Raw genomic sequence first — 57,671 nt, forward strand, 5'->3', positions numbered from 1 at the left:
GCTGGCGCAACTGGTCAGCATCGAACTGGGCGGCGAGAAGCTCAAGGCGCCGATCAGCGGCAAGCTTCTGGACATCTCCGCCACCGGCTGCAAATTGCGCTTTGAAGGCGACATTTCCGAGCGCCTGCAGCTGGGCCAGGTCTATGACCGCTTTATTGCCGCCCTGCCCTTTGGCAGCATGACCACCTCTGTCGAGCTGCGTTACCTGCACTTCGAAGACAAGATCAACACCACCTTCGCCGGCGTGCGCTTTCACAACATGAGCGGGCTGGTGCAGCGCCAGGTTGAGCGGTTTGTGTATCAGTTGCAGCGCGAGGCGCGACGCTTTGACAAAGACGATGATCTTTAAGCGTTAAGCATTGCGGCAAAAAAAACGGGCGGATCCTGATGGGATCTGCCCGTTTTTGCATTCAGGGGCGCGCCCTGCTCAAGTCGTGAGGATGCTCCTCCGGCCCCAGAGGTTCCGGCGGCCCTTCGAAAGCTGGCTCGTCTACTGGCGGCTGTGGATCAGTGTCAGGCTCAGGATCCGGCACGGTAGTCTGCATCTGCTCCTGCACCACCGCCTCATCCACCCGAGGGTCCAGACATGCCACCAGCGGCGAGCTGGACATGCTGTCAGGCATTGCCACGTGGTGCAGCGGCGCATCGTCCACTTGGTGCAGGTTGGTCACCGCCTTCGGCCGGATACGCCACACCAGAATCAACGCACACAGGCTGAAAAACGCATACAGCATATGGCTGCCGAACAGCTTCATGACCACGCCCGCCAGCAGCGGCCCGACACTGGCGCCGATGCCGTAGGTGACCAGCAACATCGCGGTCAGCGATACCCGCCGATCGCCCTCGACGTGGTCATTGGAAAACGCCACCGCCAACGGATACAGGCAGAACTGCACCAGGGAACACAAAAACCCGGCCACGAACAGCACTTCCAGAGGCACCTTGGTGAGCAGCGCCAACGGCAACGCTGCCACCGCCAGGCATAAGGCAAAACACCGAATCAGCAGGGCGCGGTCATAGCGGTCTGAGAGCCAGCCCAAAGGCCACTGCACCACCAGCCCGGCGAAAATGCAGCTACCCATGAACAGACCCACTTGCTCGGTGGTCAGGCCTTGCTGCGAAGCATAGAGCGGTGCCAGACCATAGAACGAACCTACGATCAGCCCTGCGCCCAACACGGTACTAAGCGACTGAGGCACGCGCTTTATAAAGAAGCGCGGCTCCATCGGCGCAGGATGCAAAGGCGCCGGGTGAATGCGCCGGGTCATGGCGACCGGCACCAGGCACAGGGCGAAGCACAGCGCGACCAACATCAGCAGTTCGAGGCCGAGCTCCGGATGCATCACCAGGATCAGTTGACCCAGCACCAGCCCGAGGTAGGAGGCAATCATATAACCGCTGAACACCACGCCACGCTGCTTGGCGTCCGCCTGCTCATTGAGCCAGCTCTCGATGACCATGTACTGGCACATCATCCCCAGGCCCACGATCATCCGCAGTACGATCCAGGCGGGCAGCCAGTTGATCAGGCCATGGCCCAAAACGGCAGCCCCGACAATCCCGGCACACGTGGCATAGGCACGAATATGCCCGACACGGGCGATCAGGCGGTGCCCGATCTTGCCGCCCAACACCAGGCCAAAGTAGTTAGCCGCCATCAGCGCACCCACCCACAGACTGTCGACGTGGTCGGCTGCCAGGCGCAAGGCAAGGTAGGTGCTGAGCAGGCCGGACCCGATCAACATCATCAAGGAGGCGAAATAAAGGGCTCGAAAAGATTTCCAGATCTGGCGCATCGGCGTTCCGAGCGGCTCCTTGCAGTGAGAGTCAGGGCTATCGGCATGATAGTCCGGGGTTGCCGGGTCCGGACAGGCGATATCGGCTGTATCCGGGGAATATTTTGCATATGGCTCAGACGCTGCCTGGCCATGTGCAAGGTACACAGTTTGCGATAAATACACCGCGCACCTGCTGTGAACCCTCAACGGCTGCAAGGTTCGACCGGTGTTCACCAGGCGCGCACAAAAAAGCCCCGCCAGAGCGCTCTGGACGGGGCTTTTTCACAGGTGCTGAATCTGGTGTCCCAGGGCCGGTTCGAACGGCCAACCTTCCCCTTAGGAGGGGGATGCTCTATCCAATTGAGCTACTGGGACAAAATGACAGCCACCGGACAAGAGGCGCGGCGACGGACGGCGTGCATGTTAACGGCCGAGGTAGGTTTTGTCATGTCGTCCGTTGGCTTTTTGAGCGTAGGCCTGTCCTTGTTCTGCAGAGCGCGGTTTGAACCCGTAAAACCGGGGGATCCATCACCGTCGTGCAAAATGCACTCCCCCAAAATGCCAGCATTGCAAATTGCAACCTTACGGGCCGTTAAAGTAGACTTAAACCACTGATTTTATTGAAATAATAGTTTGGCACGAGACCTGCAATACTTCTCCTACAAAACCTAACCGGCCACGGCGTTAAGCGGAGAACATGACCATGAACAGTGCCCTTCTGTTAGCCCTCAACACCGTAGCCCTTGCTGCATTGGTGACTTTCCATTTTCAATCGACTGGCAGCAATGATCCCGCACAAATCAGCCAGGCGGTGCCGCACCATTTGCAACAACGCCCGCAATTGGCGGTGATGACGCCCAACGCACAATCGCCGGTACGCCTGACCCAGGGCAGTCAGGCCGCGCCAGCATCTGAACACTGGGTTTTCTGAGGGATCGTGAATGACTAAATCTGCCTGGCTGTTTTTGTGCCTGACCGTTGCAACCGGCATCGCAGGCCTTGGCGCCGATGCCCAGGATGCGCAAACCACTGCTTTTGTTGCTGCCGGTGTGTGTGCAAGCCTTCTGCTGCTGACGCTCATCGTGGGCCGCAGAATCAAATTCGACCCCGTCTTACGCTGATCCCTCCCTTCTGCTTGTCCCCCTACCTTATGTCGCCTCGTGCTAGTAAATCGGCAAATTGCCACTAGCCTTAAACACGAGGGCAAAAGGCCATATTGCTATAGGATGTGCGGCCTCAAACCCCGTTGTGGCCTGGACTTGCGAGAAGTTCCTTTGCGGAATCACTCGTTGAAAAGTTTTCAAACCAGTCCGCAAAAATGCAAATGAGTGCTGGCATAAAGCCTTTAGGCAGTTCAATATTTGTCACAGAATTGACGCCAAGGAACTGTCAAATCTGAGGCATGATGCGGCCTCTTTGTAATTCGGGTTGAACTTTGGTCGTGAGCCTTGTCTTAACACTCATCTTGCGGCCAATTCCAAAAACCGCTCCCCTGAACTAACCGGTTAAATATATGCGCCCATTGAAACAGGCAATTTATTCCAGCCGTACGGCTGACAAGTTCGTCGTACGTCTGCCAGACGGAATGCGGGAACGCATTGCCGAGGTGGCTCGCAATCATCACCGCAGCATGAACTCCGAAATCATCGCGCGCCTGGAACAGAGCCTTATTCAGGAAGGTGCGCTGGGCGAAGAGTTGAGCATGCGCCTGGACAGCCCTGAGCTTTCACTGCACGAACGCGAACTGCTGCAGCGTTTTCGTCAGCTCTCCCACCGCCAGCAAAATGCTCTCGTCTCGCTTATTGCGCACGACGTTGAGGCGGCCGCAGAAGCCAATTGATCTGCAGTTGAAAGCCGAAGCCAGCCATGTGCTGGCTTTTTTTTGCCTGCGATTTGATAAATGAGTGCCGGGAACAGACGGCAAAGCGGGAGCAGATGTGCTCCCGCTGAGGAGGGATCAGAGCAGAAAGATCGTCGCCAGACCCAGGAAGATAAAGAAGCCGCCGCTGTCGGTCATGGCAGTGATCATCACACTGGCACCCATCGCCGGATCACGCCCAAGGCGCGCCAGGGTCATGGGGATCAACACCCCCATCAACGCTGCCAGTAGCAGGTTGAGGGTCATGGCGGCGGTCATCACGACGCCAAGCGACCAACTGCCATACAGCAAGTAAGCCACCACGCCGATCACGCCACCCCACACCAGGCCATTGATCAGGCCCACGGCCAGCTCTTTGCGCAGCAGGCGCGAGGAATTGGCCGTACTCACCTGATCCAGTGCCATCGCACGCACGATCATGGTGATCGTCTGGTTACCGGAGTTGCCGCCGATACCCGCCACAATCGGCATCAGCGCCGCCAAGGCCACCAGCTTCTCGATCGAACCTTCAAACAGCCCAATCACGCGCGAGGCGATAAAGGCTGTAATCAGGTTGATCGCCAGCCAGGCCCAACGGTTATGCAGAGAGCGCCAGACCGACGCAAAAATGTCTTCCTCTTCACGCAAACCGGCCATGTTGAGGACTTCGGTTTCACTTTCTTCACGAATCAGGTCGACCATTTCGTCGATGGTCAAACGGCCAATCAGCTTGCCGTTCTTGTCGACCACCGGCGCCGAGATCAAGTCGTAACGCTCAAACGCCTGCGCCGCCTCGTACGCGTCCTCATCCGGATGAAAGCTCACGGTGTCGCTGGCCATCAAATCCGCAACTTTCTTGTCCGGATCATTTACCAGCAGACGCTTGATTGGCAGCACGCCCTTGAGAATGCCTTCGTAGTCGACCACAAACAATTTGTCGGTGTGACCGGGCAACTCTTTCAGGCGACGCAGATAACGCAGTACCACTTCCAGGCTGACGTCTTCGCGGATGGTGACCATCTCGAAGTCCATCAGCGCGCCGACCTGATCCTCGTCGTAGGACAGCGCGGAGCGCACTCGCTCACGCTGCTGGCTGTCGAGCGCTTCCATCAGCTCATGGACAACATCACGGGGCAGCTCGGGGGCCAGGTCGGCCAGTTCGTCGGCGTCCATCTCCCTGGCTGCTGCCAGGAGCTCATGATCATCCATGTCGGCGATCAGGGTTTCACGGACCGAGTCGGATACCTCGAGGAGAATATCGCCGTCGCGGTCAGCCTTCACCAACTGCCACAGGGTCAGTCGATCATCCAGCGGCAAGGCTTCGAGGATATAGGCAACGTCGGCGGAGTGCAGGTCATCGAGCTTGCGTTGCAACTCAACGAGGTTCTGCCGGTGCACCAGGTTTTCGACGCGGTCGTGATGCGGACCTTCCTGGCGGTGCGTGAGGTCTTCGACCACGCGCTGGCGCTGCAGCAGCTCGATGACTTGAGCCAGGCGATCCTGCAGGCTGTCTTGCGTTTTCTTTACTTCTACTTCGGTCATAGGCGAACTCCACTCCCAGCAGCGGGGCACGCCGGAAGGATCAATCAGTCAATTCATGATTGGTAAAACGGGGTACTAAGTAACTACTGGGTAAGTCCATGGAGGTATTCCACAAGCCCCGGCGGGGCTGACGGGCGCAATGATACACCTTGCGTCGGTTTTAAACGTTAAAAAACTGGAAAGAACAAGCGCTTGCGAGCCAAAGCTGAGCTTTGGCTGCATCTATGAACTGCGACGACGCAGCGGATAAGGAAAACACATGGCGCGGGAGAAAAAGATAAAACCCCACACAAACCCCAGACGGCAAAAAGCCCGCACTAGGCGGGCTTTTTGTTTGTATGGTGCACTCGACAGGATTCGAACCTGTGACCGCTCGGTTCGTAGCCGAGTACTCTATCCAGCTGAGCTACGAGTGCAGATTGTGTTTTTAGACCAGATCACAACTGGTTGAAGCCGAGTCACCTGCATTGCTGCAACTGACTCTTAAATGGTGCACTCGACAGGATTCGAACCTGTGACCGCTCGGTTCGTAGCCGAGTACTCTATCCAGCTGAGCTACGAGTGCATCCTGTGACCGCTCGGTTCGTAGCCGAGTACTCTATCCAGCTGAGCTACGAGTGCATTTGTTGCCGCGCATTATAGGCCGTTCAATCTCTATGTAAAGCTATTTTTTCGAGTGATTTCAACAACTTACCGAAAAAACCAGATTGCAACGTACTAAGCAAATAATGGCGGAGAACGGGGGATTCGAACCCCCGACACCCTTTTGAGGTGTACTCCCTTAGCAGGGGAGCGCCTTCGGCCACTCGGCCAGCTCTCCGCAACACGGGGCGTATATTAACCACGTTCATCCCCGTTTGCAAACATAAAAAACGATAAAAATTAAAGGCTTGGTTCTTCGTCCTTCTCTTTCTTGATCCGCAGGTAAATTTCCTCGCGGTGGACCGCTACCTCTTTCGGAGCGTTAACCCCGATACGTACTTGATTGCCTTTGACGCCGAGCACGGTCACGGTGATTTCGCCATCACCGATAATCAGGCTTTCTGCGCACCGACGAGTCAGAATCAGCATACCTTTCTCCTCACGCATTTCAGTTCAGGAACAACAGTCTGCAAAAAAAAGGCGTTCGACCTACGACATGAAAGCCGTAGCCCTAACGGCCTAAGTATTGTCGAGCACACGCAAAAGACCATGCGCCCCACAAAAAAATGAAAGGCGCGGTAAACCGCGCCTTCCTGGCATCGCATCACTCGCCCTGTCGGGCCGGAGCGTCCAGCTCAAAAGCGGTATGCAGCGCGCGTACAGCCAGTTCCAGGTACTTCTCTTCGATCACCACCGAGACTTTGATTTCCGAGGTGGAGATCATCTGGATGTTGATGCTTTCCTTGGCCAGCGCCTCGAACATGCGGCTGGCAACGCCGGCATGGGAACGCATGCCCACGCCCACGATCGACACCTTGGCAATCTTGGTATCGCCGACCACTTCACGGGCGCCAATCTCGCTCGCGGTGTTCTGCAGGATTCGCTCCGCCGCATCGTACTCGTTACGGTGCACGGTGAAAGTGAAATCGGTGGTGTTATCGTGCGAAACGTTCTGCACGATCATGTCGACTTCAATGTTCGCGCCACTGATAGGACCGAGGATCTTGAAGGCCACGCCCGGAGTATCCGGCACGCCACGGATCGTCAGCTTGGCTTCATCGCGGTTGAAAGCGATGCCGGAAATGATCGGCTGTTCCATGGATTCCTCTTCATCAATAGTAATGAGGGTGCCCGGACCCTCTTTGAAGCTGTGCAATACGCGCAGCGGAACGTTGTACTTGCCGGCGAACTCCACCGCGCGGATCTGCAGCACCTTGGAACCGAGACTGGCCATTTCCAGCATCTCTTCAAAGGTGATCTTGTCCAGGCGCTGGGCCACGGACACCACACGCGGGTCGGTGGTGTAGACGCCGTCCACATCGGTATAGATCTGGCATTCGTCAGCCTTGAGGGCCGCTGCCAGCGCTACGCCGGTGGTGTCTGAACCGCCACGCCCCAGGGTCGTGATGTTGCCCTGCTCGTCCACACCCTGGAACCCGGCTACAACTACCACGCGCCCGGCTTTGAGATCTGTGCGGATTTTCTGATCATCAATCTGCAGGATGCGCGCCTTGGTATGTGCGCTGTCGGTCAGGATGCGCACCTGGCTGCCAGTGTAGGACACCGCCGGCACACCACGCTTGTTCAGCGCCATGGCCAACAGGGCAATAGTGACCTGTTCACCGGTGGACACGATCACATCCAGCTCACGCGGCAGCGGCTGTTGATCACCGCTGATCGCCTTGGCCAGATCGATCAGGCGATTGGTCTCGCCGCTCATGGCCGACAGCACCACTACCAGGTCGTCGCCGGCGTCGCGGAATTTCTTAACCTTGTCGGCGACCTGCTCGATTCTTTCGACAGAACCGACCGAGGTGCCTCCGAATTTCTGTACGATCAAAGCCATTTCTAAGCCGCCTCAGCCCGTAAAGGGGCGCCCAATAAACAAATCTTCCAGCAGTTGAGCAAGCCCATGACTAGACCATGGGCTCATTAACAGTGCCTTAAATACCGGCCTCGACAAACGGCACGGTCAGGGCCAGGGCCGCGTCCAGGGCACCGGCGTCTACACCACCGCCTTGCGCCATGTCCGGACGACCACCGCCCTTCCCGCCCACTGCCGCGGCGGCTTGCTTCATCAAATCACCAGCCTTGAGTTGGCCAGTCAGGTCTTTGGTTACACCGGCAACCAGAACAACCTTATCCTCATGGACACTGCCGAGCAGGATCACTGCGCGGCCGAGCTTGTTCTTCAACTGATCGACCAAGGCCAACAGCGCCTTGCCGTCCTGACCATCCAGGCGCACGGACAGGACCTTCACGCCCTTGACGTCCAGGGCAGAGGCCGACAGATCGTCGCCCGCTGCGCTGGCAGCCTTGGCCTGCAACTGCTCCAGCTGTTTTTCCAGCTGGCGGTTGCGCTCCAGTACACCAGAGAGCTTGTCGATCAGGTTGTCGCGGCTGCCCTTGACCAGGCTGGCCGCCTCCTTGAGTTGTTCTTCGGCTGCATTGAGGTAGGCCAGGGCCGCAGCACCGGTGACCGCTTCAATACGGCGTACACCCGAAGCCACACCGCCCTCGCTGATGATTTTCAGCAGACCGATGTCGCCGGTACGGTTGGCGTGGATACCGCCACACAGCTCCACCGAGAAGCTGCCGCCCATGCTCAGTACGCGTACTTCGTCGCCATACTTCTCGCCAAACAGCGCCATGGCGCCTTTGTTCCTGGCGGTTTCGATGTCGGTTTCTTCGGTTTCCACCGGGGTATTCTTGCGAATTTCGGCGTTGACGATGTCTTCCAGCGCCTTGATCTGCTCAGGCTTGATCGCTTCAAAGTGACTGAAGTCGAAACGCAGGCGCTGGCTATCAACCAACGAACCCTTCTGCTGCACATGCTCACCCAGCACCTGGCGCAAGGCGGCGTGCAGCAAGTGAGTGGCGGAGTGGTTCAAAGCAGTTGCATGCCGCACGTCGGCATCCACTTGAGTGTCTACCGGCGCGCCGACGGTCAAGTTGCCCAACACCAACACACCGTGGTGCAGGAATGCGCCGCCGGTCTTGGTGGTATCGCGCACCTCAAAACGACCGGACGTCGAGCTCAGGTAGCCGCAATCGCCCACCTGGCCACCGGACTCGGCGTAGAACGGCGTCTGGTCCAGGACCACAACAGCCTCTTCGCCTTCATTGAGCACGTCGACCGATTTGCCGTCTTTATAAATGGCCACGATCTTCGCCGCGCCAACGGTCGCCTTGTAGCCGATGAACTCGGTAGGCACGTCAACCTTGACCAGCGTGTTGTAGTCCAGACCAAAGGAGCTGGCAGAGCGAGCGCGCACGCGCTGGGCTTCCATCTCACGCTCAAAACCCGCTTCATCGACGGTCAGCTCGCGCTCGCGGGCGATGTCGGCAGTCAGGTCCATAGGGAAACCGTAGGTGTCGTACAGCTTGAACACCACGTCGCCCGGCACCACGGTGCCTTTGAGCTCGGCCAGGTCCTGCTCCAGAATCTTCAGGCCGTGTTCCAGGGTCTTGGAGAACTGCTCTTCTTCAGCCTTGAGCACGCGCTCGATGTTGGCCTGCTGCTGCTTGAGTTCCGGGAAGGCATCGCCCATCTCGGCCACCAGCGCTGCAACGATCATGTAGAAGAAGCTGCCGCTGGCGCCCAGCTTGTTACCGTGACGGCAGGCGCGACGAATGATCCGGCGCAGCACATAGCCGCGGCCTTCGTTCGATGGCAGTACGCCGTCGGCGATCAGGAAGCTGCAGGAACGGATGTGGTCAGACACCACCTTGAGCGACGACTGGCCTTCGTTGGCGCAGCCAATGGCGGCGGCCGAAGCGCTCAGCAGGTTGGTGAACAGGTCGATCTCGTAGTTGGAGTGAACGTGCTGCATCACCGCACTGATCCGCTCCAGGCCCATGCCGGTGTCGACCGACGGGGCTGGCAACGGATGCAACACGCCATCGGCGGTGCGGTTGAACTGCATGAACACGTTGTTCCAGATCTCGATGTAACGGTCGCCATCCTCTTCCGGCGAGCCCGGTGGGCCGCCCCAAATGTCGGCGCCGTGATCGTAGAAAATCTCGGTGCACGGGCCGCATGGGCCGGTATCGCCCATGGTCCAGAAGTTATCGGAGGCGTAAGGCGCGCCCTTGTTGTCGCCGATGCGAATCATACGCTCGACCGGCACGCCGACTTCTTTGGTCCAGATGTCATACGCCTCGTCGTCCGTGGCGTAGACGGTGACCCAGAGTTTTTCCTTGGGCAGTTTCAACACGCCGGTCAGGAAGGTCCAGGCGAAGGTAATCGCATCTTTCTTGAAATAGTCGCCGAAGCTGAAGTTACCCAGCATCTCGAAAAAAGTGTGGTGACGAGCGGTGTAACCGACGTTTTCCAGGTCGCTGTTCTTGCCGCCGGCGCGCACGCACTTCTGGCTGCTGGTCGCGCGGGTATAGGCGCGCTTTTCCTGGCCCAGGAAGCAGTCCTTGAACTGGTTCATCCCCGCGTTAGTGAACAGCAGGGTGGGGTCATTGCCTGGGATCAAGGAGCTGGAGGCTACACGGGTGTGGCCTTGCTCTTCGAAGAAGCGAAGGAAGGCTTCACGGATTTCTGCGCTTTTCATTAGGTTCTTCCACGGAGTCTGCGGCCAAAGGCCAGTGCGCAACATCATCAGACGGAGCGACGGCAAAGGGCCGCATTATATCGGCCCTTTGCCGGTGGTACAGCGTGTTTATGTGATAGAAACAGTCAATTAGACGGTCTGCACCGTCATTTGCGTGAAAACTCGGCAAATGTCTGCACGACTTGCTCGATCTGTGCCCGGCTGACATCCAGGTGAGTGACCATACGCAGACGCGGCGCGGCGCTCAACTTGATGCCGCGCTCGGCAGCAAAGGCTTTCAACGCGTCGGCGCGGTCACCGATCTGCACGTAAACCATGTTGGTCTGCACCGGCTCCACCGCATAACCGGCCTTGCGCAGTTCATCGCCCAGCCACTGGGCATTGGCGTGGTCATCGGCCAGGCGCTGTACCTGGTGATCCAGGGCATACAGCCCGGCCGCCGCGAGAGAGCCGGCCTGGCGCATACCGCCGCCGACCATTTTGCGCAGACGACGCGCCTTGGCGATCAACGCGTGCGAGCCGCACAACACCGAGCCAATCGGTGCCCCCAGGCCCTTGGACAGGCACACCGACACCGAATCGAAGTGCTGAGCAATTTCCCGCGCGTCTACCCCAAGCTTGACCGCGGCGTTGTAGATCCGCGCGCCATCCAGGTGCAGCGACAACCCATGCTCACGGGTAAACGCCCGCGCTTTCGCCAGGTAGTCCAGCGTCAGTACCTTGCCTTGCAGGGTGTTTTCCAGCGCCAGCAGGCGGGTGCGGGCAAAGTGGAAGTCATCCGGTTTGATCGCCGCCAGCACGTGGTCCAGGTCCAGTGAGCCGTCCGCCTGCACTTCCAGCGGCTGCGGCTGGATCGAACCGAGTACCGCCGCGCCACCGCCTTCGTATTTGTAGGTGTGGGCCTGCTGGCCGACGATGTATTCCTCGCCACGCTCACAGTGAGCCATCAACGCCAGCAGGTTGCTCATGGTGCCGGTGGGCACGAACAGCGCCGCTTCGAACCCCAGACGCTTGGCCATTTCGGCCTCCAGCAGATTGACGCTGGGGTCTTCGCCGTAGACGTCATCACCGCTGACGGCGCTGGCCATCGCGTCGAGCATGCCGGGGCTGGGTTGGGTCACGGTGTCGCTACGCAGGTCGATCACAGACATGAAGCAGGCCTCTAACGGGGTGATGTGATGTGCTCTTGTGGGTGATTACTGCGGGCAAAGCCACGGAATATCAAGCCCCAATTGGCTTCAATCGAATACCAACCAAACAAACCGATATAGGTTATCGATACAGCGCTCGTGCAGTTTTTGAAAAACCATGTTAAAAACTCTCCGCCGCCAGGGTTCTGGCGGCAACGTTCTCAGGGCGGGGTGTAATTCCCCACCGGCGGTAATTGCACGCAATGTGCATAGCCCGCGAGCGCTTGGCGCCTCGAACTGCTCACGCAGGACGGCGACAAGGTCAGCAGACCCGGTGTGATCCCGGGGCCGACGGTCATAGTCCGGATGAAGAGAGAACGGGATTGGCACCTAAGGGCCGCGCGCTGGGTTCATGCTTGCATGAGGCAGTGGTTCGTACCCTTAAATCCCATTCGATTCATAACGCCCTGTTTTTTTCTTAAACAGGAGTCAGAACATGCAACCCACCGCAATCGACAGCAAAATCAAGAACCATCACGGCGAGCGCGTCGCGTTTATCCAGGCCTGCTGGCACAAGGATATTGTCGACCAATCGCGTAAAGGCTTCCTTGCCGAAATGATCGCCCAGGGCTACCAGGAATCGGACATCGATTTCTTCGAAGTCGGCGGCGCCTTTGAACTGCCCCTGCACGCCAAGCTGCTGGCCAAGACCGGCCGCTACGCCGGCATCGTCGCGGCCGCACTGGTGGTGGACGGCGGCATCTACCGTCACGAATTCGTCGCCCAGTCGGTGGTCAGTGGCCTGATGCAAGTGCAGCTGGAAACCGAAGTGCCGGTGTTCTCGGTGTCCCTGACTCCGCACCACTTCCACGCGGGCAGCGAACACCACACCTTCTTCTACGAGCACTTCGTACACAAGGGCCAGGAAGCCGCGCGCACCTGCGCCGACACCTTGCACAAAGTGCGTGCAATCCGTCGCAGCGAGCAGAAACTGGCGGTATAAGTCGCCCCTGAAAACGCCCCGCCCACCCAGGTGAGCGGGGCGTTTTTCGTTCAAGCATCTACCACCGCGCCATGACGTATCTGCGGTCTAGTGAGCCACACGCCGGGCCACCGCCGGCCTTCTCACCTGACCGGGAGCCATCACGCCATGCACCGCCCTCTGTTTGTACCCGACACCCCCAGCGCCATTCACACCGTGCACGGGGGAAGCCTTTCGCCCAGCGACGCAGAAAAAACCGCCAACCTGGGCGGTGCCCCGTTGCGTGCGCAGGTCTATCGGGACACGGCCGTTCGGGTCGAACGATTCAGGCTGCAGGCCCGCCAGGATAAGGCGCCGCGCAGGGATACCCTGAGGTTTGCATTCACCGCCGATCAAAGCGAACTCTGGCTCGGCGCAGCGGGCGATCACCTGCACCTGTACGTAGGCACGGTGCTCTATCAGATAACGCCGTCTTCGCCGAGGCAAATCATCGAGCTGGTCACCGGCCATGGCGCCGACTGCATCCATGTCGATGACAGCCTCCAGAACCCCGTCAGCATTGACGCAGGCGCTGGCGAAGACTACCTGCGCGTCGGCGGCCGTCACTCAACGATCCTGTCCGGCGAGGGCGATGACACGCTACGGATCAGCGCCGAGGACTGCACCGTCGACAGCGGCCCCGGCAACGACAGCACGCAGGTCATCGGCGCCGGCACCGCGCGTATCTATGCGGGTAACGGCGCCGACAGCATTCACGGCGGCGCCGGGCTCAACTTTATCGATGGCGGGCCGGGCGACGACGTGATTGTCGGTGGCAGCGGCCATCACCTGCTCAGCGGCGGCGACGGCAATGACACGATCAAGGCTGGCAGCGCCACTAACGTCATCTATCCGGGTAAAGGCCATGACCATGTCAGCAAGCTCAAGGCGACAGACCGGGTATACAGCCTGCCCGGCGACACCCTGGTCGCCATGACCAACGACGAACGCTACGCGTGGTTGCTTGAAAAACTCGCCAGCCTGCCAACCGCGTCGCTCGAACAGGTCATGGCGGTGCTGTTCCCCACCGACCTCGACACGCTCCACCAGACGCTCGTGGCGTCCGGCGAGGCCGGTAAAACGGGTTTGTCGATTGGGGGAAACAGGCAGTTTGCTGCGCGCGTCGAATCCGATCTCAGCGTGCTGCGCGTTTCGCCCAACGGGCAAAAACTGCTCCACGCACTGGATATTGCGGCACTACACGGTGGGCAACCCGTGAGCATTGAACCGGGTGACGAAAACAACGCCAGGTTCACGCCCTCCACCGACAGCGACACGCTGATGATCCGCGACGGCCAGCCCGGCACGCCGGCCTACGGCGGGCGGATCGAGTACAACCCTTTTTTCAGCCCACCGGGCTCGCTGCCGATCATCGGGCTCTATCACGAGCTGTGTCACGCCTATAACGCCGTCACCGGTACCGTGGCGCCCGGCACCACCGATGAAACTGACGGAGGCAAAACCGTTGCGATCAAAAACGTGGAGCGGCAAGCCGTGGGCCTGCCCATCGATCTGGCGCCTTTTGACTTCGATCTGAACCCAGACACTCCGCCCACGCGGACCAATCCCGAGGCTTTTACGGAAAATGCGCTGCGCAAGGAGTTCGGATTGCCGACACGCGACACGTACCTAGCGAAGCCTCAAGGGGACTAAACCAGCGCTGCGTCCGTGGTGGGCACAATCAGAATGCCGGCGCGCAAACCATTCTTCACTTTCGGGTTCGGGAAGATGATGCGTGCGCCCTCCTCCTCGATCACCCAACGGGTCTTGGCCACGTCTTCGGCCAGCAGATAGCCCTTGGCCAACGGCGAGAAGTTTTCCACGTCCGCCGGCAAATGCAGCAGGAAGGCATCACTGTGCTTGATCACTTCACGCGATACCGCAAACAGTTGCAGGCCGTCCAGGCTGTCGGTGGCCGGCTCGCTGCCTTCGATGATCTGCGTCAGGCGCGTCTCCAGGCGGGAAACATCCACGCCCTGGTTCTGGCCGAACGGCCGCGCCTTGCCCAGCTCCAGAGTAAACGCCTCGGCGTTCAGTTGCTCATAGGTGAACGCGGTGAAGGTGATCGACGTCTTGTTCTGCAGCAGCACCGCTTGCATGCCGGCAGCACACAGGCGCGCCAGCTCGTGACGCGAATGCTGGCGACCTTCCTTCCACGGGTACAGCGCGAACTGCTCGATCTTCGAACCGCGAATGGCCGTGTGCAGGTCGTAATGCAGGCGCGAGCGCTCAGGCAGGCTGAAGAACGTGCGGGCCAGTTGCTCAAGCTCAGCGGCGCGCATGGCCTCAGGGCCAATGTTTTGTTCGTGACGGCCATTGAACAGCCGGTTGACGTCCAGCTCGAGGTAACGCTCGCCGCGGCGCATGGCCTCGGGGTTACCGAACAGGAACAGAATACGGGTGCGGGGTTTGATTTCCCCACGGGCAATGCCATGCAACAAGCGGTCGAGCAATTCGATCGGCGCGGTTTCGTTGCCATGGATGCCAGACGACAGCAGCAGGTCGCTGCCGTTGTCCAGCGCTTGCGGCGGGCGCACTTCGAGCGCGCCCTCGCTGAGCCAGCGCATCTGCACGCCGTCGACAGTCAGTTGAATTTTTTGCGCCGGTTCGCGACCGGCGAGGGTCAGTTCAAGCAATTTGCCGAGGGCGAGCATAAGCAGCTTCCTTAGTGGTTGCAGCCAGGGCCGTGAACGTGATCGTCGTCATCACCTTCAACGTCGGCCGGTTCCATTTCCAGTTGCAGGCTCATCAGGTTGGTGGCCAATGGGCGCATCAGCAGGTTGGCGTACTCAGCGTCGCCTTCTTCCACGTCCACACCAATCAGCAGTTGGCCACGGCCGTCGTGCTGGATCCAGATTTCCTTGCCCTGCCAGACCACGGCGACGCGGGTGCAGGAGGTTTCCAGCTGGGTGCCGTCGGTGTCTTCAAGAATCAGTTTCAGGGTGTCGGTGGTCATAAAGAGTTCTCAGCCATAGGGTGTAAAAAAAGTGGCGCTAGTTGATCTGGAAAGGATAAACCGAGCCCAGTTTAAGGATTTGCGTCAGTTCATCCAGTGCCGTCCGGCACTCAAGCAGCAATTGCGGATCAGCCAGGTCGGTTTCACGCAGGCTGTCGCGGTAGTGCTTGTCGACCCACTGGGTCAGCGTGTCGTACAACGGCGCGGTCATGATAACCCCTGGGTTCACCGCCGCCAGCTCAGTTTCATTCAACGCCACGCGTAAACGCAGGCACGCCGGGCCACCGCCGTTCTGCATGCTTTGCTTGAGATCAAACACCTTCACTTCACGGATCAGCCCGCCGGAGGCCGTCAGGCCTTGCAGGTACTGCCAGACGCGCTCGTTGGCGCGGCATTCTTCCGGCACGATCAGCAGCATCGAACCGTCGGCGCGGGTCAGCAACTGGCTGTTGAACAAGTAGGACCGTACGGCGTCCTCGACGCTGACCAGGGCGCGCGGCACGCACACGGACTGGAAGTTGCCGCCCAGTTTGCCCAACTTGCCTTGCAGCTCGGCGAGCATCTGCTCGGTATTGAGGAACGCGTCCTCGTGGTAGAACAGCACCTCGCCGTTGCCCACCGCGATCACGTCATTGTGGAACACGCCGGCATCGATCACAGACGGGTTCTGCTGAGCGTAGACCACGCCGTCATCCTTCAGGCCGTGCAGGCGCGCGACGGCCTGGGAGGCTTCGAGGGTCTGGCGCGCCGGGTATTTCTGCGGCGCGGGGTAACGGGTGTCGAACGCGCTACGGCCAAACACGAAGAACTCGACGCCGGCCTCGCCATAGTCACGGCAGAAACGCGTGTGGTTGGCCGCGCCTTCGTCGCCGAACTGCGCCACCGCCGGCAACGCGGCGTGGTGGGCAAAGTGCTTTTGGTCGGCGAACATCGCACCCAGCACGCGGCTGGTGGTCGGGTGTTCGATGCTGCGATGGTATTTGCAGTTGAGGTTGGCGGCCGTGAAATGCACGCGGCCGTCCGCCGTGTCGGCGCTCGGGCTGACAGTGGCGGCGTTGGCCACCCACATGCTGGAGGCCGAGCAACTGGCAACCAGCAGCGGCATGGCGTGCTTGGCCGCCTGCTGAATCACCTGAGCGTCGGTGCCGCTGAAACCAAGGTTGCGCAACGCGGCCACGTCAGGACGTTCCTGCGGCGCCAGCACGCCTTGCACAAAGCCCATGTCCATCAGGGCTTTCATTTTCTGCAGCCCCTGCAACGCCGCAACCTTGGGGTTCGAAGACTGCTGGCTGTTGCTCTGGGACGCGACGTTGCCGTAGGACAAACCGCCGTAGTTATGGGTCGGCCCCACGAGACCGTCAAAATTGACTTCACAGGATTTCATCGGCGAGGCTCCACGAACATCTGTTTTTATAGGCATCAATAGCAGTCTTCACACCACCGCTACTCTCTATCTGTAAACCCGATCAACTGTGGGAGCTGGCTTGCCCGCGATGGCAGCGGCGCGGTTTGACTAAAGGACCGAGTTGCCCGCATCGCAGGCAAGCCAGCTCCCCCACAAGCCCGCTCCCACCTTTAGATCAGCGTAATACCTGGGGTCAACGTCGCCGGGACCACCAGGCTCGGCGTTTCCAGCGACGCCACCGGGTACGCGCAATAATCCGCCGCGTAATAGGCGCTGGCGCGATGGTTGCCCGACGCCCCTACCCCACCGAACGGCGCGGTGCTGGCAGCGCCGGTCAACTGCTTGTTCCAGTTGACGATGCCGGCGCGGCTTTCCAGCCAGAACTGTTGGTAGCGTGACTCGGAGTCCGACAACAAGCCCGCGGCCAAACCGTACTGGGTGTTGTTGGCCTCAGTGATCGCCGCGGCAAAATCAGCGTAGCGAATCACCTGCAGCAGCGGGCCGAACAGCTCTTCATCTTCGCGCTCGTTCACGCCGGTCACGTCGATAATGCCAGGCGTCAGCAACGCGGCCTGATCCTGCGGCTGAGTCATTTCCAACAGCGCCACGGCGCCATTGGCCAGCATCAACTCCTGGGCGTCCATCAGGGCTTTGGCCGCGCCGAGGGAAATCACCGAGCCCATGAACGGCGCTGGCTGCTGATCAAACGCACCCACTTCAATCGTCGCGCTGACCGCCACCAGGCGCGCCAGCAGCGCATCGCCCCAGGCACCTTCAGGCACCAGCAAGCGACGCGCGCAGGTGCAACGCTGACCGGCCGAGATAAACGCCGACTGAATAATGGTGTAGACCGCCGCATCCACGTCGGCCACTTCGTCGACCACCAGCGGGTTGTTGCCGCCCATTTCCAGCGCGAGGATCTTGTCCGGGCGCCCGGAAAACTGTTCGTGCAGGTGATTGCCGGTGCGGCTGGAGCCGGTGAAGAACAACCCGTCGATACCGGGGTTGGCCGCCAACGCGATACCGGTTTCCCGCGCGCCTTGCAGCAGGTTCAACACGCCCGCCGGCAAGCCGGCGTCGATCCAGCATTGCACGGTCAGCTCGGCGACTTTGGGGGTCAGCTCGCTCGGTTTGAACAGCACGGTATTGCCCGCCAGCAACGCCGGGACAATGTGCCCGTTCGGCAAGTGGCCAGGGAAATTGTAAGGGCCGAACACCGCCACCACGCCGTGCGGCTTGTGGCGCAACACGGCCGTGGCGTCGCCCAGCGGGCCGCTCTTCTCGCCAGTGCGTTCACGGTAACTTTGCACCGAGATGGCAATCTTGTTAGCCATGCTGGTGACTTCGGTGGCCGATTCCCACAGCGGTTTGCCGGTTTCTTCGCCGATGCAACGGGCGATTTCATCGGCGCGGCTTTTCAGCGTGGCGGCAAAGGTTTCCAGCACGCTGATGCGTTCTTCCAGCGGGCGCCGGGCCCAGCCTGGAAACGCCTGGCGCGCGGCCTGCACGGCGGATTCGACCTGTTCGACGCTGGCGCCATTGCCAGTCCACAGTACCTGCTGGGTCACCGGGTTGCGCGACTCGAACAGTTCACCCTGGCCCGCCAGCCAGCTACCTGCGATATACAGCGAATTCATTATTTCGACTCCCGAGCAGCAGACAACGCAACAGCGCGCACTTGATCACCCACCACCAGCTGCAGGCGTTTGGCGGTCTGTGGATCGACCACCAGCGTGCCTGCCGCCAGACGGGCCGGAGCGGCCGTGATGCGGCACTCCTCGCGCTTGCGGTTATGAATCAGGAACGGCGTGGCGTCGTCCCCTGGGGTGCCGATGGCCAACACCAGTGACTGGCTGTCGCGCACCGCACGGATTTTGCTGGTTTCACACTCCACCGCCGGGCCGGCGTCGAAGATATCGACATAGCCCTGGTAGCTGAAGCCTTCGCTCTTGAGCATGCTCAGCGCCGGTTCGGTGTCCGGGTGAACCTTGCCGATGACATTGCGCGCGTCTTCGGAGAGGAAGCAGCTGTACAGCGGAAACTTGGGCATCAGCTCGGCGATAAACGCCTTGTTGCCCACGCCGGTCAGGTAGTCGGCCTGGCTGAATTCCATCTTGAAAAAGTGCCGGCCCAGGCTTTCCCAGAACGGCGAGCGCCCGGCCTCGTTGGACACGCCGCGCATCTCGGCAATGATCTTGTTGCCAAACAGCTGCGGGAATTCAGCGATAAACAGCATGCGCGCCTTGGCCAGCATGCGACCATTGAGGCCGTTGCGGTAATCAGCGTGCAGGAACAATGAGCACAATTCGGAGTTGCCAGTGAGGTCGTTGGCCAAAAACAGCGTCGGAATCTCGCGGTAGATGTTCAGCTCCTGGGAGGCGCTGACGGTCAGGCCGACCCGGAAGTTGTACCACGGCTCACGCAGGCCGACGGCGCCGGCAATGGCGGAAATACCCACCACGCGGCCTTCGTCGTTTTCCAGCACAAACAGGTAGTCGGCATCGCCGCGCCCGGCTTCGCCGCGAAAGGTTTTTTCCGCCCAGCCAACCCTGTGGGTCAGGCGCTCTTCGTTGGCCGGCAAGGTGGTAAGGCCGGTGCCGGTGCTGCGCGCCAGATCAATCAGGGCCGGTAAATCGCTGCTGCGTACGGGACGAACGATCATGCTATCTCCTCAGACGGGCCGCCTGCTCCAGGCCACCCGCAAAACTCTGCTTTAAACAGCGACCAGGCGCACGCTGGCACCTTCGCCGACACCCAGGGCTTCGGCCGCGGCCAGGTCCAGGGTCACCGGTTTGCCGGGCGCGTAGTCCAGCTCCAGCATCACCGCACGGTAATCCTGCAACTGCGCGTTGCTCACCAGGTACTGGCGGCCGGCCCCCTTGACCATTTCGCCGATCTTCACCGGCACCACGCGGCTCTGGGCAATCGAGCGAATGCCCGAAACCCGCGCGTGCAGCGTCGGGCCACCGTCGAAGATGTCGATGTAATGATCGGTCTCGAAGCCTTCCCGCATCAGGATGTCGAAGGTGATCTGCGCACGCGGGTGCACCTGGCCCATGGCTTCCTGGGCTTCGTCGGGCAGCAGCGGCACGTAGATCGGGTAATGCGGCATCAGCTCGGCGAGGAAGGTGCGGCTTTTGAGCCCGCACAGGCGCTCGGCGGCGGCGTAGTTGAGGTCGAAGAAGTTGCGGCCAATGGCGTCCCAGAACGGCGAATCACCGTTCTCGTCGCTGTAGCCGACAATCTCGGTCACCACCGAGTCGGCAAAGCGCTCGGGGTGGCTGGCGACGAACAACAGGCGGCCACGGGAATTGAGTTCCGACCACGGCGAACCGACCAACGCAGGCTTCACGTAGAAACTGGTGAGCAGGCTGTTGCCGGTCAGGTCGTGGCACTGGGAAAGCACGTGGATCTTGTTGTGGATCTTCAGCTCGCGGGACGCGTGCACGAAGGTTTCGTTACGGAAGCTGTAGAACGGCTCCGAGTAACCGGCCGACGCGACGATGGCCGAACAGCCGGCCAGCTCGCCGGTCTCGGTGTCTTCAAGCACGAAGAAATAGCTTTCTTCGCCATTGAAACTGACCTCGGCCGCGAAGGACGCTTCGCTGGCGGCGATCTTGTCGCTCAGGCGTTCCACATCATCCGGCAAGGAGGTGACACCAATCGGGCTGTCCGCAGCCAGACGCTGTACCTCGCCCAGATCAGCCATTTGCGCGGGGCGCATCACCAGCATGGTGTCACTCCTTAACTCGAAAAACTCATAGAGGAAAAAATGCCGGACACGGGATCTGAGTTCACCCAGATCCAATGTGGGAGGGGGCTTGCCCCCGATAGCAGTCTGTCAGTTGATAAATCCAGTGACTGATCCACCGCTATCGGGGGCAAGCCCCCTCCCACATTTTTGACCCAGTCCAGCCAGCAAAATGTGTCGCTATCAGGCTTGCGTCAGCGTCTTCACGGCGCGTTCAAAACGGTCCAGACCTTCCTGGATGTCCGCATCTTCCACCACCAGGCTCGGGGCGAAACGCACCACGTCGGGGCCGGCTTGCAGGATCATCAGGTTTTCTTTTTCGGCCGCGTTGAACACGTCCTTGGCCTTGCCCTTGAACGCGTCGCTGAGCACGCAACCAATCAGCAGGCCCATGCCGCGCACTTCGGTGAAGATGCCGTATTTCTCGCCGATCTGTTGCAGGCGCGCCTTGAACAGCTCGTGCTTGGCATTCACGCCAGCCAGCACTTGCGGGGTGTTGATCACGTCGATGACCGCTTCCGCCACCGCGCACGCCAGCGGGTTGCCGCCGTACGTGGTGCCGTGGGTGCCGACCACCAGGTGCTTGGCCAGGTCTTCACGGGTGAGCATGGCTGCAATCGGGAAACCGCCGCCCAGGCTCTTGGCGCTGGTGAGGATGTCCGGCGTCACGCCGTAATGCTGGTAGGCGAACAGGTGGCCGCTGCGGCCCATGCCGGTTTGCACTTCGTCGAACACCAGCAGCGCGTTGTTCGCATCGCACAGCTCGCGGGCGCCTTGCAGGTACGCCAGCTCAGCCGGCAAGACGCCGCCTTCGCCCTGGACCGGTTCGAGCACCACGGCGCAGGTCTTGTCCGACACGGCAGCTTTCAGCGCTTCCAGGTCGTTGTAAGGCACGTGGGTGATGCCGGTGATTTTAGGCCCGAAGCCGTCGGAGTACTTCGACTGGCCACCGACGTTGACGGTGAACAGGGTACGGCCGTGGAAGCTGTTCAGCGCGGCGATGATCTCGTACTTCTCGGTACCGAAACGGTCGAACGCCACACGGCGGGCCAGCTTGAACGCGGCCTCGTTGGCTTCGGCGCCGGAGTTGCAGAAGAACACGCGCTCGGCAAAGGTGGCGTCGATCAGCTTATGCGCCAGGCGCAGGGCCGGCTCATTGGTGAAGACGTTGGAAACGTGCCACAGCTTGTTGGCTTGTTCGGTCAGTGCACCGACCAGCGCCGGGTGGGCGTGGCCCAATACGTTAACCGCGATGCCGCCGGCAAAGTCGATCAGCTCGCGACCGGCCTGGTCCCAGACGCGCGAACCCGCGCCACGCACAGGGATAAATGCGGCAGGTGCGTAGTTGGGAACCATGACCTGGTCGAAATCGGCACGTTGCACCGGGGCTTGCTCAACGGACATCGGAGTCTCCTGAAGAGGAACGCCTGCCTGGAACTGGCGGGCGATGCAGGGATTGTAAGGACAGTTTTCAGTGCGGCCTTGCCGCCAAGCGACAACTTCTTATAGCGCCAACCCGCGTTTTCAGCGGGTTTACGCCAATGCGACAAATAGCATCGCAATGGCGCAGTTTAAACCGTGGGCTCGCCCAGCGGCACCGATTTACGGCTCGCGCTTAATTATCTAACACGGATCGGCGACGGCGAACTGTTCTGCTGAGGGCATCATTTTATCCTCAGGAAGCTTTGCAATGAGCCAGCAACCCAGCGTGCCCGCCTTCGACCGGCTGATCCCGGCGCGCGACGTTCATCATGAAACGCTCAAAAACGCGATCCCCGCCTGGCTGGGCGACGCGTCGGCCGCGCGTCGCAACGCCCTTAAAACCAGCGCCCCGGCGTGGTACGCCCAGCCCTCAGCCGAGCAGGACGCGGTGCTCAAAGGTCTGATCCGTGAGGCCTGGATCAGCCAGAACCGGCTCGACAAGACCATGGACGCACTCAAGTCACCCGCCGACTTCGCCGCGCCCGTGCTGCAACAGGCGCTCAAGCAGCGTTTCGGTGTGGAGCGCGATGTGCGCAGCACCTACCTGCGCCTATCTGTACCGGCAACCATCCCCTGGTTCCCGGTGCGCTCCGGCGCAGCGCGGATCAGGACCGTGTCGCTGCTGGACGCCGCCCTGCATAACTTTGAAGCTGGCGAAACCACTGTCGACGCCTACGAGCCACCGTCCGGCTTTATCACCCGGCCCACCGCCACCGGGCATTTCGAAACCCTGCCCGACATAGACACCCGTATCAGCGTGCCGGCCTTTACACGCCTGTGTCGCGAACTGGACCTTGGCGGCCAATACAGCGCCTACCTCGAGCACTTCCTGGACCTCAACAACCCCGTCGCCGCTGCCTACCTGCAACACCGCTTCGACGCCAGCCAGGTCGCCAACCTGAGACTCGACCTGCACATGGCGCGCCTGCAGGGCAACCTGTCGCAAGCCAGCTCGCAGCGCCTGCAACAATTGCTGAGCAACCCGGCGGACTGCAACGCACTGCGCTGTCACGCCCTGAGCATCCTGTCCAGCCCGCTGACAGGCATTGTGCTGTTTACCTCCGCGAACCTTGAGCGGGCCAATCACGTGGTGCCCGTCATTGCCTATATTCCGCACGACCCGCAACACCCGCTCAAGGAGTACCCCTCCAGCGTGCAGTTCATGCAGGCCCTGACCGCCGACCTGCGCCAGCCTGCGTACCAGCAATTCTTCAGCCGTTTCGTGAACCACGACGAGCGCGGGCATTTTTTCGCCGACCTCGGCCAGCGCCTGTCCCGCGTCGCCTGGCATGCGCACACCCGCGGCGACCCGCGCCCTGCCTGGCGGGATACGCCGGTGGACAAGCCTGAGCTGCAGTTTGCCGTCACACCGATCAGCGGCTCGGTGCTCGAACACCTTTACCAGACCACAGTGAGCAAGCTGTTCAATGACGCGCGCGATCAAGCCGTGTCCACCGCCAGCGCCGACCAGAAAACCCGCTGGGAGCGCTGGAGCCTGTTCGAAAAAATCGGCTCGGCCCTGCTGCAGATTGCCGCGCTGGTCGCCGCGCCGTTTGTACCGCCGGTGGGTTTACTGATGCTGGGTTACACCGCGTATCAGCTGCTGGATGACACGTTCGAGGGCATCGTCGACTGGGCCGAAGGCCTCAAGATCCAGGCGTTCGGGCACCTGATGTCAGTGCTGGAGCAGATGGTCCAACTGGGCATGTTCGCCCTCGGCCCGCCGCTTGCCGAAGGGTTGTTGCGCCAGCACTTGCCCGCGGAACTCTGGCAGTTTTTCGACCGCCTCAAACCCGTCACCTTGCCCGATGGCCAGTCCCGGCTGTGGCAACCAGACCTTGCGCCTTACGCCCACGCGGTGACGCTGCCCGAAGGCTCGCGCGCCAACCCGCTCGGCCTGCACACGCATGGCGAGCAAGACATCCTGCCCCTGTCCGGCGCGCATTACGCGCTGGGGCTCGACCCCAGCACCCAGACGCATTACTTCAAGCATCCCACCCGCACCAGTGCCTACCGCCCAACGGCATACAGCAATGGCCAAGGCGCCTGGGTGAGTGAGCTGGACCGGCCGCTGAGTTGGGACAGCGCCCAGTTGATGCGCCGTCTGGGCCATCAGGCGCAAAGCTTCAGCGACCTGCAACTGGCACAGATTCGCCACGTCAGCGGTGTCGAAGACGCGGCGCTGCGCAAACTCTACATGACCCGCGAACCCCTGCCACCGCTGCTGGCCGACACCCTCGAGCGCTTCAAAATCGACCAGGACCTGCAAACCTTCATCGACCAAATGAACAGTGATGACCCGCGTGTCCAGGAGTTGGCCGATGCCCAGACCCAACTGCTGCTCTTGACCAACTACGGGCTGTGGCCCACCACCAGAACCCTGCGCCTGATCGACAGCCAGGGACGCACGCACTGGGAAATCCCGGGCGCGCCAGACGCCAGCGTCACCCAGATTCATGAGCACCAACTGAACAATGGCGACCTGCTCCAGACCCTTATCGAAGCGCTGGACGAACCGCAGAGAAGGACGTTGCTTGGGGAAGCGTTCGGCGATCCCACAACCTCGCTACAAGCACGTACGCGTGTTCTCAGGAAAAAACTTGCCCACCTGGCACGGGAAAAACGCTGGGCGCTGTTCGAGTCGGCGTATCGCGCCCTGCAGCGTACCGACGATGCGCAGCTGAGCGCGCTTGTCGACGCGTCGCCGGGCTTGCCGGTGAGCGCCGCTGAAGCCCTGCGCGCCATCGCCCGCCCTGAGGAGCTGCGCGCCCTCGATCAAGGCCGGGTACCACGGCGCCTGATCGAGTTGGCGCACGAAGCCCAGCGAGAAATACGCGCCTGCCGTGCCTACGAAGGGCTGTACCTGGACAGCATCGACAACCAGGACACTGACCGCCTGGCCCTGCACTCCCTGCCCGATGTGCCGAACTGGCCCGCGGGACTGCGCATTAGTGTCAGAAACGACACCGCTGATGGCCCGTTGCGCGATGTGATCGGTGATGAACGCGCCAGCGTTCAGCGCACGCTGGTTTACACCGCCAACGGCGACTACGTGCCCACCGACAGCAGCGGCCCGCTGTTTGGCGAAACCGACTTCTACACCGCCCTGCTCCAGGCGCTGCCCGACCCGGCGCGCGCTGCGTTGGGCATTCATATCGGCCAGGGCCCGGCCCTGCGCCAGGCACTTGCTCGTCATGCCCTGCACCACTGGCACCTGCGCGAGTTGCTCGCGGACGCCCCCGTCGGCAAACCCGCCTACGACCCAAACACCATGCGCCTGCGCGGTGGTATGCCGGGCTATCGGCCGACGACCATGCCCGGCGCGCAGCACGCGCTGACCGCGCATGAACACGCCCGACAACTGTTCCCGGCGTTGCCACGCACACATATCGACAACATTGTGCGCAGCCTGGAACAAGCGCCCGGCGGGGTCACGACGGCGCTGAGTACGCTGCGCAACGAATACCAGCAACTTGAGCGCGACTTGCAGGCCTGGATCACTGCCACGCCGCGCCTGAGCGCTGACGCCGAGGTGCGCATCAGTCGTCAGGAACTCGCCTATGCCAGGCGCAACCGCACGGCCTGGGCCGATGAACTGCGCCGGGCCTGGCGCCTGGAAACCCCGCTCGATGCGTACTACGAGCCGCCCGCCCCCAATGGCTATCAACTGCACTTGAACTGGCCGATTGCCGGCAATCCTCCCGTGCTGCCCGGGCGTTTCGGTCATATCTCCAGCCTGTCGCTGGAGGGCGAGCAAGGGCCACTGGAGATCGACACGTTCCTGTCGATGTTTCCGTTCCTGCGCCGCCTGACCGTGCGCAACGTCAACCTCGACAGACTGCCCGATGGCGTCCCCGCGATACCCAGCCTCAATGAACTGGTCCTCAGCGATTGCAACATCACCTTGACTGCCCAGACCCGCACCGCGCTTGAAAACATGACCCGGCTCAAAACCCTCGACCTCTTCAACAACCCGCTGGGGCTCATACCCAGTGTCGAGAACATGCCTGGCCTGCACTTTCTCGATTTGAGCAACACCGGTATCACGCAATTGCCTGCCGGGATTTTGCAGCGCCCCCAGCTGGAGACCGCGCTGTTTCGGGACAACCGCATTGCTGAATTGCCCGACGCACTTTTCGAGCTTCCCGTGACAACCAGTCATTCGTTCGACTTTTCCGGCAACCCGCTGTCTGGCCAGACCCTTGAGCAGGTCAAAACCTACTTCCAGCGCACCGGCAGTTATTGGGAGGCCAATGCGGCCCCGGTGGACATTGCCAGCGCGAAGATGCTTTACCCAACCTTGAGCAGTGACGAAATCAACCGCCTGATTTTCGGCCTGCCGGGCAACCTGGAAATGGGCAAGATCGAACTGGCGCGGCGGGACCTTGACTACAAGCAGCTGAACCACGAGCTGGACGCCTGGGTGAACAGCCCCGGCCTCGGCGAAACCGCCCCCTACCAGCGCGAGGCGTTCAAACAGGCGCTGCTCGCCGGATGGCGTCGGCAACTGAAGCAGGACGACCACAGCAACGACATTTATCCCACCTACGCGCTGGACATCTCTGCCCCCATAAGCGGCAAATTGCCGACACTCAGCAGCCGGTTCACTCACGTGTCGACCCTCAGGCTCCGTGGCGATGCTCAGCCGTTGGACGTGGGAAACTGGCTGGCGAGCTTTTCGGACGTGCAGCACCTGATCATTGAAGACTATGTGCTGGAGGATATTCCCGAGCCGGTTTTCCAACTGCCACAGCTCACGACCCTCAGCCTCGAACGCTGCAACCTGCGACTGTCAGCAAAAACCGTCCAGGCCCTGGAGGCAAAGAGCAACCTGGAACGGCTGAACCTGAGCGATAACCCTCTGGGGCAACTCCCGGACTTTGCTTCGATGACATCACTGGACAGCCTGGGACTGCGCAACACCGGCCTCACAGAGATTCCGCCGAGCCTGCTCACGCCCCGCGAACGCAACCTCGTAGACCTGAGCCACAACCTGATCACGCAGATCCCAGAACCGCTGCTGCAAAGGCCGGCCCCAGTTACCAGCGCGTTTGATTTATCTGCCAACCCGCTGTCACGAGCGACCCTGGAACGGCTCAAGCGCTATTGCCAAACCCGCGGCGAGCATCTCCAGGTCGATGCGCCCGGCGCCTATAAAGCCCGTATCGCAGCCCTGTATCCGACGTTCACCACTGCGGAGGTGAATGTGTTTATCTTCAGCCTGCCCGGCGATCTGGATGCGATTGACGGCGCCATCCGTCGTCTGGAAAGCGAATACGAGCGCCTCAGTGCAGACCTCACCCTCTGGGCACTGACCGTACCCGAACGGCATCCCATCCTTGATGTGGCACTGGACGAACAGACAGCAGCCGAGGAGCAAATCCAGCGCCTTGCCATCAAGACAACGCTGGAGGAAGGCTGGCGCCGCGAGAGCGAAATCGACGATTTCAATGGCGGGTATGGAGTGACCCATAAGCTGACGTGCCATACGTCGATCTTTGGCGAGCTGCCCACCTTGAGCGCACGGTTCGAACATGTTTCGCATCTGGAGCTCATCGGCGAAGGCACCACCACCAACGTTGAAGGCCTGGTGCGTGCATTCCCTAACCTGAGCACGCTGGCGCTGGATCAATACGCCCTGGGCGATATTCCCGACCTGATCTTCAACCTGCCAAGGCTGACCAGCCTGACGTTGACGCAAAGTCGCCTTCGCCTCAGCCCGCGGGCCCGCGCCAAGTTGCGAGACTTGCGTAACCTGGAGTACCTGGACTTGAGTGACAACCCGCTGGGCGGGGCGCCTGAGCTGGACAATATGCCCAGGCTGGAATGCCTCTACCTGCAAAACTGCGGGCTCAGCGAGGTACCGTTCGGGCTGTTTGACCGCCCTTATTTGCGCACCGTGGACCTGAGCGACAACCTGCTCACCCAGGTCCCGGACGACATTCTAAGCATGCGCCAGCCGTGGGACGACGAGTCCGACCTCAGCGGCAACCCGCTGTCGGAGGGCAGCCTGGACCACCTTCGGCAGTATTTTCGCCAGACGGGCAATGATCTGCAGGTGGATGCAGCCGGCCTGAACGCCCAGGGCGCGCCCCTGACACCACCGTCTACACCTGAACCGATGGAGGAATAACAGAGGTCAGCCGCGCTCGGACGGCACCGACGACAACTCGAACGGGCTGCTGCTGCGGCGTTGGTTGCGGTCTTCACGCGGGGTAGCGCCGAAGAAGTTGCGGTAGGCGCTGGAGAAGTGCGGGCCCGAGGAGAAGCCGCACGACAGGCCGATCTGGATGATCGACTTGCTGGTTTGCATGAGCATCTGGCGCGCCTTGTTCAGGCGCAATTCCAGGTAGTACTGGCTGGGAACGCGATTGAGGTATTGCTTGAAGATGCGTTCAAGCTGTCGTCGCGACACGCATACGTGCTGGGCGATTTCGTCGGTGGTCAGCGGCTCTTCGATGTTGGCTTCCATCAGCAACACGGCCTGGGTCAACTTCGGATGGCTGGAGCCCAGGCGGTTCTGCAATGGAATGCGCTGGCGCTCGCCGCCTTCGCGAATGCGTTCGACCACCAGTTCTTCGGAGACGGCGCCGGCCAGTTCGGCGCCATGGTCACGGGCCAGCACGGCCAGCAACAGGTCGAGTACCGACATGCCGCCGCAGGCGGTCAGGCGATCACGGTCCCAATCGAACAGATGGCTGGTGGCGATGACCTTGGGGAAACGCTCGGCAAAATCGTCCTGCCAGCGCCAATGCACGGCGGCGCGGTAGCCATCGAGCAGACCCAGTTGCGCCAGCGGATACACACCCGCCGACAAGCCACCGATCACGCAACCCGCCCGCACAAGCTGCTTGAGCGCCGCGCTCAGTTGCGAGGCGATGACGGTCGGCGGCTCGTCCGCCAGCAGGAAGAGTTTCTGGAAACCCTCGAGCTTGCCGGCCCACGGCTCACCCGGCAATTGCCAGGCGCCTTCGGTGGCAGGCTCGGCGAGCAGGAACGACAACTCGTAGACCACGTCCGGATGCACCCGCTGAGCAACGCGCAAGGCCTCCTCAGCCAGCGCAAGCGTCAGGGCTTTTGTGCTGGGCCAAATCAGGAAACCAATTTTGTGGGCGGTCATGGAGTGCTATCCGAAACGAAGAACGGTAATGAAGACAAGGGCCAATGCTAGCCCGGAAACCAACACAAATCTCAAAACATGTGGAGATCTAATGTGGGAGCGGGCTTGCTCGCGAATGCGGTGGGCCAGCTACTCATCTGCTGACTGATCCACCGCTTTCGCGAGCAAGCCCGCTCCCACAGGGAGATTGAGCCGATCTCAAGACTGTGAAGCATGCACTAACTCGGTGCACAAAGCAGTCTTGATTATTTCAGGCTGCCCGACAGGAACTGCTGCAACCGCTCAGACTGCGGGTTCACCAGCACTTCACGCGGGTTGCCACGCTCTTCAACGATGCCTTTGTGCAAGAACACCAGCTGGTTCGACACTTCACGGGCAAAGCCCATTTCGTGGGTCACCACCACCATGGTGCGGCCTTCCTGGGCCAGGTCCTGCATGACCTTGAGTACTTCGCCGACCAGTTCCGGGTCGAGGGCCGAGGTCGGTTCGTCGAACAGCATCACCTCAGGCTCCATCGCCAGGGCGCGGGCAATTGCCACACGCTGCTGTTCGCCGCCGGACATGTGGCCTGGGAACGCATCCTTACGATGGCCCACGCCGACTTTGGCCAGGTAATGCTCGGCTTTTTCACGCGCGTCTTTTTTCGACATGCCCAGCACGTGCACCGGGGCTTCCATCACGTTTTCAAGCGCGGTCATGTGCGACCACAGGTTGAAATGCTGAAACACCATCGACAGGCGCGAACGCATGCGTTGCAGTTGCTTCGGGTCGGCAGCCTTCATGGCGCCGTCCTTGTTGGCAACCAGTTTCAGCTCTTCGTTATTGAGCAGAATCTTGCCGGCGTGAGGTTGCTCGAGCAGGTTGATGCAGCGCAAAAAGGTACTTTTGCCTGAACCACTGGAACCGATGATGCTGATCACATCACCGGCCGCGGCGGCCAGGGACACACCTTTGAGCACTTCATGACTGCCATAGCGTTTATGCAGGTCTTGGACTTCAAGTTTGTACATGCGGTCGGTTCTCACAAAAACAGGTGGTCAGTCGTTGAGCAAGCGCCCGTGACGCAGCGCTTCGCGCCCCGCCACCTTGGCCAGCCAGAAACCCGCTTGGGCATAACGCAGCCGTTCAACGGCAAACAACACCCCGGACGTGCCCGCACACACAATGCTGACGCGGTCGGTCAAGGGATCAATCACTTCAAAAATCGGCTCGCCGGTCTCCACCCAGTCACCGGCTTTACGCAGGTAACTGATTACGCCGGCATGGGGCGCGAACAACAGCTCGGTCCCCTCGAATGGCAGGCCTTCGCACGGCTCATGCTGCGGCGCGGGCCATTCGCCCTTGATCAGGCCTTGTTCGGCCAGGAACGCGAGGATGCCTTCGGCGTGGAAGATCGCTTCGTCGCGGCCGGTGTCGGCCTGGCCGCCCAGCTCCAGCGTCGTCGCCAGGCACGCCAGCGGAATCTGCGCCTCGGGGAACGCCCGGGACAGGCGCAACCACGGCAGCGAACAGGCTTCATCGAACGAGCTGCCGCCGGAGTCTTCCGCCAGCAGGCCGACTTTCACATTCAAGTGCGCCGACAGCGAACGCCATTGCGGCCAGTGTTGCGGCAGCGCGTACATATGCAGCGCGGCTTCGGCATCGCAATGCAGGTCGAGGACGATATCGGCGGTGCAGGCGTGGCTGAGCAAAACGCGCTGCATGCCTTGCAGCTGGCTGCTTGGCTCGGGCAACGCGCTAAGCGCATCGCTCATCGCCTGACGGATCATGCGCACATTGGCGTGCGGGTCATCGCTCAGCTTGCCTTGGAGCAACGCGGCGACCGGCTCGCTCAACTCGACGAAATCACGGTTGAAGTTCTTGCCGCTGCCGACTTCGAAACGCCCCTGGTGGCTGCCTTGCAACAGCTGACCCAGGCCCATCGGGTTGGCCACTGGCACCAGCTCGATCACGCCATTGAGCGCACCTTGCTGTTCCAGTTCGGTGAGGCGCTTTTTCAGTTCCCAGGCCGCGCGCATGCCGGGCAATTCGTCGGCGTGCAGGCTGGCCTGGAGGTAGGCCTTGCGCTCGCCGCTGCCGAAACGAAACACGCTCAGCTGGCGCTCGCAGCCCAGGTGGCCCCAGGGCAACAGGTGATCGATACGTTCCATATCAGTGCTTCCGTGGCGCCAGGTAGCTGAGCCAGCGGCGCTCGGCCAGCTTGAACAGGCGTACCAGGATAAAGGTCAGGCACAGGTAGAACACGCCGGCCGTGATATAGGCTTCGAACGGCAAGTAGAACTGGGCGTTCACTGTGCGCGCGGCGCCGGTGATGTCGATCAGGGTGACGATGGACGCCAGGCTCGTGGTCTGCAGCATCATGATCACTTCGTTGCTGTACTGCGGCAGCGCACGGCGCAGGGCCGATGGCAGCAGGATGCGGCGGTACAGCTTGTAACGCGACATGCCCATGGCCTTGGCCGCTTCGATCTCACCGTTCGGCGTGGCCTTGAGGCTACCGGCGATGATCTCGGCGGTGTAGGCGCTGGTGTTGATCGCAAAGGCCAGGCACGCGCAGAACGTGGCGCTGGACAGCAGCGGCCACAGGAAGCTTTCGCGCACGGCCTCAAATTGGGCCAGACCGTAGTAGATCAAAAACAGCTGCACCAGCATCGGCGTGCCGCGAATCACGTAGGTGTAGAGCCAGGCCGCACCATTGACGATCGGCTGCTTGGACACGCGCATCAAGCCCAGGGGCAAGGCGGCGAGCAAGCCGAAGAACAGCGAGATGGCGAGCAATTTCAGGGTGGTCACCAAGCCGCCGAGGTACAGCGGCATGGCGTCCCAGATGACGTTGTAGTCGAAGATCATAGATCAGCCGCCCTTACGCCTACCGAGTAGCGCTTCTCAAGATAGCGCAGGGCCAGCAACGACACGCTGGTGATCACCAGGTACATCGCCGCCACTGCGAGGAAGAAGGTAAAAGGCTCGCGGGTGGCGTCTGCCGCCTGCTTGGCCTTGAACATCATGTCTTGCAGGCCCACCACCGAAATCAGCGCGGTGGCCTTGGTGAGTACCAGCCAGTTGTTGGTGAAACCAGGGATCGCCAGCCGAATCATCTGCGGCACCATCACCCGGAAAAAAACCTGGAAAGAGCTCATGCCATACGCAAGGCCGGCCTCGGCCTGGCCCTTGGGAATGGCCATGAAGGCGCCACGGAAGGTTTCCGACAGGTAGGCGCCAAAGATGAAACCCAGGGTGCCGATACCGGCGGCCAAGGGGTTCAAGTCGATATAGTCGTCATAGCCGAGCATCGGCGCGACGCGGTTCAGCAAGTCCTGACCGCCGTAGAAAATCAGCAGGATCAGCACCAGGTCGGGGATCCCGCGGATCACCGTGGAGTACAAGTCACCCAGCCAGGCCAACCAGCGCACCGGCGACAGGCGTAACGCGACCCCGATCAGACCCAGAACAATGGCCAAGGCCATGGACGACAAGGCGAGCTGAAGCGTCAACCATGCGCCATCGAGGATGACGGCCCCGTAGCCTTTCAACATGATTCAGGTCCTCGAAAAGGGGGATGAAAAAATGGCGCAAACCGCAGGAATTCTGTTGCTTGCGCCATTCTGGACAGACAGCTAGGACGAGTTACTTAGGGTCAGCGCCGTAAATATCGAAGTCGAAGTATTTGTCCTGGATTTTCTTGTATTCGCCGTTGGCACGGATCGCTGCGATGGCCGCGTTGATCTTGTCCAGCTCAGCCTTGTCGTCTTTACGTACAGCGATGCCGATGCCGTCGCCGAAGTACTTGGCGTCGGTGAACTGTGGGCCCACGAACGCGTAGCCTTTACCGGCCGGGGTTTTCAGGAAGCCGTCTTGCAGCAGGGTGGCGTCAGCCACGGTGCCGTCGAGGCGACCGGCTTCCACGTCCAGGTAGATTTCGTTCTGCGAGCTGTAAGGCACAACCGTGGCGCCTTTAGGGGCCAGGACTTCCTTGGCGAAACGGTCGTGGATCGAACCGCGCTGCACGCCGATTTTCTTGCCTTTCAATTCATCCAGGCTGTCGCTGACCGTGGTGCCTTCCTTCATCACCAGCTGCGCTGGGCTCAGGTAGTAGCGGTTGGTGAAGTCCACGGACTTTTTGCGGTCTTCGGTGATGGACATGGACGACAGGATCGCGTCGATCTTGCGCACTTTGAGCGCAGGGATCAGGCCGTCGAATTCTTGCTCGACCCAGACGCACTTGACCTTCATCTCGGCGCACAGGGCATTGCCGATGTCGTAGTCGAAACCGACGATGCTGCCATCCGGCGCCTTCGAGGCAAACGGAGGGTAAGCCGCTTCGATACCAATCTTCAGGGGCTTTTCATCAGCGAAGGCCTGCATCGACAGCACGGACAGCGCCAGGGCGCCCAACAGCACAAGTTTCTTCATCTTGGGACTCCATCGGTAGGGCAAAAAGCAGAATGAGCCGTGGCCCACGATGCGACTTAAGTGAAACCGAATAGCGGTGCTGCGTCCTACCCCGGTTCAGCATGGGAGACGACGAGCGAGTGATCGGCATTCTAACGACAGGCCGGAAGCCGATATTTCCTCAATGCGACAACAATTTACAGAAGCACTGAGAAAGCGGTTCCAGCACATTGACAGCCTCTGAATTTTATGCAGAGACAAAAGATATTAAACCTGTTGATGCTGCAAATTGCGGGCCTATTATTCGCAAACCCTTCTAGCACGGCAAGTCTGGCGTTTAATCTTATTTCAGAGGGTGTCTAAAACGGGGCTTTTCGGGGCACGGGCGTAGCACTTTGCCTCAGGTTTGGGCGTAGGGTTACACATTTGCAGGCTTCGGTAACATTCAGAAACGTCCTACGGGGGAAGTCGATATTTATTGGCTTGGTGGTGATGCCGGTCTGTCAGACCGCCACTTCAGCCAGGTTGAAATACCCTCCAAATGTGGGAGCTGGCTTGCCTGCGATAGCGGTCTGCCTGTTAGCCCGCCTGTGCCTGCCCACCCTCATCGCAGGCAAGCCAGCTCCCACAATGATTCGGTTTCGTCAGTGATAGCCAGTCAACAAAAAAGCCCCACCCAGCTCACGCCGAATGGGGCTTCGTCCCACCAACCCGCCTTACGCGACGTTCATGGTCTTGTGCGTTTCAATCAAATGCGCCACCACACCCGGATCAGCCAAGGTCGAGATATCCCCCAACCCGTCATATTCAGCCGTGGCAATCTTGCGCAGAATCCGCCGCATGATTTTCCCCGAGCGCGTCTTCGGCAAGCCCGGTGCCCACTGGATCACATCCGGCGACGCAATCGGCCCGATCTCTTTGCGCACCCAGTTTTTCAGTTCCAGGCGCAGCGCTTCGTTCGGCTCTTCGCCATTTTTCAGCGTGACATACACATAGATGCCCTGCCCCTTGATGTCATGCGGCACGCCCACCACCGCCGCTTCGGCGACTTTCGGGTGTGCAACCATCGCGCTTTCGATCTCGGCCGTGCCCATGCGGTGGCCGGACACGTTCAACACGTCATCCACACGGCCGGTGATCCACCAGTAACCATCCTCATCGCGACGCGCGCCGTCGCCGGTGAAGTACATGCCACGGAAGGTCTTGAAGTAGGTGTCGACGAAGCGGTCATGGTCGCCGTACAGCGTACGCGCCTGGCCAGGCCACGAATCGAGGATCACCAGGTTGCCTTCGGCAGCGCCCTCGATGATGTTGCCCAGGTTGTCCACCAACGCCGGCACCACACCAAAGAATGGCCGCGCCGCCGAACCCGGCTTGAGCGCGTGCGCACCCGGCAGCGGGCTCATCAGGGTGGCGCCGGTTTCGGTCTGCCACCAGGTATCGACGATCGGGCAACGGGATTGGCCGACGTTCTTGTAGTACCAATCCCACGCTTCCGGGTTAATCGGCTCACCGACTGAACCGAGCAGACGCAAGCTACTGCCGTCCACGCCTTCGCAGGCGGCGGTGCCGGAAGCCATCATCGCGCGGATCGCAGTAGGCGCGGTGTAAAGGATATTGACCTTGTGCTTGTCGACGATCTTGCCGACACGGGTGATGTCCGGGTAGTTCGGCACGCCTTCGAACAGCAATGTGGTCGCGCCATTGGCCAGCGGGCCGTACACGATATAAGTGTGGCCGGTGACCCAGCCGACGTCGGCGGTGCACCAGTAGATTTCGCCCGGGCGGTAGTCAAACACGCGCTCGTGGGTCAGGGCCGCATACAGCAGGTAGCCGCCGGTGGTGTGCTGCACGCCTTTGGGTTTGCCGGTGGAGCCGGAGGTATAGAGGATGAACAGCGCTTCTTCGGCGCCCATCTCTTTGGGCGCACACACAGTGCCCGCCACTTTCATCAGGTCTTCGTACCAGATGTCGCGATGCTGGTTCCACTTGATGTTGCCATTGGTGCGCTTGCACACGATGACTTTCTGGATGCTGCTGGTTTCCGGGTTGGTCAGTGCGTCGTCGACGTTGGCCTTCAGCGGAATTTTCTTACCGGCGCGGATGCCTTCGTCGGCGGTGATCACCACCTTCGACTTACAGTCAATGATGCGACCGGCCAGGGCTTCCGGCGAAAAGCCGCCAAACACCACGGAGTGAATCGCACCGATGCGGGTACAGGCCAACATGGCGACCACGGCTTCGGGGATCATCGGCATATAGATAGTCACCACGTCGCCGCGGTGCACATCCTGGCCGCGCAGGGCGTTGGCAAACTTGCAGACTTCTTCATGCAGCTCGCGGTAGGTAATGGTGCGGCTTTCGGAAGGGTCATCGCCTTCCCAGATGATCGCCGCCTGGTCGCCACGCTCGGCGAGGTGACGGTCCAGGCAGTTGTAGGAAACGTTCAGGGTGCCATCGGCGAACCATTTGATGTCGACATGGTGGTCGTCGAAAGAGGTCTGCTTGACCGCGGTGAAAGGCTTGACCCAGTCAAGGCGCTTGGCTTGCTCGCGCCAGAAGCCATCGGGGTTGACCACCGACTGCTGGTACATGGCCTTGTAGGTCGCCTCGTCGGTCAGCGTGCTGGCTGCTACTTCGGGGCGAACGGGGTACAGGGAAGCCGCACTCATCTTTCTTACCTCGGTGACAATAGTTGTTTTTGTATGCCCTGTTGTAGCCGGGGCGCCCCCATAGAACCATTCGACGATGGTAGTAACAAGCCCCTACAAATTGCCCCGCCATGCCCATTTACGGCTCTGGCCCGCGCCCTGCGTGGCTTTCCGGCTGGATGAAAAAACCTTTATCAGGGGATTGTTACAAAAACCGCCAATAGTGTTTATCAAAAGCACGGGTATATGAATATAACTCGCGAGCCTAAAATCAACTCCGCCAACAAGGCACCGTGATTAACAACGTAACAGCCCCCACGAAGGCAACGTTAATCCGAACTTCCCAACTCTTAAGTTACACACGCGGCCTCATAAGGGCCCCGTGACCCCTTTCGCCCTGAAGAAGGTAAGTAAAGAAATGAAAGCTCTCGTAGTTATGGCCCTCAGCAGCTTGTGCGCCACCGCCGCCCTGGCCGATGAGGCCCCGACCGAGCTGGCCGGCCAGAACGCCCCGATCGTTGAGGATTACACCTACAGCACTCACCTGGATGTTGCCAAAGTATTGTCCATGAGCACTGTTCCGGAAGTATGCCAAGTGGTACCGGTACAAATGGAATATGAAGACTCACACGGTCAACGTCATATTCTTAATTACCAAGTTATGGGCAACGGTTGTTCTAACGGGTAACAGGTTATTGAGTCAGGTTTAAACCCGGATCTTGGTCGCCGCAAGTAATCGTTCTTGCGGCCAAGAACCTATTTCGAACCCACCATGAAACAAATGTGGGAGCTGGCTTGCCTGCGATGGCAATTTCAGCCTTACCCACCTCCCAAAGCCCGCCATCTACCCGCCTCTCCTGCCCCCACAAAAACTATCCCACCGCCCGTCAAAAAATTCCTGTCCCGGCAAAGCCTTGCAAACACGCGTCTTGGCCGAAAACCAAGCTATTTTGGCGCTCAATCGTGACCATCCGCCGCAACACAAAGCCGAATTTTTCCCTATAATGCGCGGGTAAATCGGGCCTGCAATATCCCTTTACACTGGGATGAAGAGCCAGACCTTGAGCCTGCGCTGGAGCATGCACCTGTCGCTCCGCCCCTCAAGCCTCACGCAGAACACCCGTTACCCAATTCCGTTTAATGCCTGCGCGAGCTGTTGCAACAAACGATTCCTTAAGATCCACCGCGGCCTCTGGGCCGTGTGAACACCCAACCATCCGGTTTCACACGGGCACCTTTGAGCCCTCACGCAGGAGACGACACGTCATGCTGAGCTGGGACGAATTCGACAAAGAAGAAGAAGGCGAAGTAGCCGCTAAAGGCGCCAACGCCGGCCACGCCACCGAAGCCAACATGGACCGCCTCGACGGTGCCGGCGCCGCCGCCGCCATCGAAGCCCGCGCCGTCACCGCCAGTGACTCCGCCGCCATCGTGCGCGCCAAGGCTGCCCTCGACAAACTCGACGTCGCCGAAGGCCTTGCTGAGCTTGAAGGCTCCGCCGCCCGCGTCGCCGTTGACGAAAAGCGCATGATCAACTGCCGCGCCGACCTCAACCAACTCGTGCCCTTCAAGTACGACTGGGCCTGGCAAAAGTACCTCGACGGCTGCGCCAACCACTGGATGCCGCAAGAGGTCAACATGACCGCCGACATCGCCCTGTGGAAAAACCCCGAAGGCCTGACCGACGACGAACGCCGCATCGTCATGCGCAACCTCGGCTTCTTCTCCACCGCCGACTCCCTGGTTGCCAACAACCTGGTCCTGGCCGTGTACCGCCTGATCACCAACCCGGAGTGCCGCCAGTACATCCTGCGCCAGGCCTTCGAAGAAGCGATCCACACCCACGCCTACCAGTACTGCATCGAATCGCTGGCCATGGATGAAGGCGAGATCTTCAACATGTACCACGAGATTCCATCGGTCGCCAAAAAGGCCGCCTGGGGCCTCAAATACACCCGCTCGATCTCCGATCCGAAGTTCGAAACCGGCACCGTCGAAACCGACAAAGAACTGCTGCGCAACCTGGTCGCCTACTACTGCGTCCTGGAAGGCATTTTCTTCTACTGCGGCTTCACCCAGATCCTGTCCATGGGCCGTCGCAACAAAATGACCGGCGTGGCCGAACAGTTCCAGTACATCCTGCGCGACGAGTCGATGCACCTGAACTTCGGTATCGATGTGATCAACCAGATCAAAATCGAAAACCCGCACTTGTGGGATGCCGAGATGAAGGAAGAAGCGACCCAGATGATTCTGCAGGGGACTCAACTGGAGATTGAATATGCGCGGGATACCATGCCTCGCGGTGTTCTCGGCATGAATGCGGCGATGATGGAGGACTATCTGAAGTTCATCGCGAACCGTCGCCTGTCGCAGATTGGCTTGAAGGAAGAGTATCCAGGGACGACGAATCCGTTTCCTTGGATGAGCGAGATTATGGACTTGAAGAAAGAGAAGAACTTCTTCGAAACCCGTGTGATCGAGTACCAGACCGGCGGCGCGCTGAGCTGGGATTAATTCCTAAGTCGGCAACATCAAGAAGCCCTGACATGTTCAGGGCTTTTTTATGCTCCGTGATCTGAATATTTCCAAATTCAGAGACGGTCAAATCCCACCAGACTGTAGGAAATTTCGTAGACGCAATAATGGCTACTCAGTATCGTCCGAGGGTTTTCTACCCTCGGCGGCTGTATGGATATTACGAAAGAAAAAACGGACTGGAACGACGCTGAGCTGACAGCGGCGGTAGAGGCGTACTTGAAGATGTTGGCCTGGGAAAAGAGCGGCCAACCTTTCAACAAAGCACTCGAAAACCGCCTTCTGCGTGAAGGCCCGGTAGCGGGCCGTGCGAAGGGTTCTATTGAGTTTCGCATGCAAAATATCTCTACCGTGCTCGTCCGTATGGGCTGGGACCGCATCGAGGGCTATAAGCCCGCCAAAAATGTGGGCTCAGGCGTAGAGCAACGCATCCGCAATGCACTGGCCGCAAAGGGCGTGTTCGAATCAGAAGATGCTGCTCAAACGGCAGACGAGCAAACGCTGATCCGCCGCGCATCCAAACTGCAGCGACAACCCTTCCATAAGCTACCCGACGGCATAGCCCAGCCACAGAAGGTATCGACCGTCAGCACTGCCTTTGTCCGCGACCCAAAGGTACGCGCCTGGGTACTAAAACAAGCCAACGGCATTTGCGAAGGCTGCGGCTCTAACGCACCTTTCGAGGTCGACGGCCAGCCATTTCTCGAAGTACATCACGTCAAGCACCTCGCCCAGAAGGGTTCGGATCGCACCAGCAATGCTGTAGCCTTGTGCCCCAATTGCCATCAGCGTTGTCACCGGTCGAGTGACCGGGAGGCTTTCACCGAGTCGCTTTACGCCAAGATCGGAAGATTGGCACGGGAGTAAACTCCTGCTGTCACACCTGATGCACGCTTAATAAACACTAGATAGGACCGAGGCCAACCCGTGAACCCAGACATGCTCGAAGCCGGCCCAATGGACGCCAAAGTACTTTCCGTCTTTGACTTCGACGGCACCCTGACCCATCACGACAGTTTCGTGCCATTCCTCAAGTTTGCCTTTGGCACCGGTGAGTTCTACGGCCGGATGGTCAAGCTCGCGGTGCCGGGGCTGCGTTTTTTGCTGCGGCAGATCAGTCGGGATGAGTTGAAGGCGCAATTGATTCGCACCTTTATGACTGGGGTTGAGAAGGCGTGGGTTCAGCAGCAGGCTGAGGCGTATTGCCAGCGCACGTGGAGCAAGCTGATGCGCCCGACTGGGTTGCAGTCGGTGGCGGATGAGGTGAAGTCCGGGGCGGAGGTGACGTTGTGTTCGGCGTCGCCGGCATTGGTGCTGCAGCCGTTTGCAAATCGGCTGGGGATCAAGTTGATTGGCACTGAGCTTGAGGTGGTGGACGGGGTGTTGACTGGCAAGCTCACGGGGAATAATTGCCGCTGTGAGAATAAGGTGCTGCGGCTTGAGGCGGTGTATGGGGATTTGGGCGATTATCGGCTCAGGGCCTGGGGCGATACCCGTGGGGATCGGGAGTTGTTGGCGGCGGCGCAGGATGCGCATTTTCGGCATTTTCATTCGAAGAAAAAGCAGGGCAAGTTGCAGCGGTGATGCGGGTGGGTGGGGTCGGCGGGTGGACCGAGGTGATCCCATCGCTGCCTCGCTGGGGCTCGAGAGCTCCCACATTTTGATCGGTGCAGGCCAGACAGCGCACTAGCATGGGGTGCTGGGGGTCGATACAAATAGCGGGGTCGGCAGCGGACCGAGTCGATCCCTTCGCTGCCTCGCTGGGGCTCGAGAGCTCCCACATTTGAGCATCGCCGGCTCATCGTTCAGCGTTCGGCTGGGCTTTATGTCGCGGCTTTTAGGTCTACGCCCAGGGCTGTGGCGAAGGCTTTTACCATTGGGCTGCGTGGGGCGTTGTGGCGCAGGATCAGGTTGAAGGCGGTGCTTAGGTGAACCTGCTCCGGGCACAGTGCGCGCAGGCGCCCTTCCCTGACCAGTGGCGCGGCGTAGTGTTCGGGCAGGAAGCCTAGGAAGCGGCCGGTAAGGATCAGGATGGCGACGGCTTCAACCTGTGAGGCCGAGGCGGACTGGCTATCGTAGGTGACGAAGTTGGCTTTGTCGCGATGGATTGCATACCGGTGGTTGACCACTTCGTATTGGCGCAGCACTTCTGGCGTGATGTCGCTCGCGTTGAACAGTGGGTGTCCTACGGCGCAGTAGGCGTGGGCTTTTTCTTCGTACAACGGGAAGTAGTCGAATTCTTCGCGGCGTTGATACACCGGGACGATGCCGACGATCAGCCGCCCTTCCACTACGCCGCGCTCAACTTCGTCCAATTGCGAGGCATGTAGGCGCAATCTAATTTTTGGCGATTCGCTGTGTAGTTTCCCTAACGCGGTAATTAGCGGCGAATTAACGTCGGAGACGGTGTTATCAATAACGCCCACACTAAGGTCACCAATAAGCTCGTTTTGCGCCGAACTAAGCTTGTCGCGAAAACTGTCCACCGAGGTAAATAACTCGATGGAAGCCTGATACACCAACTTGCCTTCTTCGGTCAGGCCAAAGCCTTCCCGGCCCCTTGTACACAGGCGCATGCCGATGCGAATTTCAAGGTCGGAGATCTGCTTGCTGATGGCCGCCAGGCCCACGTTCAGCTCGTTTTGCGCGGCGCTGAAGCCGCCGGCTTCGACCACCGCCATGAACACGCGCAGTAATTTGAAGTCCAGCCCGCTCAGTTGCAGGGGCGGTCGTGTGCCGGGTTTTGGCGGCATGTTTCCAGAAGTGGAAAGTGGGGTTTCCATAATACGCGTTGACCTCAAGTGCCATATTCAACAGGCTTCAACCCAATCCTTGAACATAGCCAGGCGGCGATAATGGCCGTAAACATCCGCCCTTGGCAACCTTGAATATAGCGGGTTGAACAGCACACAGAGGCTGATTTAACACCCGTAAAAACCTGACACTACGATCAGGTCTTTTTAGTTTTTTACTGCCTCCGACTCTTCTAAAAACAAGCGTGAGGAATACCGATGTCCCAGCCCACCGACCGTCTTTGGGGTGCTCGTTTCAAGACCGGCCCGTCTGCAGCTTTGGCCGCGTTGTCGCGTTGCCCTGAGCGCTATTTTCGCCTGACGCCCTACGACCTGGCCGGCTCCCGTGCCCATGCCCGCGAGTTGCAACGCGCCGGTTTGCTGGATGACTCCGAGACCCTGCGCACCCTCGAAGCCCTGGACCGTATCGGTGAGGACTTCGCCGCCGGGCGCCTGCATCCAACCCTGGATGACGAGGACGTGCACACCTTTATCGAACGCGTATTGACCGAGCGCCTGGGCGCCTTGGGCGGCAAGTTGCGCGCCGGGCGCTCGCGTAACGATCAGACCGCCAATGATCTGCGCCTTTTCCTACGCGACCATGCGCGCACCATCACCACCGAGGTGTTGGGTTTGCAGCAGGCGTTGGTAGAGCAGGCTGAGCAGCATGTCGAAAGCATCTGCCCGGGCTTCACGCACTTGCAGCAGGCGCAACCGATTGTGTTTGCCCACCATTTGCTCGCCCATGCGCAATCGATGCTGCGCGATGTGCAGCGCCTGGTGGATTGGGATGCGCGCACCGCGTTGTCACCGTTGGGTGCTGCGGCCATGGCAGGCTCGGCGATTGCGCGTCAGCCAGAGCATTCGGCCAAGGAAATGGGCTACACCGGGCCGTGCGAAAACTCTATCGACGCTGTCGCCAGCCGCGACCATGTGGCGGAGTTCCTGTTTGTGGCGGGCATGCTCGGGGTGAATATTTCGCGGCTGTCGGAGGAGTTTTGCCTGTGGTCGTCGCGCCAGTTTCGCTGGGTGGTGCTGGACGATGCCTACGCCACCGGCAGCTCGATCATGCCGCAGAAAAAGAACCCGGACATTGCCGAACTGGCGCGGGGCAAGGCTGGGCGTTTGATTGGCAACCTGACTGGGTTGATGTCGACGCTCAAGTCGTTGCCACTGTCGTATAACCGCGATCTGAGTGAAGACAAGCACAGTGTGTTGGACAGCGTGGACACCTTGTTGCTGGTGCTGCCAGCGATGGCCGGGATGGTCGCGACGATGAAGGTGCAAGTTGAAGAGCTGCGGCGTCAGGCGCCGATGGGCTTCACCTTGGCGACTGAGGTGGCGGACTGGTTGGCCACGCGCGGTGTGCCGTTCAAGGAGGCGCATGAGATTACCGGCGCCTTGGTGCAAGCCTGTGAGAAACACGAGATTGAGTTGTGGGAAGCCTCACCGGCGATGTTGGCAGAGGTGGATGCCCGGCTGCTGCCGGAGGTGCGGGACTGCTTGACCCTGGAAGCGGCAATTGCGGCGCGCAGTGGTTGGGGTGGGACGGCGCCGGAGCGGGTTCGGGAACAGATTGGGCGGTTGAAGACTGCCTTGGCTGAGCAGCAGAGATGGGCTGAGAGTTATCAGGGGTTTCGGATTTAAACCTGGGCCTTTGTGGTGAGTTTGCTGGCGCTTTCGCAGGCAAGCCAGCTCCCACATTTGAACCGTGTTTTAACAGTTGGATCGAGTACAGCAGTGGAGTAGCACCATGAACCAAACCCCGGCGGAGCGCTTGGAAGCTGAGCGCAAGTTGTCCGAGAACCAGTTCGATATCACGCAGTACGAGCACGTACCGCGTCGTTATTACGGGCGGATGTTTTTTGCCACGTTGATCGTGATCGCATTGGCCGCGTTGTTGCGCGCCTTTGCCAATGGCCAGATCGAATGGTCCTACATCGGGCAGTTCCTCACGTCTGAGGCCATTCTGTGGGGCCTGGTGAACACCATCGTCATGTCGATTCTGGCAATGGCGCTGGGCGTGGTCATCGGCGTGATCACGGCGATCATGCGCATGTCGGCCAACCCGATCCTGCGCTACGTGGCCATCACTTACACCTGGCTGTTCCGCGGTACGCCGCTGATTCTGCAGCTGTTGCTGTGGTTCAACCTGGCGCTGATTTTCCCGGTGATCGCCATACCCGGCCTGTTCAGCATCGACACCGTCGACCTGATGACGCCATTCGTGGCCGCGCTGCTCGGCCTCAGCATCAACCAGGGCGCCTACACCGCCGAAGTGGTGCGCGCCGGCTTGCTGTCGGTCGACACCGGCCAGTACGAAGCCGCCAAGTCCATCGGCATGCCAAGCCTGCAAGCGCTGCGTAGGGTGATTCTGCCGCAGGCGATGCGAGTGATCATTCCGCCGGTAGGCAACGAGTTCATCAGCATGGTGAAAATGACCAGCCTGGCCAGCGTGATCCAGTATTCGGAGCTGCTGCACAACGCGCAAAACATCTACTACGCCAACGCCCGCGTCATGGAGCTGCTGATTGTGGCCGGCATCTGGTACCTGGCGGTGGTGACTGTTCTTTCATTTGGTCAAAGCCGCCTCGAGCGTCGTTTTGCCCGCGGCGCCGGCAAGCGTTCGTAAGTCTGGGTTGAGGAGATTTGCCCCATGAGAAGCATCGTCAAGGCCGTCAACCTGAACAAGTATTACGACGAGTATCACGCGCTGCGCGACATCAATATCGAGGTCGAGCAAGGCGAAGTCATGTGCATCATCGGCCCGTCCGGCTCGGGTAAAAGCACGTTGCTGCGCTGCGTCAACCAGCTGGAAAAGATCGACAAGGGCGGCCTGTGGGTCGACGGCGAACTGGTCGGTTACCGCGTCGTCGGCAACAAGCTGCACGAGATGAATGAATCGCAGATTGCCCGCCAGCGCCTGGCGACCGGCATGGTGTTTCAGCGCTTCAATTTGTTCCCGCACATGACCGTGTTGCAAAACATCATCGAAGGCCCGGTGCAGGTGCTCAAGCGCTCGCCCAAGGAAGCCATCGAAGACGCGCTGGAGTTGCTGGCCCGCGTCGGCCTGGCGGACAAGCGCAATGCCTACCCGGTGGAATTGTCCGGCGGCCAGCAACAGCGTGTGGCCATTGCCCGCGCGCTGGCGATGCGCCCCAAGTTGATGTTGTTTGACGAGCCCACGTCAGCCCTCGACCCGGAGCTTGTAGGCGAAGTGCTGTCGGTGATGCGCGATTTGGCCACCACCGGCATGACCATGATCGTGGTCACCCATGAGTTGGGCTTCGCCCGCGAAGTCTCCAACCGCATGGTGTTTATGGACGCCGGCCAGATTGTGGAAGCCGGCAGCCCTGAAGAAATTCTAATAAGCCCACAAAACCCGCGTACCCAAAGCTTTATTTCTGCCGTTCGCACTTAACTAAAAAACTAACGAGAACGCCCCCATGAAAAAATTGTTTATCCCAACGTTGCTTGCGGGCCTGATGGCCTCCTCGTGTGTATTCGCGGCATTGCCGGCGGCAATCAAGGACAAGGGTGAGATCAGCGCGGCCATCGTGCCGAACTACCCGCCGATGGATTTCAAAGACACCGCCACCAACAAACTCACCGGCCTGGACTTCGACCTGGGCAACGCCCTGGCTGAGCGCCTGGGCGTGAAGATCAAGTGGCAGGAGACCGGCTTCGAGCAGATGCTCAGCGGCCTGACCACCAAGCGCGTCGACATCGTACTGTCAGGCATGAGTGACACCGCCGAGCGCCAGAAGGCCGTGACCTTCATCGACTACTTCACCAGCGGCCCGCAGCTGTACACCCTGGCCAAGCGTGAAGACCTCAAGGAATTGACTGACCTGTGCGGTAAAAAAGTCGGCACCAGCCGCCGTACCACCTGGCCGTCGGAAATTGCCGCGTGGAGCAAGGAAAACTGCGAAGCGGCGGGTAAGCCAGCGGTCGTGGTGATCGGCACTGAAGGCTCTGCGGATGCGCGTGCGCAATTGCAGCAAAACCGTTTGGACGCGGCGATGCAGGGCAGCGAGACGATTCCTTATTTGATGTCGTTGGACAAGGGCAAGTACAAGCCAGTGGGCCTGGCGATTTCCAAGCAGTTCACGGGGCTGGGGATTGAGAAGAGCAACACCGAGCTGGTCACGGCGATCAGTGAGGCGTTGCAGGGCATGATTGATGATGGCACGTACGGCAAGATCCTGAAGAAGTGGGATCTGGAACAGGGTGCGGTGGAAAAAATCAGCATCAATGCCGGGCAGTAACTTGATCTAAATGTGGGAGCGGGCTTGCTCGCGAATGCGGTGGATCAGTCGGTAAATTTGTCACTGACACATCGCATTCGCGAGCAAGCCCGCTCCCACATTTGAATTGTGTTGTATTGGAAAAATAATAAGGACATCCGCCCCACCGTGGCCACCTACTCCCTGGTAATCCGCCGCCTGATGATCTGCTCGGTGACCATCGTCGTCAGCCGCGCCATGACCAGTCCGCTGCTGGCCCTTTGGCTGAGCACGCGCCTGGGCCTCAACCAGCAGGACATCGGCTTGCTGATGGGCATCGCCGTGTTCATCGCCACATTGCTCGGCCTGTATGGCGGCTACGTCATTGACCGCCTGGAAAAGCGCAAGCTGCTGATCCTGGCCATGCTTTCCAGCGCCATCGGATTTTTGTTGCTGACCTTTGCCAGCAACCTCTACCTCACCACCCTGACCCTGGTGATTACTGAAGCCGCGTCGGCACTGTTCCTGATCGGCTCCAAGGCCATCATCAGCGAAAACCTGCCGGTGGGCGACCGCGCCAAAGTATTTTCCCTGCGCTACACCCTTACCAACGTCGGCTATGCCACCGGCCCGATGGTGGGTGTGGTGATCGCCGGGCAGATCCCCTGGGCGCCGTTCCTGATCGCCAGCGCCATCGCCCTGGGCAGTGTGTTCCTGATGATCGGCATTGCGCCGACCCAACGCAACAACAGCAACAAACCCCTGAGTTTTCTCACGACCCTGCGCACGCTACGCAGCGACCGCACGCTGATCCTGTTCACCAGCGGCAGCCTGTTGAGCACCATTGTCCACGGGCGCTATACGCTTTATCTGTCACAGTTCCTGCTGGTGGCCTACAAGCCCGCCGAGGCGCTGAAGATTCTGTCGGCGGTGCTGGCCTGCAACGCTATCACCGTGATTTTGATGCAGTACCAGATCGGCCGTTTTCTCAAACGTGAACAGCTGCGCTACTGGATTGTGCTGGGCACGTTGCTGTTCATTGTCGGGCTGATCGGTTTCAGTCTGGCGGACAGCCTGATGACCTGGTGCCTGGCGATGTTCGTGTTCACCTTGGGCGAGATGATCATTTACCCCTCGGAATTCCTGTTCATCGACACCATCGCCCCGGATGCGCTGCGCGGCAGTTATTACGGTGCGCAAAACCTGGCGGCGTTTGGCGGGGCGATGAGCCCGGTCATTTGCGGATACCTGCTGATCAATGCGCCGCCGGTCAGCATGTTCTATGCCCTCGGCGCATTGACCGCGGTAGGCGGCACCTTGTGTTTCCTGAGTGGGCGGCGTGTAGCCGGTACACCGCCTCTCTAATGTGGGAGCTGGCTTGCCTGCGAAAACGGTAGGCCAGCTTGCCTATCCGTAACCTGACACACCGCTTTCGCAGGCAAGCCAGCTCGCACATTTTTTGCTCTGCGTAGCAGCTTCTATTTGCGTAATATCCAGCCACTCACCTCACGGATCCGAGCCCCATGAAATTCGACACGGCCTACAGCCTGAGTCTCGATGACAAACTGTCGATCTACGACGTACGAGACCTGAATTTCGACGAAACCAGCCCTTTCGACTCCGACAAGGACAGCTTCCTGTGCCCCAACGATGAATGCCGCGCGGCGTTCGATGCGGGCAATGCGCTCAGCACCTTCAACGCAAAAAACGTCAACTATCAGCGCACGCCGCACTTCAAGAACAAGGCCAGTACCCAGCACATTGCCGGCTGCCGCTACGCCAGCACGCACAAGACTGCGGCCGGCGAAACCGATGACGAGCGCGAGGATAATTTCCCATCGGAGTGGGTCCTGACGCGACGCCAGTACGAGCGCAAGCCTGCCTTGACGGGCACCGAGACAGGCATCCCACACGATTCGACGAAGGTTGCGTCTACTCGTACCGGTTCGTCCCACAGCGCCAGCGACTCTACCCCGGACAAAACCAGCGTGTTCGCCCACCCGGTGGAATGCTATGTGTCGAATATCGACGACAAAGACAAGCTCAAGAGCATGCCGCTGAAGATCGGCGATCACACGGCAACCTACTGGACGTTTTTCAAGAAAATCGAGTACCTGCAGGACAACAACGGCCTGATCTACTGGGGCAAAATCAAGCAGATCAAGGACTACACCGCCAGCTTTCGCATCGATTTCGAAAAGAAAGTGTGGCTCGACAAGAAGCCCTACTCGGTCAACGTCTACCTGAGCAAAAAACTCATCGACAACTACCGCAAGCGCACGGCGTTCCTGGAACAGATCAAGGCGGCGGCAGACAGTAAAAAGGCGCTGTACTGCTTCTTTTATGGGGTCACGCCGCAATTGAAACAGGTGCCAAGCAAGAAGAACCCCGAGCAGACATTTGGGGTTTTCAGCGCGAATATCGAGAACCTGGATCACTTGATCATTCGAGAAGCGCCGGGCGTGGAATAAAGCGCGGCTGAAACGCCAATAAAAAAATCCAGTTGATGAGCGGTCAAAACAACTGTACAAAAACACAGTATAGTTTGCCTTCCCCCGTCGAACCTGGAGAAACCCCCATGTCCTCTCTGGCAATGAGCTCTTTCGTAGAACAGCAGATCGTCCTGCACCAATTCACCGCCAAGCACAGTGTGCAGGCCCGCGCGATGCTTGGTTGGAGCCGAGAAGAACTGGCCCGACAAACCGGGCTGGCGGTCGAAACGGTGCAACGCTTTGAAAGCCAGGGCGATGTAGATGATGAAACCCGCCTGGTATTGGCCTTTCGGCTGGAAGCCGAGGGGCTGGTGTTTTTCCCGGGGTTTGCGCCGGGTTGGGGCATGAGTGTGCGCAAGTTCGACAAGGCCCCGGCCGAGCCCGCGGCACAAGGCATCATTTCGCGCTTGATGGGCTCAACAGCGGCATCAATTGATTCACCAGCGCCTCAACCGAATGGTGCGTAGCGTCCAGCCGGATCACCGGGCAGGTCAGTGGCTTCAGCCAGCTTTCATGCCGACGCAGGCTGCGTAGGCTGTGGTTACCATCATCGTAACGAGCAGCCCAGGCGAGAAACGCGACGCTGTTTTCATGGCGGCTGCCGCCCTCCAGAATCCGGTCACCATAGCGCTGCTCTTCGCGCAGCCGCAGGCGGTGCAGGCGAACCTGCGGGTCTACACGCAGGAACACCACATGGGTGAACTGCGGGATCATGGCATCGCCCCATCCGCACACTGAGCCGGACAGCACCCAGCCTTCGAGGCCGGCACTTTGTTCCTGTAACAGACGCGTGCGTTCATCCCGTAACCGAGCGACGGTGAACGGTTCCGGAGTTTGCTGCCAGAAGAAGTCGTCGGAGTCGAAATAAACCACATTCAAGCGTTCGGCCAAGGCTTTGCCCAAGGTCGTAGTGCCTGCGCCTGCAGCGCCGAGGATGTGAATTTTATAGCGCATGACTTGCCCCCTTAACTTGAGTGTAAGCCGTTGGGGCATCAGGCCTGCAATTGCAGCGCGCGGCGCATCATTTGTGGCGGCTGGCCGAAGGCACGCAGGAAGGCGCGACGCATGCGCTCCGGGTCACCGAAACCGGTGTCGCGGGCAATGATGTCGATGGGGTGGTCGCCGGATTCAAGCATCAGGCGCGCCGCTTCAATGCGCAGGCGTTCGATCGCCTTGGCCGGGGTGTGGCCGGTTTCGCTGCGAAACAGACGGCTGAACTGGCGCGGACTAAGGTGCGCGACGTCGGCCAGCCGTTCAACCGAAAGCTCTTCCTGCAAATGCTGGCGGGCGTAGACCAAGGCGGTTTGCACGCGGTCGGACTTGGGGTCGATGTCCAGCAGCGCGGAAAATTGCGACTGGCCACCCGCACGGCGATGGTAGATCACCAACTTGCGCGCGACCTCGCGGGCCACCTCTACACCCAGGTCGTTTTCGACAAGTGCCAGGGCCAGGTCGAGGCAGGCGGTCATACCGGCAGAAGTCCAGAGTGGGCCGTCGACAGTGAAGATGCGGTCTTCTTCAAGCCTCACATTGGGATACGCCTGACGAAAGGCCCGGGCGTGGTACCAGTGAGTGGTTGCCTTGCGGTCTTCCAGCAGCCCGGCCGCCGCCAGGTGGAAAGAGCCGGTGCAGGCAGAGGTCACACGACGCGACGTCACCACTGCGTGCTGCAAGTAGCTGAGCAGGCCAGGCGTGGCGTCGAGCACTTCGTTATCGCCCACTACCAACACCGTGTCGTACAGACCAAAGGGCACCGTATCAATGGCAAAACCCATGGAGCTTTTGACCGGCCCGCCCTCCTCGGATACCAGGTCTACCCGATAGAACGGCTGTTCCACTTCCAGATTGGCGAATTCAAACACCGTACTGGTGCTCAGGCTGAGCATCTGAAAACCCGGAAACAGCAAAATACCGACAGACACCATGGCCAAACCTCATGTCTCTAAAGGAGGGATATACGACATTGCAGCCGCGACATTACACCCATAATCTTGGTTGCAACAAGGCCCCTTTCTTCGGCCCTCCTGGAGCAACTGCAATGACTCAATCCAAAGGTTATGCGCTGATCACCGGCGCTTCTTCGGGCATTGGCGCCACCTACGCCGATCGCCTGGCTCGCCAGGGTTACGATCTGATATTGGTGGCGCGTAACCAGCACCGACTGGAGCGGCTGGCGACTCAGCTCAACGCCGATACCCAACGGGATATCCAAGTGGTGGTGGCCGACCTGAACCTGCCGGCCGATCTGGCCCGTATCGAACAGATCCTGCACGACGACAGCCGCATCAGCCTGTTGGTGAACAACGCCGGCATCGGTGCCACCGCGCCCTTGCTCGACAGCGATGCGGACAAGATGGAGGCAATGATCCTGCTCAATGTGCTGGCCCTGACCCGCCTGGCCAAAGCCGCAGCAACCAACTTTGTCGCCCAGGGTCGCGGCACCCTGATCAACATCGGCTCGATCGTGGCGGTCGCACCCAAGTTGCTGAATGGTGTTTACGGGGGCACCAAAGCGTTTGTGCAGGCGTTTTCCGAATCACTCGAGCATGAGCTGAGCGACAAGGGTGTACGGGTTCAAGTGGTGTTGCCCGGTGCCACCGCCACCGAGTTCTGGGACGTTGCCGGCCTGCCGGTGAGCAACCTGCCCGAGACAATGGTCATGACCGCGCAAAACCTGGTGGACGCCGCATTGGCAGGGCTCGCACAAGGTGAGAAGGTCACCATCCCGTCACTGCCTGACAGCCTGGATTGGGACGCTTACGAAACCGCGCGCCTGGCCTTGGGGCCAAACCTGTCACACAGCAGCCCGGCCCCACGTTACGGCGTGTAATCAGCGAATAGACTGAAGCCCAGGTCCGTGGCCGCCTGGGCCGCCGGCGCTGATCTGCCGATAGGCGCGCAGCAACGCGTGCAAAGCATCGCGAGACCCTCGAGCGCCATAAAACCAAAGCTTCGTGCCCTCTGCCAACGGCTCGCAAACGGCGGGATACCCGCTTAGGCACGCGCCCTGAAACGCCGCACGTTGATCGTCAGACACCAAGGCATCAAGACGATGCCTGGTCACCAGATCGTCGATTTCGCGAGTCTGCAAAGAGAATTGAAGGCTGTGGTCTGCACGTCGTGCATCTACCGGTACCAATTGCGCACCGGCCTGTTGCAGGACGTCGAACGCTCGACGCAAGGCTGCGCTGTGTTCAACGGCTTCGTAATGGGCTCCGTGCACATACCGGTCAGCGAACCCGATGCGCCACCCTGCGAGCACCTTGGCAGCGGTAAAGGTGCTGTTATTGCGTACCAGAGGCACTTCAACCATCACAGGCCCTGTGGGCTCGATACCACTCAAGGCGACGAGTGACAGCGCAGGGTCCCGCTCGGGTTTTAGCAGCGGGGCCACGGCGTTGTAACCGGGAATGAGTGCGAAGCCCTTTGGAGGGTCAGCGCTGAAGACGATACCGACCAGGCTGGCTTTGTCGGTGTGGGCCTGGGCCGGCGCAGCGTTCGCGCCGCCCGCTTCACCCGCTTCCGGCAAGGAAGGCCCAAGCCGACAAGGCAAGCCCAACCGCCAATGCTCCCTACAGTTTTTTTCCATCAGAACCTGCACCCCGACAATGACCGTGCGGGATCATCGCACTCTCATCGAAGGGTTGTCGCAGGGCTGAAATACCCTGAAAACTCATTTTCCCACGGCCCCAAACTTCAGCCCGCCGCGTGCTCTTTCGCACCTTGCGTTTCCACGTCCAACCACCACGCATGCCCACGCTCAGGCTGGTTCAGATTGAACGCTTGCCCCATCGCCGGCGTGGTAATCGAAACGTTGCGCTCCCAGGCCAGGGCCATGATGCGGTCGAACGGCTCGTGCCAGGCATGGAACGCCAGGTCGAACGTGCCGTTGTGAATCGGCAGCAACCAACGGCCTTTAAGGTCGATATGCGCCTGCAAGGTTTGCTCCGGCTGCATGTGCACATGGGGCCAGTCGACGTTGTAAGCACCTGTTTCCATCAGCGTGAGATCAAACGGGCCGTATTGTTCGCCGATGCGTTTGAAACCGTCGAAATAACCGGTGTCGCCACTGAAAAACACCCGCCGCGCACCGTCGATCATCACCCAGGAACACCACAGGGTCTGGTTGCCGTCAAACAGACCGCGCCCGGAAAAGTGCTGGGCCGGCGTGGCGATAAAGCGAATGTCATCGACCTCGGTGCCTTGCCACCAATCCAGTTGCCTGACTTTGCTGGCGTCCACACCCCACTTCACCAGGGTGTCGCCCACACCCAGCGGGGCGAGAAAGTAGCGGGTTTTGTCGGCCAGCTGGACCACGGCCTTATGGTCCAGGTGGTCATAGTGATTGTGCGAAAGAATCACCGCTTCCAGCGGCGGCAAGTCTTCAAGGCTGATGGGCGGCTGATGGAAGCGCTTGGGCCCGGCCCAACTGAACGGTGAGGCACGCTCGGCAAACACCGGGTCGGTGAGCCAGAACTTACCGCGCATTTTCAGCAACACGGTGGAATGCCCCAAACGGAACACGCTGTGATCGGGAGCCGCCAACAGCTGCTCGCGTGTCAGCGGTTGCACCGGGATCTTGCCCACAGGGCGCGTGCTGCGCGGCTTGTTGAAAAGCATGTTCCAGAAAATCCGCAACGTCTTGCCAAAGCCGCCGTGCTGCACTGGGGCATCGTTGGTGAAATGCCCTTGCTCCTGCTCGGCAGGTTTGAGTGCTTCAGGCGAAGGGTCGAGACGGCTTGAAATCGTGGCCATTACAGAGTGACTCCTGGGGTCCGCTCATAAATTACACTGCACAGTGTAGTTTCTAGATTGCAACAAAACCCGGAGCAAGTAAACTACCGAGTGTAATTTCATCCAAGAGCCGAACGCATTCCATGACTGCTCCCCAACGCCTCACCGACCGCAAACGCGAAGCCATCGTGGCAGCGGCCATCACCGAGTTTCGGGCTAACGGGTTCGAGGTCACCAGCATGGACAAAATCGCCGCCACCGCCGGTGTCTCCAAGCGCACGGTGTACAACCACTTTCCCAGCAAGGAAGAGTTGTTTGCAGAAATCCTGCACCAGTTGTGGGCCAGCAGCGTCGCCCAGCTGGACGCCAGCTACGCCAGTGACCGCCCCCTGCGCGAGCAATTGCGCGGTTTGCTGCAGGCGAAGATGCAGATGATGTCGGACGCCAACTTCCTCGACCTGGCCCGCGTCGCGATCGCTGCCACCATTCATTCGCCCGAACGCGCGCAAGACATGGTCAACCGCTTGAGCAAGCGCGAGGAAGGCTTCACCCAGTGGGTACGCGCGGCCCAGGAAGATGGCCGCCTGGCCTGCACCGACCCGGCCTTTGCGGCTCATCAGATCCAGAGCCTGCTCAAGGCGTTCGCCTTCTGGCCGCAAATTACCCTGGGCCAACCTACCCTCGACGCTGCCAGCCAGGCCAGCGTTATCGAATCGGCCATCGACCTGTTCCTGGCCGGCTACGAAGTCAGCCCTGCCCGTTCGCAATAAAGCCTGTTGCATGAGCGACATTCCAAGTCGTTTTTAGCGCATTCACCCGGTGTGCTACGCAAATGGCTTGGAAGGACACTGATTATTCCCACGCGAATAACTGACAATATTCACACCTATTATCCGATCAACGGTTCCCGCCGCTGACGCACGCTGTCGCATCTGCAAAAAAGAGCTGACCCGGAACACTATGGAAAACAGACGAGGCAAAGGGCTGTCATTTGCCAGGCGTATCTACAAGCCAAGGATCATCGGCCTGGGTATCGGCTGTATCAGCGTCATCGGCGCCCTTTACCCATTGGCGATGCCGGGCTGGGTATGGGCCTTGCTGATATTCAACGGTTATGCCTGGGCCCATGTGGCGTACCAGCTCTCCACGCGCTCGCAATTTCCCTACCAGGCCGAACAACGCAACTTGCTCTATGACTCGCTGCTCGGCGGTTTCTGGGCGGCGGCTACGCAATTCACACCGCTGACGACCGTGACCATCCTGTCGATGATGACCATGAACAACGTCGCGGCCGGGGGCAAGCGCCTGTTTCTGCGCGGGCTGGTGGCACAGGCTGGCGGTATCGGCGTGGCGTGGGCGCTGTTGGGGATCAAGTTCAATCCCAACGTCAGCCTTGCCCAGGTGTATACCTGCCTGCCGATGCTGACGCTTTATCCGATGGCGATCGGCATGGTCTGCTATCAGTTGGCAATCAAACTCTCGGAACACAAACGCGCCCTCAGCGCCCTCAGCCGTGTCGACAGCCTCACCGGCCTGCTCAATCATGGCTCATGGAAAGACCTGCTCAATCTCAAGTTCCACAAATGCCAGCAGCAACAGGGCCACGCCACCATTGCCTTGATCGATATCGACCATTTCAAACAGATCAACGACACCTACGGCCATATCGTCGGTGATCAGGTGTTGCGCCAGTTGAGTCAGGAGTTGCGTCAACACTTGAGGGAAAATGACTTGGCCGGCCGTTACGGCGGCGATGAGTTCTGTGTGATTCTTCCGCAAATGTCACTGGAAGAAGCCGCGCTGGTCATGGAACACATGCGAGAAACTTTTAGTAACTATCGCAATTCGCAGATCCCGGAGTTGCGCGTGAGCCTGAGCATTGGTCTGGCAGACTTCCAACCCGTCTTCAGCGATGCGGCAATGTGGCTCAACGCCGCGGATCGCGCGCTCTATGTCGCCAAGGACTCCGGTCGCAACCGGGTGAATGTCAGCCACTACGTCGTCGCCCACTCCGCTTAAGTCGTCCTACGACACCTCGTCTGAATTCTCTTCAGACACACTGCTGCAGAAGCATAATGCCACCATTGGTCGCCTACTCAATGACGTTCCCGCCCTGAAGGCGAACTTCTTGGCCGGCCGATCACTCTGAACCCGTTGTTCAACCCCCCTCTGTCGGCACAAGGAAGCTGACAATGAGCAAGTCAACCGTAAGGCCTGGTGCCGTACGGGGGCAGGCGCATATTCATGGATACCTCTGACGCGTGCTTCCCCGAGCTCTCGAACATGCTATTCAACGCCCACAAAAAAACCATCAACACCCTGCAACACACCAACGCCCAACAAGCCAGCTTGCTGGATGCCATCGAGCGCTCCATGGCGGTGATCGAATTCGATCTGCAAGGCACCGTCCTGCGGGCCAATGAGAATTTCCTCAAGACCATGAGCTACCGCGCCGAACAGATCGCGGGCCAGCCCCACCGGATGTTCTGCACTCCCGCGTTCACGCGCAGTGCCGAGTACAACCAGTTGTGGACGCAACTGCGTAATGGCCAATTTCAGTCGGGCACCTTTGAGCGCGTCGGCGGCGACGGCCAATCGGTATGGCTGGAAGCCAGCTACAACCCGGTGCGCGATCACACGGGCCAGGTCATCAAAGTGGTGAAATACGCCATGGACGTCACCCCGCGCCTGCAGGCCGAAAGCGAAGCCAACGCCAAGTTGGGGGCCATCGACCGGGCCATGGCGGTGATCGAATTCAACCTCGACGGCACCATCATTACCGCCAATGCAAATTTCCTGCAGCGCATGGGCTACAGCCTGGCGCAGATTCAGGGCAAGCATCACCGCCTGTTCTGCAAGCCGGACCTGGCCAACAGCTCGACGTACAGTGAGTTCTGGAAGCGCTTGAACCAGGGCGAACTGTTCAACGGCCAGTTTGAACGCATCGACAAAAACGGCCAAACGGTGTGGCTGGAGGCCAACTACAACCCGGTGTACGACGCCAGCGGGCGCCTGTGCAAAGTGGTGAAGTTCGCCTCCGACATCACCGCCAGAGTGCAACAGCATGCCGCCGACGCTGCCAGCGCTGCCCAGGCTTATCACATTTCGCTGAGCACTCGGGATATCGCCGAAAAGGGCGCTGATGTGATCCAGCAAACCGCCAGCGGCATGCGCGAAATTGCTGCCGACATCGATGGCTCCTCGCAACTGATCGCCAAGCTGGGCGAGCGTTCGCAGCAGATCACGGCCATCGTCAACACCATCCGCGGCATCGCCGACCAGACCAACCTGCTGGCCCTCAACGCCGCCATCGAAGCGGCGCGCGCTGGCGAACAAGGCCGTGGTTTTGCCGTGGTGGCCGACGAAGTGCGGCAACTGGCGGCACGCACCAGCGGCTCGACGGCGGAAATTTCCAGCATGATCGCGATGATCCAGGAGGAAACCCGCCAAGCCATCGACAGCATGGAAGGGACTCGCGACCGCGCCGCTCAAGGTGTGGAGTTGGCCAACCAGGCCGGCACGGTGATCCTGCAGATTCGCGAAGGCACGGGCGAGGCTGTGCAGGCGGTGAGCGCGTTTGCCAATGAGCGGGGCAACAACTGACCTGATCTTCATGTGTCTGGCCGGGGGCTGGGTCTATAGTGCTGACTAGTCTTTACGCCAAGGATTCGAGCCCGCCATGACCCCAGACAAGCCAGAAGCTGCCCCCGTCGATCACCTGCGTTTCCACCGAGGCCACGCCCACTTGGCGCCGACCTTTGGCAACGACACCTTTGCGCTCAAGGCCGAAGCGTTCGCGCGCTTCTTTGGTACGCCCACCTTTCTCGGCGCGCAAACCGCGATCGTGATCTTGTGGGTAGTGCTGAACATGACCGGCATCACCCACTTTGACGTGTACCCGTTCATCCTGCTCAACCTGGCCTTCAGCCTGCAATCGGCCTATGCCGCGCCGCTGATCCTGCTGGCCCAGACACGCCAGGCCGCCCGCGACAAAGCCCAGTCCGACGCCGATGCCCAACACCGCGAAGCGCTGGCCATTGCCAACACCGAGCGCCAGGCCCAAGCCGAACAAACCACCAAGCAGTTGCTGGAACTGCTGGAGCAGAACACCCGCCTGACGGAAATGACCAAGCAACTGACCGAGCGTATCGAGACCCTGACCTGCGAGATGCATGAGCAGTTCATGCGCAAACCCTGAGGGCGAAGCCGTTGCCTTAGTTATGGCGAGCGCGGCTTGTTGTGGCGAGCGGGCTTGCCCCGCGTTGGGCTGCGCAGCAGCCCCAAAACCTGACACTGCGGTTTACCTGAAGAATCGCGTTGGCCTGTCTGGGGCCGCTTCGCGCCCCAACGCGGGGCAAGCCCGCTCGCCACAGAAACCCTCTCGCCACAACAAGCCGCGCTCGCCATAACTATCCCGCCAGTCACAAAAGGCGCCGTTCATGGCAACCGCACATGCCGCCCCAGCTCATCAAACAACGTGACCACCGAACGCAACGCCCGGCAATCCGGACGTGTCAGCAGCCACAATGCGGTGTTCCGCCCGGCCAACGCCGGCCCCAGTGGTTGCAAACCATCGCCCAAGAGAAAATCCGGCAGCGC

The 57,671-nt window shown here is 60.1% G+C and carries 49 protein-coding genes, 4 tRNA genes and 1 riboswitch (2 of these 54 running past the window's edge); of the genes, 23 read left to right on the forward strand and 30 right to left on the reverse strand.

All coding sequences use genetic code 11. From position 1 onward, the window contains the following. On the forward strand, positions 1–349 hold the final stretch of the coding sequence (locus FPT15_RS06345; RefSeq protein ID WP_119741971.1) for a flagellar brake protein. 401 nt of this gene lie to the left of the window's left edge; 349 of the gene's 750 nt are visible here — the last part of the coding sequence; the start codon falls outside the window, past its left edge; it ends in the stop codon at positions 347–349. Between the two features lie 61 nt (positions 350–410). Here the strand turns inward: FPT15_RS06345 and FPT15_RS06350 are convergent, their stop codons facing one another. Next, positions 411–1,796, reverse strand: a complete 1,386-nt coding sequence (locus FPT15_RS06350; protein WP_145159359.1) for an MFS transporter — start codon at positions 1,794–1,796, stop codon at positions 411–413. A 280-nt stretch (positions 1,797–2,076) separates the two neighbouring features. Further along, positions 2,077–2,153 (reverse strand) — tRNA-Arg (locus FPT15_RS06355). A gap of 328 nt (positions 2,154–2,481) precedes the next feature. On the opposite strand from FPT15_RS06355, the gene FPT15_RS06365 reads away from it, so the two are divergent. The 3 genes from FPT15_RS06365 (at position 2,482) to FPT15_RS06375 (ending at position 3,618) form a co-directional block, all read left to right on the forward strand. Further along, positions 2,482–2,709: a hypothetical protein gene (locus FPT15_RS06365; RefSeq protein ID WP_145159360.1), complete on the forward strand. Its 228-nt coding sequence runs from the start codon at positions 2,482–2,484 to the stop codon at positions 2,707–2,709. 10 nt (positions 2,710–2,719) lie between these two features. Continuing rightward, positions 2,720–2,899, forward strand: coding sequence for a PA3371 family protein (locus FPT15_RS06370; protein WP_106576125.1), 180 nt, complete (start codon positions 2,720–2,722; stop codon positions 2,897–2,899). A gap of 392 nt (positions 2,900–3,291) precedes the next feature. Next, on the forward strand, positions 3,292–3,618 hold the full coding sequence (locus FPT15_RS06375) for an Arc family DNA-binding protein (protein ID WP_003193592.1): 327 nt from the start codon (positions 3,292–3,294) through the stop codon (positions 3,616–3,618). Between the two features lie 117 nt (positions 3,619–3,735). On the opposite strand, the gene mgtE is transcribed toward FPT15_RS06375, so the two are convergent. The 8 genes from mgtE to ltaE form a co-directional block, all read right to left on the reverse strand. Beyond that, the gene (mgtE, locus tag FPT15_RS06380; protein WP_145159361.1) at positions 3,736–5,178 is read right to left on the reverse strand and encodes a magnesium transporter; all 1,443 of its coding nucleotides are present in this window, start codon (positions 5,176–5,178) and stop codon (positions 3,736–3,738) included. Between the two features lie 339 nt (positions 5,179–5,517). After that, a tRNA-Arg gene (locus tag FPT15_RS06385) sits at positions 5,518–5,594 on the reverse strand. Between the two features lie 72 nt (positions 5,595–5,666). Next, positions 5,667–5,743: transfer RNA gene (locus tag FPT15_RS06390), tRNA-Arg, on the reverse strand. A 164-nt stretch (positions 5,744–5,907) separates the two neighbouring features. Then, positions 5,908–5,998 (reverse strand) — tRNA-Ser (locus FPT15_RS06395). 62 nt (positions 5,999–6,060) lie between these two features. Next, positions 6,061–6,249, reverse strand: a complete 189-nt coding sequence (gene csrA / locus FPT15_RS06400; RefSeq protein WP_003175645.1) for a carbon storage regulator CsrA — start codon at positions 6,247–6,249, stop codon at positions 6,061–6,063. Positions 6,250–6,424: 175 nt separating this feature from the next. Further along, positions 6,425–7,666 carry an aspartate kinase gene (locus FPT15_RS06405; RefSeq protein ID WP_056861669.1) on the reverse strand — a complete coding sequence of 414 codons (1,242 nt, stop codon included), beginning with the start codon at positions 7,664–7,666 and terminating at the stop codon, positions 6,425–6,427. 97 nt (positions 7,667–7,763) lie between these two features. After that, positions 7,764–10,382 (reverse strand): alanine--tRNA ligase, encoded by a 2,619-nt coding sequence (alaS, locus tag FPT15_RS06410; RefSeq protein WP_145159363.1) that lies wholly within the window; start codon positions 10,380–10,382, stop codon positions 7,764–7,766. A 146-nt stretch (positions 10,383–10,528) separates the two neighbouring features. Beyond that, a complete protein-coding gene (gene ltaE / locus FPT15_RS06415; protein WP_145159365.1) occupies positions 10,529–11,533 on the reverse strand; it encodes a low-specificity L-threonine aldolase in 1,005 nt (334 codons plus the stop codon). 192 nt (positions 11,534–11,725) lie between these two features. Further along, a riboswitch (FMN riboswitch) is annotated at positions 11,726–11,895 on the forward strand. Between the two features lie 113 nt (positions 11,896–12,008). On the opposite strand from ltaE, the gene FPT15_RS06420 reads away from it, so the two are divergent. Both FPT15_RS06420 and FPT15_RS06425 read left to right on the forward strand, forming a co-directional pair. After that, positions 12,009–12,515 carry a 6,7-dimethyl-8-ribityllumazine synthase gene (locus FPT15_RS06420; protein WP_145159367.1) on the forward strand — a complete coding sequence of 169 codons (507 nt, stop codon included), beginning with the start codon at positions 12,009–12,011 and terminating at the stop codon, positions 12,513–12,515. Positions 12,516–12,662: 147 nt separating this feature from the next. Further along, on the forward strand, positions 12,663–14,186 hold the full coding sequence (locus FPT15_RS06425; RefSeq protein ID WP_145159369.1) for a M91 family zinc metallopeptidase: 1,524 nt from the start codon (positions 12,663–12,665) through the stop codon (positions 14,184–14,186). Here FPT15_RS06425 and astE read toward each other — a convergent pair. The 7 genes from astE to FPT15_RS06460 form a co-directional block, all read right to left on the reverse strand. Continuing rightward, positions 14,183–15,187, reverse strand: a complete 1,005-nt coding sequence (astE, locus tag FPT15_RS06430; protein WP_106576120.1) for a succinylglutamate desuccinylase — start codon at positions 15,185–15,187, stop codon at positions 14,183–14,185. The genes FPT15_RS06425 and astE overlap by 4 nt on opposite strands. A gap of 11 nt (positions 15,188–15,198) precedes the next feature. After that, a complete protein-coding gene (locus FPT15_RS06435) occupies positions 15,199–15,489 on the reverse strand; it encodes a hypothetical protein (RefSeq protein WP_003214319.1) in 291 nt (96 codons plus the stop codon). 37 nt (positions 15,490–15,526) lie between these two features. After that, entirely contained in the window at positions 15,527–16,873 is a 1,347-nt protein-coding gene (gene astB, locus FPT15_RS06440) for an N-succinylarginine dihydrolase (RefSeq protein WP_145159371.1), read from the reverse strand. Between the two features lie 191 nt (positions 16,874–17,064). Further along, positions 17,065–18,534 carry a succinylglutamate-semialdehyde dehydrogenase gene (gene astD, locus FPT15_RS06445; protein WP_178119665.1) on the reverse strand — a complete coding sequence of 490 codons (1,470 nt, stop codon included), beginning with the start codon at positions 18,532–18,534 and terminating at the stop codon, positions 17,065–17,067. Further along, the gene (gene astA / locus FPT15_RS06450) at positions 18,531–19,556 is read right to left on the reverse strand and encodes an arginine N-succinyltransferase (protein WP_106576117.1); all 1,026 of its coding nucleotides are present in this window, start codon (positions 19,554–19,556) and stop codon (positions 18,531–18,533) included. Before astA ends, astD begins: the two co-directional genes overlap by 4 nt. Before the next feature lie 51 nt (positions 19,557–19,607). Then, positions 19,608–20,627 (reverse strand): arginine/ornithine succinyltransferase subunit alpha, encoded by a 1,020-nt coding sequence (aruF, locus tag FPT15_RS06455; RefSeq protein ID WP_106576116.1) that lies wholly within the window; start codon positions 20,625–20,627, stop codon positions 19,608–19,610. Positions 20,628–20,828: 201 nt separating this feature from the next. Beyond that, on the reverse strand, positions 20,829–22,049 hold the full coding sequence (locus tag FPT15_RS06460) for an aspartate aminotransferase family protein (RefSeq protein WP_145159375.1): 1,221 nt from the start codon (positions 22,047–22,049) through the stop codon (positions 20,829–20,831). Positions 22,050–22,335: 286 nt separating this feature from the next. Here FPT15_RS06460 and FPT15_RS06465 point away from each other — a divergent pair, with 286 nt between their 5' ends. Next, complete coding sequence (locus tag FPT15_RS06465) at positions 22,336–28,260, forward strand: dermonecrotic toxin domain-containing protein (protein ID WP_145159377.1); 5,925 nt, start codon at positions 22,336–22,338, stop codon at positions 28,258–28,260. Positions 28,261–28,266: 6 nt separating this feature from the next. Here the strand turns inward: FPT15_RS06465 and argR are convergent, their stop codons facing one another. The 7 genes from argR to acs form a co-directional block, all read right to left on the reverse strand. Next, positions 28,267–29,247 carry a transcriptional regulator ArgR gene (gene argR, locus FPT15_RS06470; protein WP_106576113.1) on the reverse strand — a complete coding sequence of 327 codons (981 nt, stop codon included), beginning with the start codon at positions 29,245–29,247 and terminating at the stop codon, positions 28,267–28,269. Between the two features lie 245 nt (positions 29,248–29,492). Beyond that, positions 29,493–30,257 (reverse strand): ABC transporter ATP-binding protein, encoded by a 765-nt coding sequence (locus FPT15_RS06475; RefSeq protein ID WP_003214336.1) that lies wholly within the window; start codon positions 30,255–30,257, stop codon positions 29,493–29,495. A 27-nt stretch (positions 30,258–30,284) separates the two neighbouring features. Next, complete coding sequence (locus FPT15_RS06480; RefSeq protein WP_145159379.1) at positions 30,285–31,397, reverse strand: succinylglutamate desuccinylase/aspartoacylase family protein; 1,113 nt, start codon at positions 31,395–31,397, stop codon at positions 30,285–30,287. Between the two features lies 1 nt (position 31,398). Then, positions 31,399–32,097 (reverse strand): ABC transporter permease, encoded by a 699-nt coding sequence (locus tag FPT15_RS06485; RefSeq protein WP_106576111.1) that lies wholly within the window; start codon positions 32,095–32,097, stop codon positions 31,399–31,401. Then, positions 32,094–32,783, reverse strand: coding sequence for an ABC transporter permease (locus FPT15_RS06490; protein ID WP_032886746.1), 690 nt, complete (start codon positions 32,781–32,783; stop codon positions 32,094–32,096). Before FPT15_RS06490 ends, FPT15_RS06485 begins: the two co-directional genes overlap by 4 nt. A 91-nt stretch (positions 32,784–32,874) precedes the next feature. After that, on the reverse strand, positions 32,875–33,660 hold the full coding sequence (locus tag FPT15_RS06495; RefSeq protein WP_145159381.1) for an ABC transporter substrate-binding protein: 786 nt from the start codon (positions 33,658–33,660) through the stop codon (positions 32,875–32,877). A 695-nt stretch (positions 33,661–34,355) separates the two neighbouring features. Then, complete coding sequence (gene acs, locus FPT15_RS06500; RefSeq protein ID WP_145159383.1) at positions 34,356–36,311, reverse strand: acetate--CoA ligase; 1,956 nt, start codon at positions 36,309–36,311, stop codon at positions 34,356–34,358. Positions 36,312–36,708: 397 nt separating this feature from the next. Here acs and FPT15_RS06505 point away from each other — a divergent pair, with 397 nt between their 5' ends. The 4 genes from FPT15_RS06505 to FPT15_RS06520 all read left to right on the forward strand — a co-directional run bounded on the left by FPT15_RS06505 (position 36,709) and on the right by FPT15_RS06520 (position 40,412). Then, positions 36,709–36,978 (forward strand): DUF2790 domain-containing protein, encoded by a 270-nt coding sequence (locus tag FPT15_RS06505; protein WP_145159385.1) that lies wholly within the window; start codon positions 36,709–36,711, stop codon positions 36,976–36,978. Between the two features lie 578 nt (positions 36,979–37,556). Beyond that, positions 37,557–38,807: a ribonucleotide-diphosphate reductase subunit beta gene (locus tag FPT15_RS06510; protein WP_032879817.1), complete on the forward strand. Its 1,251-nt coding sequence runs from the start codon at positions 37,557–37,559 to the stop codon at positions 38,805–38,807. Positions 38,808–38,981: 174 nt separating this feature from the next. Further along, positions 38,982–39,695, forward strand: coding sequence for an HNH endonuclease (locus FPT15_RS06515; RefSeq protein WP_145159387.1), 714 nt, complete (start codon positions 38,982–38,984; stop codon positions 39,693–39,695). Positions 39,696–39,767: 72 nt separating this feature from the next. Continuing rightward, positions 39,768–40,412 (forward strand): HAD-IB family hydrolase, encoded by a 645-nt coding sequence (locus tag FPT15_RS06520; protein WP_145159589.1) that lies wholly within the window; start codon positions 39,768–39,770, stop codon positions 40,410–40,412. Between the two features lie 239 nt (positions 40,413–40,651). On the opposite strand, the gene FPT15_RS06525 is transcribed toward FPT15_RS06520, so the two are convergent. Beyond that, a complete protein-coding gene (locus tag FPT15_RS06525) occupies positions 40,652–41,611 on the reverse strand; it encodes a LysR family transcriptional regulator (protein WP_145159389.1) in 960 nt (319 codons plus the stop codon). 228 nt (positions 41,612–41,839) lie between these two features. Between FPT15_RS06525 and argH the strand changes: the two genes are divergently transcribed. The 7 genes from argH to FPT15_RS06565 all read left to right on the forward strand — a co-directional run bounded on the left by argH (position 41,840) and on the right by FPT15_RS06565 (position 48,805). Continuing rightward, positions 41,840–43,267 (forward strand): argininosuccinate lyase, encoded by a 1,428-nt coding sequence (argH, locus tag FPT15_RS06530; RefSeq protein WP_145159391.1) that lies wholly within the window; start codon positions 41,840–41,842, stop codon positions 43,265–43,267. Between the two features lie 106 nt (positions 43,268–43,373). Beyond that, positions 43,374–44,252: an amino acid ABC transporter permease gene (locus FPT15_RS06535; RefSeq protein ID WP_017134649.1), complete on the forward strand. Its 879-nt coding sequence runs from the start codon at positions 43,374–43,376 to the stop codon at positions 44,250–44,252. A gap of 24 nt (positions 44,253–44,276) precedes the next feature. Then, the gene (locus FPT15_RS06540) at positions 44,277–45,041 is read left to right on the forward strand and encodes an amino acid ABC transporter ATP-binding protein (RefSeq protein ID WP_119741579.1); all 765 of its coding nucleotides are present in this window, start codon (positions 44,277–44,279) and stop codon (positions 45,039–45,041) included. A 25-nt stretch (positions 45,042–45,066) separates the two neighbouring features. After that, positions 45,067–45,888: an ABC transporter substrate-binding protein gene (locus FPT15_RS06545; protein ID WP_145159393.1), complete on the forward strand. Its 822-nt coding sequence runs from the start codon at positions 45,067–45,069 to the stop codon at positions 45,886–45,888. 147 nt (positions 45,889–46,035) lie between these two features. Then, entirely contained in the window at positions 46,036–47,211 is a 1,176-nt protein-coding gene (locus tag FPT15_RS06550; RefSeq protein ID WP_145159395.1) for an MFS transporter, read from the forward strand. Between the two features lie 158 nt (positions 47,212–47,369). After that, positions 47,370–48,317: a hypothetical protein gene (locus FPT15_RS06560; protein ID WP_145159399.1), complete on the forward strand. Its 948-nt coding sequence runs from the start codon at positions 47,370–47,372 to the stop codon at positions 48,315–48,317. 107 nt (positions 48,318–48,424) lie between these two features. Further along, complete coding sequence (locus FPT15_RS06565; protein ID WP_145159401.1) at positions 48,425–48,805, forward strand: helix-turn-helix transcriptional regulator; 381 nt, start codon at positions 48,425–48,427, stop codon at positions 48,803–48,805. On the opposite strand, the gene FPT15_RS06570 is transcribed toward FPT15_RS06565, so the two are convergent. Together FPT15_RS06570 and FPT15_RS06575 are read right to left on the reverse strand one after the other, a co-directional pair. Next, on the reverse strand, positions 48,735–49,292 hold the full coding sequence (locus tag FPT15_RS06570; protein WP_145159403.1) for an AAA family ATPase: 558 nt from the start codon (positions 49,290–49,292) through the stop codon (positions 48,735–48,737). The genes FPT15_RS06565 and FPT15_RS06570 overlap by 71 nt on opposite strands. 38 nt (positions 49,293–49,330) lie before the next feature. Next, positions 49,331–50,263 (reverse strand): GlxA family transcriptional regulator, encoded by a 933-nt coding sequence (locus FPT15_RS06575; protein ID WP_145159405.1) that lies wholly within the window; start codon positions 50,261–50,263, stop codon positions 49,331–49,333. 113 nt (positions 50,264–50,376) lie between these two features. Here FPT15_RS06575 and FPT15_RS06580 point away from each other — a divergent pair, with 113 nt between their 5' ends. Then, the gene (locus FPT15_RS06580; protein WP_145159407.1) at positions 50,377–51,168 is read left to right on the forward strand and encodes an SDR family oxidoreductase; all 792 of its coding nucleotides are present in this window, start codon (positions 50,377–50,379) and stop codon (positions 51,166–51,168) included. Here FPT15_RS06580 and FPT15_RS29965 read toward each other — a convergent pair whose 3' ends face one another. Next, on the reverse strand, positions 51,169–51,927 hold the full coding sequence (locus FPT15_RS29965; RefSeq protein ID WP_256676376.1) for a hypothetical protein: 759 nt from the start codon (positions 51,925–51,927) through the stop codon (positions 51,169–51,171). Between the two features lie 107 nt (positions 51,928–52,034). After that, entirely contained in the window at positions 52,035–53,093 is a 1,059-nt protein-coding gene (locus tag FPT15_RS06590) for an MBL fold metallo-hydrolase (protein WP_145159409.1), read from the reverse strand. A 122-nt stretch (positions 53,094–53,215) separates the two neighbouring features. Between FPT15_RS06590 and FPT15_RS06595 the strand changes: the two genes are divergently transcribed. The 4 genes from FPT15_RS06595 (at position 53,216) to FPT15_RS06610 (ending at position 57,270) form a co-directional block, all read left to right on the forward strand. Next, a complete protein-coding gene (locus tag FPT15_RS06595) occupies positions 53,216–53,842 on the forward strand; it encodes a TetR/AcrR family transcriptional regulator (RefSeq protein ID WP_145159411.1) in 627 nt (208 codons plus the stop codon). A 190-nt stretch (positions 53,843–54,032) separates the two neighbouring features. Then, entirely contained in the window at positions 54,033–55,091 is a 1,059-nt protein-coding gene (locus FPT15_RS06600; protein WP_145159413.1) for a diguanylate cyclase, read from the forward strand. A 264-nt stretch (positions 55,092–55,355) separates the two neighbouring features. Continuing rightward, positions 55,356–56,675 carry a PAS domain-containing methyl-accepting chemotaxis protein gene (locus FPT15_RS06605; protein ID WP_145159594.1) on the forward strand — a complete coding sequence of 440 codons (1,320 nt, stop codon included), beginning with the start codon at positions 55,356–55,358 and terminating at the stop codon, positions 56,673–56,675. A 76-nt stretch (positions 56,676–56,751) separates the two neighbouring features. Beyond that, positions 56,752–57,270, forward strand: a complete 519-nt coding sequence (locus tag FPT15_RS06610; RefSeq protein WP_119741558.1) for a DUF1003 domain-containing protein — start codon at positions 56,752–56,754, stop codon at positions 57,268–57,270. A gap of 239 nt (positions 57,271–57,509) precedes the next feature. On the opposite strand, the gene FPT15_RS06615 is transcribed toward FPT15_RS06610, so the two are convergent. Further along, positions 57,510–57,671, reverse strand: partial view of a LysR family transcriptional regulator gene (locus FPT15_RS06615; RefSeq protein ID WP_145159415.1) — the final stretch only. Its footprint extends 717 nt past the window's final position; the window shows 162 of its 879 coding nt (coding positions 718–879); its start codon lies off the right edge, out of view; the stop codon is at positions 57,510–57,512.

Origin of the sequence: Pseudomonas sp. RGB (assembly GCF_007713445.1) — a bacterium.
GTDB lineage: Bacteria > Pseudomonadota > Gammaproteobacteria > Pseudomonadales > Pseudomonadaceae > Aquipseudomonas.

Coding starts and splice junctions, on each gene's coding strand:
- astE (WP_106576120.1), bottom strand. CDS start 15,187: ATGCTCGCCCTCGGCAAATTGCTTGAACTGACCCTCGCCGGTCGCGAA.
- FPT15_RS06560 (WP_145159399.1), top strand. CDS start 47,370: ATGAAATTCGACACGGCCTACAGCCTGAGTCTCGATGACAAACTGTCG.
- mgtE (WP_145159361.1), bottom strand. CDS start 5,178: ATGACCGAAGTAGAAGTAAAGAAAACGCAAGACAGCCTGCAGGATCGC.
- FPT15_RS06590 (WP_145159409.1), bottom strand. CDS start 53,093: ATGGCCACGATTTCAAGCCGTCTCGACCCTTCGCCTGAAGCACTCAAA.
- FPT15_RS06505 (WP_145159385.1), top strand. CDS start 36,709: ATGAAAGCTCTCGTAGTTATGGCCCTCAGCAGCTTGTGCGCCACCGCC.
- FPT15_RS06540 (WP_119741579.1), top strand. CDS start 44,277: ATGAGAAGCATCGTCAAGGCCGTCAACCTGAACAAGTATTACGACGAG.
- FPT15_RS06565 (WP_145159401.1), top strand. CDS start 48,425: ATGTCCTCTCTGGCAATGAGCTCTTTCGTAGAACAGCAGATCGTCCTG.
- FPT15_RS06365 (WP_145159360.1), top strand. CDS start 2,482: ATGAACAGTGCCCTTCTGTTAGCCCTCAACACCGTAGCCCTTGCTGCA.
- FPT15_RS06595 (WP_145159411.1), top strand. CDS start 53,216: ATGACTGCTCCCCAACGCCTCACCGACCGCAAACGCGAAGCCATCGTG.
- aruF (WP_106576116.1), bottom strand. CDS start 20,627: ATGCTGGTGATGCGCCCCGCGCAAATGGCTGATCTGGGCGAGGTACAG.
- FPT15_RS06535 (WP_017134649.1), top strand. CDS start 43,374: ATGAACCAAACCCCGGCGGAGCGCTTGGAAGCTGAGCGCAAGTTGTCC.
- FPT15_RS06460 (WP_145159375.1), bottom strand. CDS start 22,049: ATGTCCGTTGAGCAAGCCCCGGTGCAACGTGCCGATTTCGACCAGGTC.
- FPT15_RS06575 (WP_145159405.1), bottom strand. CDS start 50,263: ATGGTGTCTGTCGGTATTTTGCTGTTTCCGGGTTTTCAGATGCTCAGC.
- FPT15_RS06405 (WP_056861669.1), bottom strand. CDS start 7,666: ATGGCTTTGATCGTACAGAAATTCGGAGGCACCTCGGTCGGTTCTGTC.
- FPT15_RS06485 (WP_106576111.1), bottom strand. CDS start 32,097: ATGATCTTCGACTACAACGTCATCTGGGACGCCATGCCGCTGTACCTC.
- FPT15_RS06475 (WP_003214336.1), bottom strand. CDS start 30,257: ATGTACAAACTTGAAGTCCAAGACCTGCATAAACGCTATGGCAGTCAT.
- FPT15_RS06545 (WP_145159393.1), top strand. CDS start 45,067: ATGAAAAAATTGTTTATCCCAACGTTGCTTGCGGGCCTGATGGCCTCC.
- acs (WP_145159383.1), bottom strand. CDS start 36,311: ATGAGTGCGGCTTCCCTGTACCCCGTTCGCCCCGAAGTAGCAGCCAGC.
- FPT15_RS06570 (WP_145159403.1), bottom strand. CDS start 49,292: ATGCGCTATAAAATTCACATCCTCGGCGCTGCAGGCGCAGGCACTACG.
- FPT15_RS06490 (WP_032886746.1), bottom strand. CDS start 32,783: ATGTTGAAAGGCTACGGGGCCGTCATCCTCGATGGCGCATGGTTGACG.
- FPT15_RS06420 (WP_145159367.1), top strand. CDS start 12,009: ATGCAACCCACCGCAATCGACAGCAAAATCAAGAACCATCACGGCGAG.
- FPT15_RS06495 (WP_145159381.1), bottom strand. CDS start 33,660: ATGAAGAAACTTGTGCTGTTGGGCGCCCTGGCGCTGTCCGTGCTGTCG.
- FPT15_RS06375 (WP_003193592.1), top strand. CDS start 3,292: ATGCGCCCATTGAAACAGGCAATTTATTCCAGCCGTACGGCTGACAAG.
- FPT15_RS06480 (WP_145159379.1), bottom strand. CDS start 31,397: ATGGAACGTATCGATCACCTGTTGCCCTGGGGCCACCTGGGCTGCGAG.
- ltaE (WP_145159365.1), bottom strand. CDS start 11,533: ATGTCTGTGATCGACCTGCGTAGCGACACCGTGACCCAACCCAGCCCC.
- FPT15_RS06525 (WP_145159389.1), bottom strand. CDS start 41,611: ATGGAAACCCCACTTTCCACTTCTGGAAACATGCCGCCAAAACCCGGC.
- FPT15_RS06610 (WP_119741558.1), top strand. CDS start 56,752: ATGACCCCAGACAAGCCAGAAGCTGCCCCCGTCGATCACCTGCGTTTC.
- FPT15_RS06465 (WP_145159377.1), top strand. CDS start 22,336: ATGAGCCAGCAACCCAGCGTGCCCGCCTTCGACCGGCTGATCCCGGCG.
- astB (WP_145159371.1), bottom strand. CDS start 16,873: ATGAAATCCTGTGAAGTCAATTTTGACGGTCTCGTGGGGCCGACCCAT.
- FPT15_RS06600 (WP_145159413.1), top strand. CDS start 54,033: ATGGAAAACAGACGAGGCAAAGGGCTGTCATTTGCCAGGCGTATCTAC.
- FPT15_RS06350 (WP_145159359.1), bottom strand. CDS start 1,796: ATGCGCCAGATCTGGAAATCTTTTCGAGCCCTTTATTTCGCCTCCTTG.
- FPT15_RS06370 (WP_106576125.1), top strand. CDS start 2,720: ATGACTAAATCTGCCTGGCTGTTTTTGTGCCTGACCGTTGCAACCGGC.
- FPT15_RS06580 (WP_145159407.1), top strand. CDS start 50,377: ATGACTCAATCCAAAGGTTATGCGCTGATCACCGGCGCTTCTTCGGGC.
- FPT15_RS06605 (WP_145159594.1), top strand. CDS start 55,356: ATGCTATTCAACGCCCACAAAAAAACCATCAACACCCTGCAACACACC.
- alaS (WP_145159363.1), bottom strand. CDS start 10,382: ATGAAAAGCGCAGAAATCCGTGAAGCCTTCCTTCGCTTCTTCGAAGAG.
- FPT15_RS06515 (WP_145159387.1), top strand. CDS start 38,982: ATGGATATTACGAAAGAAAAAACGGACTGGAACGACGCTGAGCTGACA.
- FPT15_RS06510 (WP_032879817.1), top strand. CDS start 37,557: ATGCTGAGCTGGGACGAATTCGACAAAGAAGAAGAAGGCGAAGTAGCC.
- argH (WP_145159391.1), top strand. CDS start 41,840: ATGTCCCAGCCCACCGACCGTCTTTGGGGTGCTCGTTTCAAGACCGGC.
- csrA (WP_003175645.1), bottom strand. CDS start 6,249: ATGCTGATTCTGACTCGTCGGTGCGCAGAAAGCCTGATTATCGGTGAT.
- FPT15_RS06520 (WP_145159589.1), top strand. CDS start 39,768: ATGCTCGAAGCCGGCCCAATGGACGCCAAAGTACTTTCCGTCTTTGAC.
- FPT15_RS29965 (WP_256676376.1), bottom strand. CDS start 51,927: ATGGAAAAAAACTGTAGGGAGCATTGGCGGTTGGGCTTGCCTTGTCGG.
- astA (WP_106576117.1), bottom strand. CDS start 19,556: ATGATCGTTCGTCCCGTACGCAGCAGCGATTTACCGGCCCTGATTGAT.
- FPT15_RS06425 (WP_145159369.1), top strand. CDS start 12,663: ATGCACCGCCCTCTGTTTGTACCCGACACCCCCAGCGCCATTCACACC.
- argR (WP_106576113.1), bottom strand. CDS start 29,247: ATGACCGCCCACAAAATTGGTTTCCTGATTTGGCCCAGCACAAAAGCC.
- FPT15_RS06435 (WP_003214319.1), bottom strand. CDS start 15,489: ATGACCACCGACACCCTGAAACTGATTCTTGAAGACACCGACGGCACC.